This window comes from uncultured Algoriphagus sp. (assembly GCF_963974365.1).
Taxonomy (GTDB): Bacteria; Bacteroidota; Bacteroidia; order Cytophagales; family Cyclobacteriaceae; genus Algoriphagus.
On record NZ_CAXBBX010000009.1, the window covers coordinates 173,014 to 230,684 of the forward strand.

A 57,671-nucleotide genomic window follows, 5' to 3' on the forward strand; every position below is an offset into this window, starting at 1 on the left:
GTTTCGGCCGCAGCCGTGGTTCAACATAAGTCTGGGCTTGTGCAGCTCAAACAACGAAGTTTCCAATGGAATCCGGATGTTTATCAAGACACTGGCTTTCAGTTTCAACTCGATCAAACCTAAGACCTAATGGCAGATAAAATATATGACATGCTCATCGTCGGAGGCGGACCAATAGGTCTTGCTTGCGGTGTGGAAGCAGGAAAAGCAGGATTGGATTATGTGATTATTGAGAAAGGCGCATTGACCAATTCTATCTATAACTACCCTATCAATATGACTTTTTTCTCCACCTCAGATAGGTTGGAGATGGCAGGCATTCCTTTTATGTCTATAGGAAATAAGCCAAATCGTACGGAAGCGCTGGAATATTACCGAAGGATTTTCTCCCACTTTGATCTAAATGTCAAGCTTTATGAAGCTGTAAAAAGGCTAGAGAAAAAAGAAGAGATATTCTATGTCACTACTTCAAAAGGAGAGTATCTCACCAAAAATATCGTGATGGCAACGGGCTTTTATGACTTACCAAATCTGATGAATATCCCTGGTGAGGACCTGCCAAAAGTTCACCATTACTACAAAGAACCTTGGCCTTTTATCAATCAAAAAATAGTGGTAGTCGGCGGAGCAAATTCTGCTGTGGACGCTGCTTTAGAAACCTGGAGAAAGGGAGCCGAAGTAAGTATGGTTTTACTTGAAGATGAAGTTGATCAGGCGGTGAAATATTGGGTTCGTCCTGATATTGTTAACCGAATCAAAGAAGGATCTATCAAGGCATACACCAAATCAAGACTCAAAGAAATTCTCGAACATGAAGTGGTAATTGCTACTCCAGACGGAGATGTGACTATAGAGAATGATTTCGTACTTGCAATGACGGGTTACAAGCCTAATTTCAGTTTATTAAATCAATTGGGAGTCAAATTGAGCGAGGATGAAAAAAGGCAGCCAGAGTACAATGAATTGACTCATGAATCAAATATCTCTGGAGTTTACCTTGCTGGAGTAGTTTGTGGCGGGTTGAATACGCGTGAGTTCTTCATTGAGAACAGCGTGGTACATGCTGGGATGATTGTAAAGGATATAGTGCAAAAGTCAGAAGTGAAAAGTAAGAAGTAAGAAGTTGGGATTAAAAATAAAATAGCCTGATCGAATCACTTCGATCAGGCTCTTCTATTTTAGAACAGCTTACTTTTTATTCCTTTATCTCAATTACTTTAAATTCTGTTCTTCGGTTTGTCTGGTGCTCTTCTTCAGTAGTTGCATTTTTGATAATCAACTGACTCTCACCATACCCTTTGGCAACCAACCTATCCGCAGAAATTCCTTGGGAAACAATGTAATCAACCGCAGATTGTGCTCTACGTTGAGATAGGTCTTGGTTGTATTGATCAGAAGATCTATCATCAGTGTGCGAGCTCAACTCGATTCTGATAGCTGGATTGTCTTTAAGTATCTGAACCAATTTATCCAGTTCTACAGCCGCATCAGGTCTAATATCAGCTTTATCCAAATCGTAATAGATATTCTCCAAAACGATAGAACGATCCAGCACCAATTGATCCAGCACAATCGTAGTATCCAGCGTAATATTGGTTACGTCTTGTACCAGAGTAGAAATATCCGGGGTCTTTCCTGTAGTCGTATATGGTATTGATTTAGAGAAATAGCCACTTTTAGATGCAATAATCGTAAAGTCAGAATCCGGCGTCAAAGTAAATCGGACACGACCGTTTGTATTGGAAAAGTCTCCGCCAGCTTGTTTGCTCAGGCTATCATATAATACAACTCTTGCTTGCTCCAATACAGCATCATCCTCTCCTGCCACACGCTGCTTGGTATAGACATTTAGCAATACGTTTATGATTTTTGGCTTAGGCGTCTTGTCTTCAAAGAAATAGATATCATCATCTCCTATTCCGCCATCGCGGTTGGAAGAAATGAAACCTGCTTTAGGATACTGGGTAAAGAAAAGTGAGAAATCATCATTAGTACTATTGAAGTTCTCTCCAAGATTTTTGATAACCTGCTTTCCTGATGCATCATTTTCTGCAACAAAAAGATCCAGCTTTCCAAACCCAGGATGTCCATCAGATGAAAAGAAAAACTTGCCATCTCCCATTGGTCTTGGAAAAAGCTCGTTGCCTGGCGTGTTAATGTTTGGTCCAAGGTTTTTAGGATTTCCAAAATCTCCGTTGGCCAATTTGGTTGCGCTATACAAATCTATCCCTCCATAACCCCCAGGTCTATTTGAGGCAAAGTACAATACCTCGCCGTCTTCAGAGAAAGCGGGTGTAGAATTCCACCAAAACTCATCTTCATTTACAGGCATCCAGATTGGCTGCGTAAAACCTCCACCTCGGAAATAAGAAACAAAAAGTGCTGTTTCTGGAAGATCTTTGTCCGAAGTAGAATTACCACGAGCATAAATGATTGTGTTTCCATCCGGACTGATAGCAATCGCCGCTTGATTCAAGCCTTCTTCATTTTTGAATTCAGGTAGCGGCTGAGCTCCACTGACATCTACTTTAATCCCATCGGCTCTCGCACGGAACAATTTAGTATAGGGTGATCCATCTGCAGGATAGAGTCCGCTCGCTTGACGACCTGAGGTGAAATAAATGAAATCTTCAGAAACCACCGGTGCATAATCTGGTCCCGCGGTATTCAAATCTTTATAATTTACCAGCTCATGATATGGCCAGTAATCTTCAATTCCCTGAGATAATTTAATTGCCTCAAGTTGTCGTTGAGTTTCTGCCAAATAGGTTTCATCCTGTGTGTAACCCTTTGCTTTTTCGAAAGCTTCCTTCGCTTCTTCGTCCTTATCCTGAGCTTTCAAACTTAAGCCCAATCTGTAATAGCTATCAAAAGTCGGGTCCTCTTCTACTAACTTCTCATAATATGGAGCAGCGTCTTCTATTCTATTGGAAAGCCGGTAACTCTCGGCAATAACCTGGTTTGCCTCTTTATTTTCAGGGTCATCTGCCAAAACCTGAGAAAAAGTATTGATGGCATACTGGTATTGGCCAGACAGAAACTGGTCATTTCCTTTTTCCTGAAGGCTCTTGCATGAGGTTACCCCTATGAAGAGTAATAAGCAAATCCACAAAAAATGGTTTTTCATCTTAAAGGTGATTGATGATCTATTCTGAATATTACTAAATTAATTTGGAAAGTATCTGTTCAGCCAGCTATTCCCGGCCAAAATCCATACACTTTCCAGGTCTTTTTTATTCTTTACCTGCGGGTTAATCACGAGGGTTTGAGGATCTATCTCCCCAGAAGTGACTTTTGACTTGATTCCTAAAGCAGAAGCTACGGTGATTTCACCCGTATTGGATTTAAATGTGACCTTACCTTGATCCGTGATATTGTTTTCAATTTCACTCTCCAGCTCACGCAAAGTCCGCACAGAACTATCAATAGAGCAACCGCTAGCCCCTAAACCTGACTCATCTACTGCTAACACCAAGATTTGGTTGTCCAAAATCTGAAATGAGGTAGGCATTCGATTGCCATGCGTATTCCAACCTTCACAAAAGGCAGAAAGTTTTGTGCTAATCAACTTCCTTTCCTGCTCAGTAAATTGACGTGCCGCTTGGTAAACCCAAACCCTTGAATCTTCTGAAATATCTTTAAATTCTACGTACATAAATGCTTATTACTTATTGGCAAAGAAAAACCCTTTCTACCTAACGGCAAAAAGGGTCAAATTGATTCAAAGAAAATAGTTAAATCCCCATATCCTTGGCGATCATCTCTGCCAAGTCATAGACTTTCACTTCCGCTTCTTTTTCTTTATTCTTTACACCATCTGTCATCATCGTGAGGCAGAATGGACAACCTACAGCAATTGTACTAGCTCCCGTTGCCAAAGCTTCCTCGGTACGCTCCACATTGATGTCTTTTTTGCCAGGCTCAGGTTCTTTGAACATCTGCGCTCCTCCAGCTCCACAGCATAGACCTTTGGTCTTGCAACGCTTCATTTCCACCAATTCCACATCCAAAGCTTTGATCACCTCTCGTGGTGCTTCATAGACATTATTTGCTCTACCTAAGTAGCAGGAATCATGGAAAGTGATTTTCTTTCCTTTGAATTCTCCCCCTCCTTTCAGCGCCACTTTTCCTTCATTGATCAGTTGCTGAAGAAACTGTGAATGGTGAATTACTTCATAATTTCCGCCTAAAGCCGGGTATTCGTTTTTGATAGTATTAAAGCAATGTGGGCAAGCGGTGACTACCTTTTTGATGTCATAGCCATTCATCACCTGGATGTTCGCTACGGCTTGCATCTGGAAAAGAAATTCATTCCCAGCACGTCTGGCAGGATCTCCGGTACAGGCTTCTTCTGGACCGAGCACGGCAAAACTTACACCTACTTTATTCAGTATTTTTACAAAAGCCTCAGTAACGGCTTTGTATCTATCATCAAAAGATCCGGCACAACCTACCCAGAATAGCACTTCTGGACTTTCTCCTTTGCCGGCCATCTCGGCCATGGTTGGTACTTTATATGTTGACATGATTTTGATATACGATTTATGATATTGGATTTACGAGGGCATTTTCATGATTGCCTTTTGCTCTGAAACCTCGATCTTATTTCAATTTCTCTACTTATTCAATCCACTTTCTTAGTGAATTCTGAGACTGAATACTGGTAACTGATCACTTTATTTCTTCCTCTTTCACTTTCTCAGCCCAATTGAATCTATCCTGAGGACTGAATTTCCAAGGAGCAAAGCTGGTTTCCATGTTTTGGAACATGGCATTCCACTGAGCCGGCGTTCCGGATTCCTCCATGGCTACATAGCGACGCATTTCCAAAATGATAGAAAGTGGATCAATGTTCACCGGACAAGCCTCCACACAGGCATTACAGCTCGTACACGCATTCAATTCTTCTTTCGTGATGTAGTCACCCAAAAGTGACTTACCGTCTTCAATACCTTTTCCTCCAGCATCCAGACTTTTACCCACTTCTTCTGCACGATCCCGCACATCCATCATGATTTTTCGCGGAGAAAGTTTCTTACCCGTCAAATTAGCTGGGCACTCTGAAGTACATCTACCACATTCGGTACATGAATAGGCATTCATCACGTTGATCCAGCTCAGATCATTGATGTCTTTGGCTCCGAATCTTCCAATCTCGGCAGGGGGATCAACTGGAGCGTCAGAAGGAATACCAAGCATCATATTTACCTCATTAGTGACTGCTGGCATATTTACCATCTCTCCCTTTGGCTTCAAGTTCGAATACCAAGTATTAGGGAAAGCAAGGAAAATATGCAGGTGCTTAGAATAGGTCACGTAAATAGCAAAGGCTAAAATCCCGACAATATGGAACCACCAAGCAGCTCTCTCCACGAAAATCAAAAACTCAGAACTGAAATTCTCAAAAAGCGGAGAAAGCAAACCACTGAAAAATAGAGTTCCAACAGGTATGTAATGCTCTACTCCTCTTGCGGCCAAAATCTGGTCAGCAGCATTCATTTTCAGGATAGCAATCATCAAAACGATTTCTATTGCAAGTATCAAGTTTCCATCCATTGCCGGCCAGCCTTTCATCTCAGGCTTGGTGAATCGAGGGACTTTAACCACATTTCTTCGGATCAAAAAGATCACACAGGAAATGAGGACCATCATAGCTAAGAACTCAAAAAAATTCATGGCTGCTACGTAAGCGCCTCCTAAATAAGGTGCAAAAAGCCGATGTGTACCAAAAATCCCATCCAAGACAAACTCCAGAACTTCAAGGTTGATCACCAAGAACCCAACATATACGAAGAAATGAAGGAAAGCAGGAATAAACCGTTTAAACATCTTTTGCTGACCGAATGCCACCATAAGCATGGTCTTCCAGCGTTTGTCTGGTTGGTCATTTCTTGTTTCTGCCTTTCCCAGAAAAATGTTTCTACGGAGGAATTTGACGCGTTTGATCAAAAAGAAGCTCGCAGCAACCAAAATGATCAAAAATATTATTTGAGGTAAAAAGCTCATAGTGACGTTATTAGCGTGTTTCTTGGGTTTTCCTGTTTATTTTTTCCTTAAATGACTTGCTTCAAAAACTGAAATATCTACCTTTGCATCACTTTACAACAAGGTGATATAGCTCAGTTGGTAGAGCATCGGACTGAAAATCCGTGAGTCGATGGTTCGAGTCCATTTATCACCACAAGCCCTGAAGCAATTCAGGGCTTTTTTTATGTGCTTATTTGACCACAAAGAGCACAAAGTTTTCACAGAGTTCGCAAATCCAAACTTGGTTTCTAATAACGAAACCGAGATTTCTCCACTCGCGCTATTTGTTCTTTTCCTATTGCTCATTTCTATTTTTAAAGATCAAACTCAGTACTAGTTTTCAAAACAACTCTAGCAAATTAAGAAACAGTAGGCATGCATACTATTTCTTGGTGTAATTTAGAAGCAATTTAGTCTAGTAAGCATTATAAGCCAAAAGCCTAAATGGTTGAGAGTCTATCGCTCTCCTTTTAATAGTCTGTTTGAAAAACTTTTACTTTTTTTCATCCTAACTGTAACATTCCCGATTTCCATGCATTACCGTATTAAATGAAGTCATTTTTTGAAGCACATATCTGGCCGCAACGAGGCAGGCTCTACCGGCTGGGATATCTCTGGGTGAGGGACAGATCCCTTGCTGAGGACATGCTTCAGAATGTCTTCGAAAAAACTTTCGAACGGGAAGAGGAACTTCAAGGTCATCCAAATCTTGCTGGTTGGTTGGTCCGAAGTCTAAAAAATGAGGTCTTGATGCATTTTCGCCAGACCAAGAAACTGGAATCTCTCGATGGCTTGGAGGAATTGGAAATTGAGGAACCGGTGCCTGAGGAAACAAAAGACTCGGTGCGACAAGTGATGAAACTTGTAAAAGGCTTGCCTCTTCGTCAGCAAGAGATTTTCCATCTGAGAGAGGTAGAAGGCTTGAGTTACGAGGAAATTACCGAGCACCTAGACATAAGCCTGGAACAAGTGAAAGTTAACCTTCACCGAGCCAGAAAAAGCATTCGAGAGCGGATGCTCAACCAAAAATCGACCAAATGAACCAGCGAATAGACGAATTACTTGAAAAGTATTGGGAAGCTGAGACTACCCTTGCCGAAGAACAGGAATTGAAGGAATTACTTCAAGCTGCAGAAGGATATGCAGATGAGAAAATTTTATTCTCAGGATTTAGTGAGCTCTCTTCAGAAGAACCAACTCTGAAAATACCTACTAAGACAGTTCCAATCAGATCCAGGAACTGGATGAACTGGGCAGCATCAGTTGCAATCTTAGCTGGCTCCTTATGGGGATGGACTGTTTATGAACAGAAGCAAGCTGAAGAGGAAGCATACCTAGAGGTGATGCAGGCATTTGCCTTAATCCAAACCAACCTTTCCAAAGGACAGAAAGAAATGAATGTCATGAATGAAATGAAATACCTGAATACAACAAACCAATTATTTGGCAACTCTATATCAAAATAAGCCATGAAGAAATTTCTACTAATTCCGCTTTTGCTGTTTGCCTTTATTATAAAGGTGCAAGCTCAGGATGATGCTATCCAACGATTTTTCTCCAAGTACATGGATGATGATAGATTCTCCAGAGTATATATCAGTCCAAAGATGATGCAAATGGCCGGAGGCTTTCTGAAAAGTAATGCCGGTACAGACAAGGATTCAGAGGACCTGGGTGTATTGATTCAAAAGGTAAAAGGGATTCGAATTCTTTCTTCTGACGAGGTGAATGGATTAGCTTTTTACAAAGAAGCCATGGGCACGCTTACAAAAAACAAATACGAGGACCTGATGATTGTCGAAGACAAGGGAAGTAGCCTGAAGTTTATGGTTCGCGAGGAAGGCGGCTTAGTAAAGGAACTCATGATGATCTCAGGAGAAGATGGAGACTTTACTCTATTGTCAATGCTGGGAAGTTTTACCTACGAAGATCTCAATTTGCTTGCCGAAAAGACAGATATCCCGGGGATGGATCTTTATGGAAAAGGAAGTAAAGGACCGAAGGGGCCTAAAGGGATTAAATAAAGTATCAAGTAAAGCGAAACTGAAAGACAGTAAGAAGGTTTCCCACATCGAAAAGCATCATTTACAAACCACACTATATAATAAACACATGAAAAAGATAATTCTAACCCTCGCACTAATTGGAACAGCGATGGCTGTCCAAGCCCAAAGTAAAAGTGTCAAAGCACTTTATGAAAAATACAAAAGTGAGGATGACTTCTTCCATATGGAGCTGGGAGGCAACTTCATGAACTTTGCCGAAGGCTTCAAAATCGATATTGACAAAAATGATATGGCGACAGTAGCCAAGTCAATTGAGAAATTAAATTTCTTTACCCTTCCCGATCATGCTGATGCAGGAAGAGTTGAATATAAAACATTGCAGAAAGGTCTTGAGAAAGAAAGGTATGATTTGCTAATGGAGGCTTCAGAAGGAAAAAAAGGAGGCGTGATGGTTTATTCTAAAGGAGGAAATACCATCTCAGATTTAGTAGTTCTTGTGGGTGGTGATGATGGTGATCTGATGGTTGTGGAATTGAAGGGCAAATTTGATCAGGAATTGGTCGCAAAAGCCGCAAATTATAGTAGCAGAAACTAATTCCAGTAAAAAATCAGAATATACAGCAACCCTATTTATGTAAGATTACACAAAATGGGTTTAGATAATCAATTCTAAACCCATTTTTTTTGTCAATTTATAACTACATGGGTCAGATTAGGGGAGTTACATCAGATATAAACTGTTGATTTATGTCAAATCGGCTTCATGATTACCCATTTGAAAAAGCATTTTGAAAAATTTTTTAAATTTTTTTTCACAAAATTTCCATTGGAAATCTATAGATATACTCTTAGCCTGTAATTACATTATTTCGTAATTATCAATTTTACCAACAAATATTCTTCAAAATACGCAAAAATCAAAACACAAGGAGTTCCGCTATCGATTGCGGGAGCATTTTATTAAATCGGCAATATTTTCAATGTTCTGTTACCAAATCATTAACAATGATCTTTTTTTATTGAAGTATTTGCAATTGATATTTTCAGTCGTACCTTTGAATCGTAATAACAAACCAATCGGTAACCGAATTGAATTACAGCCCAAATTTCCCCACCTGAGACGGAGCAGCCGTCAGGCGGTTAATTTGAAAAATTAGAACCTATTCAAACCAATTATTAAAATGAAAAAATTATTCACATTGCTTTTCGTAGCGGGGATCGCTGCAGGAGCGTTTGCCAAATCAGAAGGTACATCTGTCTTAATTAGACAAACTGAAACTACTAAGGTTGCAGTATCCTTCAATGAAGCACCACAAGGAACTGTGATTGTTAAAATCACAGATTCTGAAGATCGTTTGATCTTGAGAGACAGAATCACTAAGGATGAAGCTTTTGCTAAGAAATACGATCTTAAAGCTCTTCCTCAAGGAAACTACTCTGTAGAAGTAACGGACGAATCAGGCGTATTGAGAACTGCTTCTTTCAACAACTTTGTAGCAGAGACTCCAGCTGTATTCTCAAGAGTTTCTCCAATGGGAGATAACAAATACAGATTGCTAGTAAGCAACCTTGACGCGAAGGACATCGAAGTGATGATCTATGACGGAGACAAATTGATCCACACTGAGAAAATCGATAATCCACAAGGACTTCACAAAATCTACTCTTTCGACAAAGTAAGTGGAGCAGGTATCAACTTTAAAGTGAAAACTGCATCAGGATTTGAAGGTTATGTAACTAGCCTATAAGCTAAACCAACTTCATATAAACTAGCCCCGCTTGAGCAATCGAGCGGGGTTTTGTTGTTTAAAAAGTAAATCAACCGCGGTGGTCACAGAGTTAATCGCGGAGAGCGCAGTTTAGAAATGAATTTATGTTAGGCCATAGATAAAACTTTTACCATTGTCAGACTGAGCGCAGCCGAAGTCCAATTACAGCGCCTTTAACACCATTTCGAAGCCAATGGATCTGCGGGATGCTCTGTGTAATTCTACATTTAATGCTATCCTGCTTCTCCAGAAGCAGGATTTATCTATACAATAAATTAGCTCCGTACCTAAAGGCACGGCAGATAGCACAATCAACTTTCCTTTCTACCCATAGTTTGTCCCTAAAGGGACGTGCAAAAAGAAAAAATAGCCTCCTTGAGCTGCAGCAAGGCCTTCAAATCAAATATTTCGATCCAATTTTTACACAATAGAATTCAATAGAACACAAATTTTCGAACTCTGCGTTAACCTCCGTGTACATTGCGGTTAAACCAAAAAATGCGAAGCATCTCTGCTCCGCATTCGTTTCTTTATTATTAAACCGACTGATCAATGAATACTGATCACTGCGGCTTTACTTTTACTTTTTCTTCCAACTAGCCTTTCCACCTTTGGCAGAATCAACAGTGATAGAATAATTAGAGCCTGAAGAAACAATCCACTTCACTTTCACTCCAGTCATACCAGGCACATTATCTACCAATATTTTCTCAGGATTATTTTTTTGCTCTGACAATTTGTTAAAGTCTTCATCTTCCACTACAAATCCTGCGACAACCTTTGCTCCGTCAATAGTAACGTAATCTGGCCGCTCGATTTTGTATTTAAGATCCTGACTAGCGTGAGTTGGCATCAGGCGCTCGTTATAGATCGTTGCTGTAATTGCTTTTAATCCTCCACCAAGGTCTTCTTCTTTCACATCCATCACAGATAATTTTGGGGTGTGATACGCATGATAAATAGTAAATGCAATATTTCTATGTGCATCTTGCTCTAGCAAAAACCCTGGATGAGCGCGCCCGAAGTTTTTCTTAAATCCTCCTATCTCCACAGTTCCAAACTGCGGATGCTCGAATTCATGCCAGTTCACAAAAGCATCACCCATAGTCAAAAACTCATCCACTTCGAACATCTCATTTTGTCCACCACCATCTTTGTGGAAATATAGGTAAGGCACCATTAGCTCATTTGAGAAAGTAAAAATCCCTCTAACGCCATAAAACCAGTCCAATTCGCCTCCAAAAACTGAATACAAATCTTTATAAACAGTCAGGTATCTATAACCTGGAATCATTTCCTGACCTTTTTGGCCCAACGCATCATAGATCCGGATATCATTTCTGTTATACGTGCTTACATCCTCTTCTGCGCCAGGACCTCTAAGGATCATTCCGCCTGAGTTGTGGAAACTTTGAGCTCCTGCGATATTCGGATGCTTTTTCACAAATTCCATAATCGAGCGATTCTCAGGAAGCGTAAATGGATACTTCAATGCGCCACGCTGAATGTAATCCGGCTGCCAATTCCAACCCCAGTCTCTATTTGGATCATAATATCCTACGCCATCGTCATTCACGCGACCATCACCATCACCATCCGTGCCTTCCTGACCCAACATTTCATATTCTCCCATTTTATCCGCACCTACCATAATCAGTTTGCGTGGATCCTGTGGATCTTTGATATAGCGACCAGTCGGAGATTTTCTAATCATCATTGTGATGTGTCCATCGCCATCCAGATCATCCATTCCATCTTCCCCAGCTACCCCATCTCCATCATTATCTAAGATCATCATCCCGGATCGTGGTGAATTTGCAGTATTTGGCTCCAAGAAAAAGTCATTCCTTGCATCTGGATTTATGGTTGGTGTGATGTAAAACACCTTGTCCTTCAGGAGCTGCTGGATAAATTCATTATCAGCAAACATCTCTGTGAGGTACCAAGCACCATAAAGAGAAAATTCTCCGCCCTGGATTTCATTGGAGTGAATATTCCCATCGATCCACATTCCTGGTTTATCGGTATCTTTTCCGGTGGCAAAATCCGTAATCGTCAATGTCCACATGTCCCTGCCCTCGTAGGATTTACCAATTGATTCGAGTTTTGCGATATCTGGATGAGCTGCGGCAATCTTCTTCATATTATCCACCAAACCTTCATAAGTATAGTAGCGGTTGAAAGCGATAGCTACTTTTGGATTGTGTGGAGTACCGACTGCGCGGAAAAATTTCTCCTGAGCATCTGCTTTATAACTTCCAAGGCTAAGTACACCTACAGCCAAGGCAATGAGCATTTTTGTTGTTTTCATCTTTTGCATGGCTTATAGTTTTACAGTTGTGGAGGTGAATCCGGCATGAGAAGCACCGGCTTTTACAGTCACATTTCCCGAACCACGAATGATCCAGCTAAAACTTGCTTTCTCATAAGCTCCCAAAGAGTCCATCAATTCGATTTTATTACCTGAGACAATTTTCTCAGCATCGGCATCTATATCAATTCTGACTTTGCGTAGCCAGCGGGAATTTTCTCCCATTTCAGAATGAGTCGGGAGAGCAGAATTATTAAATAGATCCATCGTCACTCTCGTCAAACCGTTGCCCAGTGATTCAGATTTTACATTATGAATCTCAAGCTTTGGTTGCATTGCAGCCAGTTTTAGGATGAAATCTGTATGCTGATCAGCTATTTCTTGAATTTTATCAAAGGAAGGCGTAGTCATCACAAAAGGCTTGATGCCACCCACTTCAACTTTTTTACCTGGAAAATCCGGATGTTGAATTTCTTTCCAAGGAACAAAAACATCATTCATTTCCAAGGAATCTGCCCAAGCCAAGTAGTTGGCTTCCGCATTTGAAATGCCTTTGCCAGTAGAATCTTTGTATTCCGGCACCCAATAACCGGGAGTACCAAAGCTTAATCTACCAAAGTGGAAATACGCCCATTGAAAGAAATCCCCATCAGTGCCTTGATTCTCCTGCTGGTAAGCTTTCTGCTTCACAGTCTCTTTATAGACATCAGAAATCATTGCGTTTATAGCTTGGTCTTTCTCCAAAATGGAAGTGACCACTCTCTTCTTTGCATTTCCGGCATTGTACTTCAATGGTGAAGACAAGTTATTAGCTGGAGAAAATGTGACAAATGCGAAGATATTCCACTGCTCGAAAAGGTAGTCAAGCAAAGCTCGAGTCTCCTTTTGGGTCACTGGCATATCACCAGCCAATGGCTCAAAAACAGGGAATTTATAGGTCAAAGACTTATTGAATGCAATTCCTTCTTTCAGGTCTTCAGCAAATTCTCCGTCTTTGTCGTCATCTTTTGACTCCTTATAAAGTAAGTATTTCCCTGCCTCACCTTTGGATTTATCCGCTTTTACCATTACACGCTCGTCTTCTTTTGAGAGTATGTAATCTCCCATAGGATCTTCAACTCGCATCATGGTTATCAGACTATCGCCATTCAGATCAGAATATCCGCTTCCGCCTGGAGTGCCATCCCGATCATGGTCAATAGATACTGCATTCCCTCTTCTTTCATATTTCAATGAAGCGAAGTACTGCTCGTAAGCGTCTGGAGACATGTTGGGAAAAATGTAAAAAGTCGTAGTCTCAAGCGCATCCGTATGATCTGAAACCAGCTTTTCAGCAAATTGTGTAGCCAGCTCCACGCTCAGCACCTCGTAGCCCTCCACTCCGCCTACTACAGCGATGGCCGGTTTTTCATCCAGTTTACCCGTGCCTACTTTTAGCACCCAGATATCTTTTCCTCCTTCTGTCTTGGTTAGCGAGGTAAGTTCAGCAGAAGCATTGGAAGCCACGCGTTGCAAACGCTGGTTGAGCTGACTAAGTGTAGGATAATCCGACTGCGCAAATGCTGCTCCTGATAATCCCATGCCCCCAACCAGCAACCAACTGAGTAGTGTTTTTTTCATAAATCGTTTGGGTTTTAATTCTTTGATTAACCAAATCTTTAAAAAGATCGGCACCTGAATTTTACTAAAATTTCGGAACAAAACGCCCTTTCCTTTTTATGAACACAGAATTAACTCTTGAATGGGTGTTGATTGGGATAAATGGAGTTGCAATAATAAGTATTGTACAGATCGGGAAAATTTGCTTATTTAAGGTCATTAGCTTTTTCAAAATGTATCAAACAGTAGCCCTCGCCATAGCTTTTTCCCCTAGGATGGAAGCTCTTATTTCAGAAACAAAGCGTCTAGTTCAGCTCTTCGGCTCTGAATTGATCCTGATTCATATCGGAAAAAAAACTGATGAGCTGGAGACGAAACTTGATGAGATCATCCTCAAAACAGGCTTGGACAAACTCAAAACCAAATTGATTTGGAAAGAAGGTAAACCTGTGAAAATGATAATCCAGGCTTGCAAGGAAGAAAAAGCAGACTTACTGGTAGCAGGAGCACTGAAGCGAGAAGGCTTTCTAACTTATTACATGGGATCTGTAGGAAGGAAAATCATCAGAAAAGCTCCATGCTCTGTTTTGACTTTAATTGAACCAAATGTAGAATCCACTGTTTTTGAAAAAATAGTTCTCAATGGAACTCAGCTGGAGATCACGCCACATGTGATCGAAGTTGGAATTAATTTTTCCAAACAAATCAAAGCTGACCAAGTGCATATATTGAATGAAATCAAAATGTACGGACTTCAGATGGGAACTGCCAGTGAAGATTCGGAAGAAGAGGCCTCTCAGACTCGTAGGCAATTAGTGCAAAATGAAGTGGAGTATGTGGAGAGAATTCTGAATAAAATAGATCAGGGAGAATTGAAGATAAATATAAAAGTTACCGGAGGTAGATGGGCAGTGGAGCTGGCAAGGTTCTGCGAGAAAATTGACGCAGACCTACTCGTAGTAGGTGATGATCATAAATTGAATTTTTTCGACAGGATTTTCCCACATGATTTGGAAGACCTCTTGAGTACTTTGCCATGTAATTTATTAATCGTAAAAATTTAATCCTCCATGGAAACGTTAGACCATAAGGAGGTAATTAATTTACTCCTCCAGCTCGCATCTATTCTTATTTTAGCAAGAGTCTTTGCTGAATTAGCAAGGAAATTCAAGCAACCTGCCGTAGTAGGTGAAATCTTTGCAGGAATTATCCTGGGACCTACAATTCTCGGGAATTTCTTTCCTGGAGCGCAGGAATATCTCTTCGGAGCGCATGAGATGACGAATATAGCCTTTGATGGCTTTGTGCAGATTTCAGTCGTTTTGTTGCTCTTCATTGCTGGATTGGAGGTGGAGTTACATATTGTTTGGAGCCAGGGAAAAAAGGCCCTCTACATAGCTGTAGCTTCGATGATTCTGCCAATTATAGCTGGGTTTGTGGTGGCATACGCATTCCCGGAGTTTCTGGGAGTTAATATCAATGACAGAGTAGTTGCCTCTACGTTCTTTGGACTTGCTATTTCCATCACAGGACTGGCCATTGTAGCCAGGATTCTGATGGACTTGAACCTCTTCAAAACCTCTTCAGGCCTTTTAATTATTGCAGGAGCCATGATCGTGGATGTGCTCGGCTGGCTTATATTCTCTGTGATATTATCGTTATCTGAGTCTGGAAGTGATGGCTTGGGAGTTTGGCCGACTATTGGTCTTACCTTACTATTCACTTTAGTAATGCTAACTATTGGAAAGGGATTAATCAATAGGGTTTTGCCTTGGATCAACAAAAAACTGGCTTGGCCGGGAGGATTACTATCGCTTTCCTTGGCGCTATGCTTTTTGGCAGCATCATTTACAGAGTTTATTGGAATTCATGCCATTTTCGGAGCCTTTATCATCGGAGTTGCGCTTGGAGATTCTGAGTACTTGACCGAAAAAGCCAAGGAGATTTTACATCAGTTTATCAATAATATTTTCGCTCCGATCTTCTTTGTATCCATAGGTCTCAAAGTAAACTTCATCACTGGATTTGATCCGGGAATTGTCGGTGTTGTGATTGTAGTAGGTCTATTGACAAAATATTATGGTGCTTACTTCGGGGGAAGGCTCGCAGGAGTATCTCGTAAAGAATCTATAGTTGCTGGCTTTGGTATGAGCACGCGAGGAAGCATGGATATCGTACTGGGACTGATCGCTTTAGAAAACGGCTTAGTAACTGAACCTCTGTTTATCGGATTGGTAATTCTAGCAATAATCGCCAGTATGAGTGCTGGACCTTTGATTGGCTGGGCGAGAAATCTTAAGGTTTAGAGATACGTTTTGCTGAGTCAATACCTGGAACGAGCATAAATCAACTGTGGAACTCTGGGTCAGAGTATTGTTACTTGGGGCAATCTTTCGGCAAAATTTCTTTCTGTAGGCATCTACCAAGTGAATTGTTTTAGAACAGATTTGCGGGTCAAAACATGCTTATGCCATCTACAAGGCACTTAAGAAGTTAAAACAGGTTAAAGACCAGTCATAGGGCTACTCAGTCTTCAGGTTGGTTTTCAGTTTGTCGCTTGATTAACCTAACCAAAACAACAACCTGATGAACTACCTGAAAAAACTAAAAATCTTCTCGCTGGCCTTGATGGCATTATGTGTAACAGCAACCCTATCTATGGCTCAGCAAGTTAATCCACCGGAGACAGCCATCAAGTCAGCAGAGAATTTCTCAGAAGAAGAGATTAAGACCTTTGTCAAAATTAATAAGGACATTATGCCTCTACAGGAAAACATTCAGACAGATATGGTCAGCTCAATAAAAGAAAGTGGGCTAGAAGTACCGAGATTTCAAGAAATGGCACAGGCCCAACAGGGAGGAAAGCTTAAAGAAGTCTCTAATGATCCAAAAGAATTGGCATCATTTAGTAAGGCAGGAGAAAAAATAATGAAACTTCAAGAAGACCTACAAGTAGAAATCGAAGAAGTGATCATAAAAAATGAGATGTCTCCCGAAAAATTTGAGGCAATCTATATGGCCTATAATAGTAACCCTGAAGTGAAACAGAAAGTAGACAAATTATTTTCTAAAGACACCTAAGCTATATAATTCAGTTTTTCGAAAACAAACCCGGCCAATGTCGGGTTTTTTTTATGTTTGAAAGATTGCATGAGTATTTGATTCTTTCAATGTACTAATTGCTAACAAAGCCCTTATTTTTGGGGCATAATTGAAAATCAAGGAAAAGGACATGACTAAGACCGGAAAAACCGGCGTTTTGCTGGTAAACCTGGGAACTCCAGATAGTACCGCTACCGGCGACGTAAGAAAATACCTTCGCGAATTCCTGATGGATGGGCGAGTGATCGACATCCCATACATCAGTAGATGGATGCTGATCAACCTGATTATCGCTCCTTTTCGAGCACCGAAATCTGCGCATGAATATCGAAAACTATGGACTGATCGAGGTTCTCCCTTGCTTTTTCACACAGAAGATCTCCGAGATAAACTCATCGAAAAACTCGATTCCAAGGAATATAAAGTTGCCATGGCTATGCGCTATCAAACACCTTCCATAGAAGCTGGTTTGGAGGAATTGCGAAAAGCTCATGTGACTAAAATCATTGTTCTGCCACTTTTCCCTCAGTATGCTTCAGCATCTACTGGCTCTGTGCAGGACAAAGTAATGGAGATAGCCAGGGGCTGGCAGATCATTCCTGACATTACATTTATCAGCAATTTCATTGAGCATCCTTTATTCTTGGAAGCTTGGGCAGAGCGTGGGCGCGCCATGCTGGAAGGAAAAGACTACGACAAAATCTTATTCTCCTACCATGGACTTCCTGAGCGCCAGATACTCAAAGGCTCAGTAGAAGGTTATTGCCAATTAGGCGCTTGCTGTAATAAATATGGGGCAAAAAACCATTATTGCTATCGTGCACAATGCTTTCAAACAACACGATTGATTTGTGAAAAACTTGGAATCCAAGAGGACAAAGCAGTGAATTGCTTTCAATCCAGGTTGGGAAAAGATCCATGGGTAAAACCATATACTGATGAAGTGATCGATGATTTAGCTAAACAAGGTGTAAAAAAAGTACTGGCATTCTCACCGGCTTTTGTGGCGGACTGCCTGGAAACCACGGTGGAAGTCGCTGGTGAATACCGTGACAAATTCTTGGAAGCAGGAGGAGAAGAATGGGATTTAGTTCCAAGCCTGAATTCTGAAAACACCTGGGTGGAATGCGTGAAGGAGATGGTGCTGGAGCATTCTTAAGTTAATTGACTTTAACCGCGGAGTACGCGGAATCTATCGCAGAGAGAACAGTCGTCCTGTTTCTGGAGAAGCAGGACGTTTTATATTTAAAAGAGAAAGCACTTTGAAGACTGCGATGATTTTAGGTCCAAGTCTGGAGACTTGAACCAAATCAGGAGACTTTGAACCAAGACAGCAGCCCAACTCTTAAACTGTGCCCTCTGCGCAGCCTTTGCGTACTTCGCGGCTAAAACCATCCTTCCAATAAGCAACTCAACTTTACCTCCCTTATTCACCCATTTTGCCAAGAACGTATTAACTTTGCCCCCATGAACGAGCGATACATGCAGCGCGGAGTTTCCGCCTCCAAAGAAGATGTCCACAAGGCAATATCCAATCTTGACAAAGGACTTTTCCCTCAGGCCTTTTGCAAAATCGTAGAAGACACCCTCGGTAATGATCCTGATTATTGCAATATCATGCATGCGGACGGAGCAGGAACCAAATCCTCTCTGGCTTATTCCTATTGGAAAGAAACAGGAGATGTGAGCGTTTGGAAAGGTATCGCTCAGGATGCTATCATCATGAACACCGATGATTTGCTTTGCGTGGGTGCGATCAATAATATCCTCGTTTCCTCTACGATTGGTAGAAACAAAAACCTCGTTCCTGGCGAAGTGATCTCTGCCATCATCGAAGGAACCGAAGAGGTTCTTCAGATGCTTCGTGACAATGGCGTCAACGCTGTACTTACTGGCGGAGAAACTGCTGATGTGGGAGACTTAGTTCGCACAATTATCGTGGATAGCACAGTCACTTGTAGAATGCGCCGCGATGAAGTGATCTCCAATGATAAGATTCAGGGTGGCGATGTGATCGTAGGCTTGGCCTCCTTTGGTCAGGCAAAATACGAGACAGCATACAACGGTGGCATGGGAAGCAATGGCCTTACTTCTGCCCGTCATGATGTTTTCAACAAAGTTTTAAAGACAAAATACCCTGAAAGCTTTGATCCTTCTGTACCGGAAGATCTTGTTTACTCAGGAAAATATAACCTTACTGATCCGGCTCCAGGAGCTCCTGTGAATATTGGCAAGTTGGTACTTTCACCGACCAGAACTTACGCGCCAATCATGGTGGATGTGTTGAACTACATGAGACCAAGAATTCATGGCTTGGTGCACTGCAGCGGTGGAGCGCAGACCAAAGTCCTTCACTTCGTGGACGACGTGCATGTGATCAAAGACAATTTGTTTGAAACCCCACCCCTTTTCCAAATCATTCAGGAAGAAAGCGGTACGGACTGGAAAGAGATGTACAAAGTTTTCAACATGGGTCACAGAATGGAAGTGTACCTGGACGAGCGCTATGCTGAGGAGATCATCGATATCGCAGAATCTTATGGCGTAGAGGCACAGATCATTGGTAGAGTAGAACCGCATCAAGGCAAAAAAGTAACGATTACCAGCCCTCATGGTGTTTTTGAATATTGATTTCAATGAGTGCTAAGAGCATCCTTATAAAAACAACAAAAGTCCTAAGCTGGACTTTTGTTGTTTTGGTGGTAATCGGCTTGATTATTTTGACCAAAGTTGATCGATCTCCGATTGAGGACCAAGCCTTTTATAAAGAGACCTTGGAGAGCTTAGATCAAAGCACTTTTTCAAACTCCCAAGGCGAAGCATGGATCGCAGGTTGGTCAAGTGTGAATATGACTCCCGCTGAACCGGCTGATTTGGTTGGCTATGCACCACGAGGAAAATATGAATTCGTGCAGGATAGCAGCTTTGTCAAAGCATTGGCTCTTTCTAATGGAAATACGCGGATTGCCTGGCTTAATTATGAATTGCTGATCGTTCATCCTCATCTTGCTGAGCAACTTCAAAATGCCATAAGCGAAGCAAAACTTCCAATTGATCAGGTGATTTTCACAGCAACTCATACACATTCTGGAATGGGCGGATACATGCCTGGTCCGATGGGAGAACTGGCTTTTGGCGGATACGATCAAGGGATTGTGGATCTGATGGTCTCCAGCAGTCTTTCTGCTTTGCAAAATGCTATTGCCTCCCAAGACACTGTTTCAATTACCTACCGGAAATCAGACGCAGGTGCACTAGTCGCCAATAGATTTGTGAAAGATGGCCCTACGGACCCATTTGTACGCCAACTTATTTTTACCAAAACATCTGGTGACAAAGCAACTTTCCTCACCTATTCGGCTCATGCTACGACGATGAGCACCAAGTTCATGGGCCTGTCCGGCGATTACCCATTTTACCTAACAAAGGATTTGGAAGCTGGAGGTTTTGACTTTGCCATGTATGCTGCAGGAACTGTAGGAAGTCATAGGCCTTTGAGGCCGGGAAACACACCTGGAATGGTCGAGCGATATGCCCATCAATTGGACTCTACGCTGAATCTGAGGATGACTTACTTTGCTACTGTCAAAAATCATAGAATCAAAACGGGCTACTTACCAATTTCCTTGCGGGAACCGCATTTGAGAGTTTCAGACAATCTTCGACTTCGTCCTTGGCTGTTCAATTATTTACTAGGCGAGACCAATGCTCATTTAGACATTACGCAGATTGGTAACATGCTTATGATTGCTTCCAGCGGAGAACTCTCCGGAGTTTTCTATGAAAAGTGGGAGAAGCTGGCGCAAAGCAGAGGTTTGAATCTTATCATTACGACTTTCAACGGCGGATACATTGGCTACATCACTCCTGATGAACTCTATGACGAAAACTTCCACGAGGTGCGCGAGATGAACTGGTATGGCCCTGGTAACGGAAAGTATTTTGATGAAATGGTGATGGCTATTATCAAGAAGTCAAGCCCTTAAAGGTCCGAAAAGTCCTCATATAAGTAGTTTTTATCCAGTTATCTCAAAAATCCTTGAGCTATTTTTGCCAAAACTTAAAAGCCATGAGATTCTCCACACTGAAAAGTATATACCAATGCAAGTGCCCTCGCTGCCATAAAGGGGATATGTTTTTGCGTGGTAAATTATTGAATCCAACCAAGTTTTCTGTGATGAACAAATCCTGCTCGCATTGCGGGCAGTCCTTTGAACCAGAACCTGGCTATTACTTCGGGGCTATGTTCGTTAGCTATGCGATCAACACTGCGCTATTTATTACTGCCTGGGTGGCCTTGACGATATTGAAACCAGACTATTCTCTGTCTCTTCTACTTTCTTTGCTGGGTGTAGCGGCCATTGTTTTTCTGCCATTCATCTACCGAATCAGCAGATCAATATGGATAGCAATTTTTATTTCCTACAAAGGCGAAGACATCACAAGTTCATCCTGATGGCTTCATCTCGCTGAAGTAAGTATATTTGGAATATCTTGAGTTTCGAAGATATTCCAACTATGCCAAGCAGTGCACTTCCTATATTTCACATTCCAGATTTCGGGCCTGACGCGATAGATTCATCGCATTTCTATTATTCTGGACTGAAAAACCACTTGGCGACACACCAATTTATCCAGAAACCACACAAGCATGATTTCTACATCATTGTAGTTTTCACTCAAGGGAGAGGAAGCCACACCATAGATTTCAAAACCTATCCAGTAGAGCCTGGCTCCGTCTTTTTCCTAAGTCCTGGGCAGGTTCATTCTTGGGAGCTTTCTCCAGATACAGATGGACACATTTTATTCTTCAGCACTGATTTTTATACCTCCACTTTCTCCAGAAAAAGGCTAAACGATTATTCACTTTTCAACTCAATTGTGGAATTTCCTAAGCTGGAAATCGATACACCTGAGACAAGTGAGGTTCTTTTCTTTTTTGAAAAAATAGATCAGGAAACCAAAAGTCCAAACTGGTCAACCAAGGATTTGCTGAGAAACTATATTGATACACTTCTTATTTTGTTGTATCGATACAAAGGCAGCAAAACTTCCTTTTCGCCCGAAGAAAAACTGGTTCACAATCAATTCCAGCAGCTGGAATTACTGATTGACAATCACTTTAAGAAACATAGAGAAGCGAGTTTTTACGCGGATCAGATGAGCCTCAGCATGAAACAACTCAATTCACTGTGCAAAAACACTGTTTCCAAAACCAGCTCTCAACTTATTCTAGACAGAGTTATCCTGGAAGCGCAACGACTTTTGACACATTCGGATTTGAACATATCAGAAATTGCATACGAGCTGGCATTTGAGGATTCGTCCTATTTCAGCCGCCTATTCAAAAAGAAAACGAACCTGACTCCTGAGCAATTCCGAAAACAACTCGATAACACAGGCTTATAATCTCCAAATCTGCGCTTTTACCCAACCTTTCAGGAATTCTATTTCCGGGTTTTTCGCCCACTCTTGACTCAATAGAATTTCCTCATAATCAGGAATACTTGCCCGCTTATGATTCACAACTATCCTAAAAAAAGTGATCATACTTCGATGCAATCCACGCTGAATAGCGTTTTTTGGAGCAAAAAAATCAGCGAGGTAAATCCTGCCTTCCGGTTTAAGACTGTTTCTAATTTCCCCTAAAAGGCTAATGATCTCCTCATCAAGCATGGTGTCCAGCACAAAATGAAGCCAAACTTCATCAAAAACCTTTTCTTTTTCCGCCTGAAAATAGCCCAGACGAAAGCTCAACCTGCTTTCTTTTAAATTAGCCTCAGCCTTCTGAAGCATAGATCTGGAAATTTCCCAGTACTCTCCTGCCAGTTGATCCTTGAATACTTGGTAATCCAGGCCGTCACCTCCACCTATAATGAGTACTTTTTTCCCAGCTAGATTTTCCGAAAAACAGGTTTTTGCCAGCTTCAATTGATCCCCAAAAACCAGTTTGGTCAGGTGATTGTAAAAAGGAGCAAGTAAACTATACTGATCTTTCACTAGTTTAAAGGAATGAACTAATTCCCAAAATACCCTTTTTATGAAGAATCTATTCAAAACCATCGGCGGACTCCGTCAACTTTTATCCACTGTCGATCTGGATCAAATCTCAAAGCTTTCCCAAAAAGTAGATATCTCCAAAATGGTAGGTCTGGTCTCCCAGATGAGCGAAGAAGACCTATCCAAAATGATGGGAATGATGAAAGGTGGAAGCCGTCCGAAAACCATCCCGCCGATCAATGGAGATTTTTATGAGCTAGGCAAAAGCCTGCCTACCCACGAACGGGAGATTCAACTTCGTGTCCGTGAATTTATGGAGCGGGAAATCAAACCCATTGCCAATGACTATTGGAACCGTGGGGAATTTCCCATGCAGATTATCCCGAAAATGGCTGAACTGGATATAGCTGGATTGACTTATCAAGGCTATGGATGTCCGGGACATTCGGCATTGCTGGAAGGCTTCGTGGCTATGGAAATGGCGAGAATAGACACTTCAATTTCCACTTTTTTTGGAGTGCAAAGTGGACTCGCAATGGGTTCAATCTACCTCTGTGGTTCCGAAGAACAAAAGCAGGAATGGCTTCCTTCCATGCAAAAACTGGAGAAAATCGGTGCATTTGGCTTGACCGAACCTGAAGTGGGATCGGGAGTAGCAGGTGGCTTGACCACTACTTGTAAAAGAGAAGGTGATGCTTGGGTGCTGAATGGACAGAAAAAATGGATCGGAAATGCTACGTTCTCAGATATGACTGTGATCTGGGCGAGAGATCTGGATGATCAGCAGGTGAAAGGCTTTATAGTGCGAAAAGATAATCCAGGCTTTAAAGCAGAAAAGCTGGAAGACAAAATGGCGCTGAGAATAGTACAGAACGCGTTAATCACGCTGACGAATTGTGAAGTCCCGGAATCAGACAGATTGCAAGAAGCGAATTCTTTCCGCGACACTTCCAAAGTACTTCGCATGACCAGAGCTGGGGTAGCTTGGCAAGCCGTGGGTTGTTCTAGAGGAGCGTATGAGTTGGCCTTGGCATACACCAATGAACGCAAGCAATTTGGTAGACCAATCGCATCTTTCCAGCTCGTTCAGGATCTTTTGGTGACTATGCTTGGAGATTTGACCGCAATGCAGACCATGGTTTTCAGACTATCGGAAATGCAGGATGATGACATTTTGAAAGATGAGCATGCATCCTTAGCCAAAGTTTTCTGCACCCTTCGCATGCGATCAATCGTGGATCATTCCCGTGAGCTTTTCGGAGGAAATGGAATTTTGCTACGCCATGACATCGCGAGATTTGTGGCAGATGCGGAAGCAGTTTATAGCTACGAAGGAACCAAGGAAATCAATTCACTGATCGTAGGCCGAGCCATAACCGGGCATAGTGCATTTGTCTAAAGCAACAGTAAAATCGCAGGAATCAGGAAAGCAACTTCCATTCGCATCCTGATTTTCTCAGGACTGGCGCCTGATTTGAAAAAGCTCAAATAGTGAACAAGCAACATTAACAATATTAAACTCGGGAAGATCCTATAAAGAGAATTTACCAGTAGCAAGCCAATCAATGCAACTAGCATTAATCCGATTGCCAGCTGGTGAATTCTCGGATTAAGTTTCTCCTGAGGGATAATAGTGGCTATGGAAGAAAAGCCTGACTGCTTATCGCTTTCCTTATCCAAACTGGACAGCATAATCAGATTTAAATAAGCCAAGCCCATATATAAAAGGGTGAGGCCAAAGGCTGTCCAGGTGTAATCTATTTCGGGTGCTTCATACCAAGGAAGCCAAGAAATCCCGATCACATAGAAGATAGCCGAACTGAGTTCCTTTAGTCGAACTTGCTTTGCTGCCAATTTTCTCACCGCCAGCATTATCCCCAAAATCAGTACCCCGAGCCCTGCTCCGAAAAATAATTCTTTAGAAAACCCGAAAAATTTAATTGCCCAATACAGACCAATACAGCCAACTAATCCAAGGATTGCCAGCAATGGTTTTTGGTAAATTAAATGAAAATGATGCCTATCCGCTGCATGATCTGCTGCCAGTTTTCGTGCATCCATCAAATGGTCAGCTGTATAAATACACCATACCGCCATCCCTAATAAGGCATATTCCTGCCAATTCAAATCAACCCGCAGCGCTCGCTCAAAAAAAAGCATTCCGGCCATAGCGCCAAGAACTACATCTATGGAAAGCCAGGTGATTCGCTGATGGAATTTAAAAAGAAACTGCACAGCCTAAAGATAGGGTGATTGGGCAAAAGTCCATAGTTGGTACTCGGATGCTCATGGATATTATTTATTTTACGAATCAATTCTCAAACCCATAAACCTTAAATCATTTATTTAATCATGAAAAAATCCACTTTACTGTTAGTAGCCCTACTTGCCTTCGTTACTTTTTCTTTTGCGCAAGCTCCTATCAAAATCGCCTGCGTAGGAAACAGCATCACCCAAGGTCCTGGAAGAGATAATCCAGATAGCTGGCCACTGCAGATGCAGGCCATACTCGGAGATGCGTATGAAGTTGGAAATTTCGGTGTTTCCGGACGAACATTGCTCCGCAAAGGAGACTACCCTTATTGGAATGAACCACAGTTTCAGCAAGTCAAGGATTTCGGAGCAGACATTCTTATCATCATGTTGGGAACCAATGACTCCAAGCCTCAAAACTGGAAGTATGCTTCTGAATTCAGACAGGATTACCTGGATATGATTGCGGAGTTTAAGAAAACCATGCCTGCAGATGGCAAAGTCTATGTGATCATGCCAGTACCCGTAACCCGTGAGAACTTCGGAATCACTCCTGTGGTGATGAACAACGAGCAGCGCATGATGATCATGGATATTGCCATAGACTCAGGTTCCGAGCTAATCGATCTTTACACGCCATTTATGGGTCATGAGGATTTACTACCTGATGGCGTACATCCAAATACCGAAGGATTGGGCATTATGGCGAAGGTAGTCGCAAGGGCGATACGCTTGTAGGATGCTAGGTGTCGGAAGTCCGATGCCCGGTGTCACAAACCCTCCAAGTTTTTAGAAATTTGGAGGGTTTTGTTTTTTAGTTCAATCCTCTTTGGGATTTCCATATCACTGGATAGTATAGATATCCACGACTCCCAAAATTTACTTTAGGTATGTCAGTTATTTAAAGTTGGACCACTTCGTGGTCGTGGATATGAATCCAAATGTAAAAGCAAGACCCCAAATGGGGTCAAACCATTACTAGCCATGGGTGCAACCCATGGTTTAGAAAAATGACGTAAAAAACCATGACCCTGTAGACGGTCGAACTTTTTCAAGTTAACAATCACATTTAACAATACTTTCTTAGATCCAGCATTCTCCATTCCTTAAGCTTGGTTAACACTAAAGGAAGGATGATACTTGGTATATTTATTGACTTCTTGACTTCAAAAACTGACACATCTTTTAACCTGACTGATGTTGTTTATTGCCACATAATGAAGTAGTTAGAAAACCACGGGGTGTAATATCAGGATAACGAATTGATAGTGGTTTATGGCACAACAAAAATTTCCCTACCCTTCTACTAGAAGGTAAACTTTTCCAATAATTATTCTAACTTAAGTACACTTAACCAAATGTATCAGCTATGAAAGCTTCAAAACTCACCAATTTTCCCCTAGTAATTGTTGTGTTTATTTTCCTTTCTCAAGGGAGTACTTTCGCCCAGAATACTGTACCAGATGAAGTAGCATCTATAGTCAATATGCCTTTAATGGACGGAGAGACCAAATTAGAAAGTCTAGGATATGAAATTTGTTTTTCCAGTCTATTTGGAAAGAAACAAGATTGGTACAATAAAGCTGATAATATTTGTATCACTTTACATTTTGATAAGAAATCACATGATATCACGTCCGTTGAAATAAACCCAGAGACTAGTGTCTGTAAGCAGGAAGTGGAAGCGGCAAATAAAATTTGGGAAAAATACCATGATGGCCAAGCCCCGGCTTCCTCAGCAAAGCTGGATGAAGAACGAAAGAAACTAGCAGATAAGGGCTTTAAAGTCTCTTATTGGGTAGACCAACTTTCACCAGGCAGAGCTAGTGAATACTGGGTGAATGAATCTACGCAGCAAGCCATGTATATTGTCTGGGATGTTCAGGGTTCTAAGTGGAGTAAAACAGATAAAACCGACTTCCATGAAGGGACAAACCCTGCTCATGCCCATAAATAAAGGATTTTCTTTTGCTTGATCTTCCGATTTCAACGGGAAGGTGATTCTACGCTTTCCTAACTATAAATAGCTAGAGCTAGCAAAAAGATCTCATAATTAAGCCCACAAGCCGTACAGGTCTGTGGGCTTTTCTCTTTATTTTTTTTGCATTTATAATCTACATATGCAGTAGGTAGCAAAAGCATTTTAGCTCAAGGAATTAATCAATCACTCCTCCACAAACCCAACCTGCTTCCACTCCCCTTCGATTTTATCATTTTGCTGCGGAGAGCCGGGGGTGCTTCTGCCCTCTTTGATATACTTGATCAACAAGGCTTTTAGCGAAGCGACCTTCTCCTCATTTTCAGCATAGACATTTGTCGTCTCACCAGGATCAGATGCCAGATTGTACAACTGTACTTCAGGAAGATCTGCTTCAGCTGGAGTATTTGGCTTAGGGACACTCCATCCACCGGAACCCTTGGCCATAATCAATTTCCAGTCGCCTTGACGAATCGCAAAGCTCCCATTGATGGAATGTGAAACGGTGGCTTCACGGAACTGCTCCACTTTGCTATTTGCATCAAAAAGCGAAACCAAACTGTAGCTATCCTCGCCTTCATTATCCTTGAGGGTATAGCCAGAAAGCTCTGCTCCAGTTGCCATCAAATCAGTCAAACAGATTGTTTCATTTCTAGAAGTTCCTTTTTGGATTTTAGCTGGCCACTTGGCAATAAAAGGAACCCGGTGTCCACCTTCGAAAATATCAGCTTTATGTCCACGGTAGATGTAGCTGGAGTAGTGGCCTTCTGCCTGCATCACATCCAATCCTGCAGCTGGCGAACCTCCATTGTCACTAGTGAAGATTACCAGTGTATTTTCTTCAATGCCTGCTTCTTTGATCGCTTGATTCACCTGACCTATGTAGTCGTCAATCATCATCATGAAGTCAGCAAATGGAGCCAAACCACTTTTGCCCTGCCACTCAGCAGGTGGCAAAATCGGAGTATGCGGTGATGGTAATGCCAAGTAAAGGAAAAACGGTTTTTCTTCTTTTGCCTGCTCTTGAATGTATGCGATAGATCGCTCAAAGAAATTCGGAGTAACTTTCTCATGGTCAAAATCCGGGGACGTTGGCCCTTCTCGCCACCAGGAGTATTTGCCAGTATTCACAGTGACGGTATCTGGAATGGCAGTAGCTTTTCCATTTTCGACATAGACATACGGCGCCATATCAAGAGAACCGGAGTGACCATAGGCATAGTCAAAACCCAAATCATTTGGGGTATGGGTCACCGGTTTGCTGAAATCAATCTGATCAAAATCTTTCGCATCCCATCCTTCACCTCGGAGCGTGTCTCCATCTACTAAGCCCCAATCCCAACCTAGATGCCATTTGCCAATGAATGCGGTGTTGTATCCTTGGGATTTCAGCACTGACGCCATAGTACTACGATTATCCGGAATCAGAGCTTTAGAATTACCTGTCAATACACCAGACTTCAGCGTACTTCTCCAATTATATCTACCTGTCAGAAATCCGTATCGGGTAGGTGTACAAACTGCAGAAGGTGTATGTGCATCGGTGAAAATCATCCCTTCAGAAGCCAATTCGTCTATGAAGGGGGTTTTAATTTTTCCTTCAGGATTAAATGCTTTCACATCTCCATAGCCCAAATCATCCGCTAGAATGACGATAATGTTTGGTTGCTTGGCTTTTTCTTCAATTTTCTCAGCGCAAGAGAAGAGTGCAATAAATGAGAGAATGACAGCAGGCAGTTTGGTGCAAATTTTCATAATAAGGGATAGCTGAGATTATAGCGTAATTTAGGGCAAACGACCCACTTTTAAAAGTAAAATTTAATAAGTGAAAGGGTTTGTGGAATATTACTGATTCAATTTTTTTAATTTACTTTTTGTAAATTACCTTTAGTAAATCAATTTTGTGAAGATATGCAATTTCAAACGCCCAGCAATCCATTTCCTACGAGCAGCTACTACGGCTCTGACTATTTCTGTGATCGGGAGGATGAAAGCACGCATATAATTAAACTTCTTGAAAACGGCCAATCCTGCCTTTTGATGTGTAATAGAAGGCTAGGAAAAACTGCACTGATCCAACATATCAAGTATTTGCTGCCACCTGAATATGGGTTTATTTACCTTGATATTTTGGCTACAGAAAATGAGCAGCAATTTCTTGATGCACTTGGCTCTGCATTGCTTCAATCTTTTCCAGAGAAAAGCTCAGTAGGAAAAAGCGTTTGGGAATTTATAAAAGGGCTTCGACCAATCATCAGCTTTGACCAACTCAGCGGAATTCCCCAGGTATCCTTTCAAGTGCAACACTCCGAAAAACCCGTGCAGGATATTTTGTTATTTCTATCCAAACTTGATCATCCGGTGATCGTGGCGATTGATGAGTTTCAGCAAATCCAATTTTACCCAGAAAAGAATACAGACGCGTGGCTGCGAAGTACTATTCAACAACTACAAAATGTACGTTTCCTGTTCTCTGGAAGTAGACAGACCTTACTTTCTGACCTATTCTCCAATCCAAAAAAGCCTTTCTATAAAAGTGCGAATCCATTAAAACTGGAAAAAATCTCTCAGGAAATATATCGTGAGTTCATCATCCGGACATTTGCAAAAAAAGGAAAAACGTTAACTGAAGTTCTGGCAGAAGAGATTTTGGACTGGACAAAATGCCACACCTATTACGTACAACATCTCTGCAACCGGCTATTTCAGATGGACAAGAAAAAATACGAGCGGGCAGATTGGCAAGACTGTGCACAAAACATCCTGAAGGAACAAGAGGTATTCTTCTTCAACTACAGGTCGCTTCTAAGTAAACAGCAGTGGAAACTTCTGGTAGCCATCGCCAAAACAGGTGTTGTTTACGCCCCGACATCCAAAGATTTTATTGGAAAAAATAAGTTAGGAAGTTCTGCCACCGTTTTCAAATCCATCGATTCTCTATTGGAAAAAGAGATGATTTTTAAAGAAATTAATCAAGAAGGTGCTCCCTATTACCAATCTTACGATGTGTTTTTTGAGCGATGGATTCAGGGAAAGGATTTTTGAAAAAACAATTGCAATCGAATAAGGGCGAAAAATCTTTTGCCCCTTCCACCCTAAAATGAAATAAAAAAACCACAACCCTTGCGAGCTGTGGTTTTGGAAAGTAGGTCTATCGTTTATTACTTACCTCCAAGTGCATTGGCACCAGAGACAATTTCAAGTATTTCATTGGTAATGGCAGCCTGACGTGTTCTGTTGTACATCAATCTTAGCTCTTTCAGCAATTCACCGGCATTATCTGTGGCCTTATCCATGGCGGTCATTCTAGCACCATGCTCAGAAGCATTGCTTTCTAGTACAGCTTTGTAGAACTGGATTTTCAAAGACGTTGGAACCAACTCTTCGATAATATATGCTCTTGATGGTTCCAGGATGTAATCCGTATCAGCAGTTTTCTCCTCAGCAGAATCATCTTTTGCCATAGGCAAAAACTGTTCTACACGAACTTCCTGCGTAGCTACATTCTTGAATTCATTATAAACCAAAGCAACTTGGTCAAATTCTCCAGCTACAAAAGCATTCATCGCAAATTCTGCTGCGCTTCTAGCATTCTCAAAGCTGAGGTCCTGAAATAACTGAGAATACTCAGAAACCATATTGAAATCACGCTTTTTGAAAGCTTCAAAAGCTTTTTTACCAATAGGAAGAATAGTTATATTCTTTCCGGCAAATTGTCCTGCAATGGCCAAATTTACCGCCTTGATGATATTTGTATTGAAAGCACCACAAAGTCCTTTGTCTGAAGTAACAGGAATGATCAGTACATTTCTTACTTCACGCTTTTCAGCAAAAATAATATCTGCAGCTCCTTCAGAAGCAGCTGATACGTTATTCAGGATTTGAGTCAACTTCTGAGAGTACGGACGCATCTGAGTGATTTTGTCCTGCGCTCTTCTAAGTTTAGCGGCGGAAACCATTTTCATGGCCTTAGTAATCTGCTGGGTAGAGACTACTGAGGTTATCCGTTCCTTTACTTCCTTAAGATTAGCCATCTTGGTTGCGTTGTGCTAGGGTATAGATAACCGGAAGACTCTCGCCTTCCGGTGTTCAAATCAATTATTTTGAATATTTAGGAGCTAATTCTGCTGCTGCCTTAGAAAGAACTTTTCCAGCCTCATCAACTTTTCCTTTTAGGATGAAGTCAAGTGCTTCTGGATAAGACGTATCCAATAGTGTGTAGAATTCTTTCTCAAATGCTCTGGCGTTTTCTACTGGAACTGTATCCATCAAGCCTTTAGTAGAAGCATAGATAATAGCTACCTGATGCGCTACAGAAACTGGAGAATACTGCGCTTGCTTCAAGATTTCCTGGTTTCTTCTACCTCTTTCGATCGTACGCTTAGTAGTCGCATCTAGATCAGAACCAAACTTAGAGAATGCTTCCAATTCACGGAAAGCTGCCTGATCCAATTTCAAGGTACCGGCGATTTTCTTCATTGATTTGATCTGCGCGTTACCACCTACTCGGGATACGGAGATACCTACGTTGATCGCAGGACGGATACCAGAGTTGAAAAGGTTAGTCTCCAAGAAGATCTGACCATCTGTAATAGAGATTACGTTAGTCGGGATATAAGCAGAAACGTCACCAGCTTGAGTTTCAATAATTGGAAGTGCAGTCAATGACCCGCCACCTTTTACCAAGTGCTTGATAGAATCCGGCAAATCGTTCATTTCCTGAGCGATTTTATCAGATTTATTGATTTTCGCAGCTCTCTCAAGCAATCTTGAGTGAAGGTAGAATACGTCACCTGGATATGCTTCACGTCCCGGAGGTCTTCTCAATAGAAGAGAAACTTCACGGTAAGCTACTGCTTGCTTAGAAAGATCATCGTAAACCACCAAAGCAGGACGACCTGTATCTCTGAAGAACTCACCGATCGATGCACCAGTAAATGGAGCAAAGAACTGCATTGGAGCTGGATCAGAAGCAGGAGCTGCTACTACAACTGTATATGGAAGAGCACCACCTTTTTCAAGGGCCGCAACTACACCAGCAACGGTAGAAGCTTTCTGACCGATTGCAACGTAGATACAGAAAACTGGCTCTCCTTTATCGTAAAATTCTTTTTGGTTCAAGATCGCATCGATAACTACCGCTGTCTTACCAGTCTGACGGTCACCAATAACTAATTCTCTTTGACCTCTACCGATTGGAATCATCGCATCGATAGATTTGATACCTGTCTGAAGCGGCTCAGTAACTGGCTGACGGTAGATTACACCTGGAGCTTTACGTTCCAAAGGCATTTCGTACAAGTCCCCAGTGATAGGACCTTTACCATCGATAGGGTTACCTAGAGTATCCACTACACGACCAAGCATTCCTTCACCTACTTGGATAGAAGCAATTCTTTTAGTTCTTTTTACAGTGTCACCTTCTTTTACAGATTTGGAGTCACCGAAAAGTACTGCTCCGACGTTGTCTTCTTCCAGGTTCAGTACCATTGCTTTCAGACCATTGTCGAATTCTAGCAATTCACCGGACTGTGCCTTAGAAAGTCCATAGATACGAGCTACACCATCCCCCACTTGAAGGACTGTACCCACTTCTTCGAGTTCAGCTTCGGTTCTTGCACCAGAGAGTTGTTCTCTTAAAATTGCCGAAACTTCATCAGGTCTTACTTCTGCCATGATATATAGATTAATGCTTTTTGTTAGATTTTACTTTCGTAATGATTTGTGATAAACTGAGTTTTCAATTGTCTCAGTTTGCTACTCAATGACTCGTCTATCTGACGGTCATTTACTTTCAAGATATATCCACCAATCAGGTCTGGATTTATATTCTCAACCAATTGTACTGATTTCTTTCCAGATACTTCTTTCACAACCTCAGCAAACTCCTTGCGAAGCGTATCATCGAGAGGAAAAGTAGTAGTCACTTCAGCCACCTGAATTGACATATGAAGATTGTATTGGTTTTCAAATTCCCTTGCTACATCAAGAAGAATCTCTTCTCTATTCTTGCGAGAAATAATCTCAAAGAATGTCATAGTAAGCGGATCAACACTTTTGGCAAACAGTGCTTTTAGCACATTCAATTTCTTATCAGAACCTACTATTGGGTTTTTCAACACCAAATTCAATTCATGATTGCTTTCTGCCAAAGCAGTCAGCCTAAGAAAATCTGTATGCACCTCCTCTAGTCTTCCTTTTTCCAAAGAAAGTTCCATGATTGACTTGGCATAGCGTGATGCTACTCTCTGGTTTGACATGGAGGTGTATTAGTTAAGCTTAAGTTCTTTGATGAATCCTTCTACCAAATCCTTTTGAGACTTGTCATCAGAAAGATTTGCTCTCAATAATTTCTCTGTTATGTCCAAAGAAAGTGAAGCAACCTGAGACTTCACATCTGCCAAAGCAGCTTTTTTCTCAGTTTCAATCACCGCCTTAGCATTCTCGATCATCAAAGCTCCAGCTTTTACAGCTTCTTCTTTGGCATCATCGATCATTTTAACAGAAGCGTCCTGAGCTTTTTTAAGAATAGTATCTCTTTCCAATCTGGCTTCAGCAAGAAGTTTTTCATTCTCAGCTTTCAAATTAGCCATTTCATTTCTAGCAGTTTCAGCTGCCTTCAATGCGTTGTTAATACTTGTTTCTCTTTCTTCAATAGCAGCAAGCATAGGCTTCCAGGCAAACTTGATTAAGATAAACAAGAGTGCTAAAAAGCCAAACAACTGCCAGAAGATCAGTCCGGAACTAGGTAAAATCAGATCCATTAGATATATATAATTTCGTTATTGTTCAAAAAGAGGGATTGGCCCTAACGACCAATCCCGATTCATTTGTTCTTAGAAAGCGATACCGCCTGCATTCAAAGCAATAAGTAGACAAACTACTACTGCAAACAGGGAAACCACCTCGATCAAAGCTGCAATGATCAACATAGCAGTCTGGATTTTACCAGCAGCCTCAGGCTGACGAGCAATAGATTCCATAGCTTGTCCACCAATTCTACCGATACCAAGTCCTGCGCCAATCGCAACAATACCTGCACCGATACCAGCACCCATAAGTGCCATTCCAGCTGTTAATAAGATTGAAGTTAACATACGTTTTTATTTAATAAATTGAACAAAGAAATTCCTATTTAATGTGCCTCGTCGTGTGCATGCTCTGCTACTGCAGAACCGATGTACATCGCCGTGAACAGGGTAAATACATAAGCCTGAATCGTAGCTACCAGTAACTCGATCATATTGATAAATGTCACCATCAGCGTACTAACCACTCCAATAGTGTATGACTCAAATATGAAGACCAAAGCTATGAAAGCCAAGATTACAATGTGACCTGCTGTGATGGCTACAAAAAGACGAACCATCAATGCAAAAGGCTTAGTAAACAAGCCGATAATCTCTACCGGAACAATTACCAATAGTAATGGAATAGGAACACCGGGGGTCATGAAGACGTGTTTCCAGTAATCCTTATTGCCATTGACATTTACAATGATAAATGTCAATACCGCTAAAGTGGCAGTAACAGCGATGTTACCAGTCAGGTTAGCCGCACCTGGAAGCAAACCGATCAGGTTACCAATCCAGATGAAAAAGAAAAGTGTAAGTAAGTAAGGTACGAACTTCTTATACTTAGGACCGATAGCTTTATGAGCAATCTCGTCTCTAACGAATATAACTATAGGCTCTACGATTGCCGCAGCTCCCTTTGGTGCAATAGCACCGTGCTTCTTATAGTGACCAGCAGCAGAAAGAGATAGAATCAATACTACTGCTATTACCAAGAACATCATCACAACGTTTTTAGTAATAGACAAATCAGTGAAACTTGCACCATCTACTCTACCCATGTGATCATGAGAATCGATGAAATAACCTTCATGCGCATGCTCTTCTCCAAAGGCATGAGTTTCGTGATCTTGAAAGTCCTTAGAGCTAAAAACTTCTAGGCCTCTATCTCCTGAATATACGATTACAGGCAAGGAAAGCGTTACGTGGGTATGACCAACATTGAAAAAATGCCACTCGTGCGAGTCTTTGATGTGATGCATGATGAAGCCCGTAGGATCTTCACCTCCATCTTCAGAATCTGCTCCAGAAGCAAAAGACACACTGGAGAAACTCAGCAAAAACGCTGACAATAAAATACTTAGGGAAAGAAATTTGCGCGTCATCTACTCTTTTTTTGAGGGCTACTTCGAAATCGGGCGCAAGTTAGCCAGAAACGTGTAGATATCAAAAACCAGATAGAACAAAAACAGAATAAAGAAATCCACCACAAACAAAAGAATATTCTCTGTTCCCATAAAAACCATGATTCCGATGAAGGATAAGGAGGCAATTATCCTTAGTATCATTCCCACCATTTTTATTTGAAGTAGGTTTTCTGAAGAACCTTTTAGCAGCCAAAGACTCATTACACCCACCAAATAGGACGATATTGCCAGAAAAGACAGAATTTTCCAAATGTCCGCATGAATAGTGGAAGGAAGCAACCAACCCAATAAAAGGATCAGCAGACTTAATATTCCAGTGAGAAGGAAAAATTTCAGATGATAGTTAGATTTCAACAGCATGGGTATTAATTTCTTACAAATTTATCCCAAATTTTCTTTTGTCTGACTACTTATCCGATCGAATCGAATTCCACAACTGATAAAAAGCTATCCCAATCGAGGCAAAACAAAAAAGTAAGAGCCACAGAGGGAATTTCATGTCGCTCTTTTGCTGAATCCACCAGCCCAGCCAAGTTCCTCCTCCAATAACCCCGAAAAGCTGAAACGACAAGCCTATGTATTTCACATACGCCGGGGGTCCATTTTGCTCATTTTTCTTTGACTCATTACTCATATCATTCAGCTTATTTATTTCTTAAAAGTATTGAAAAAATAGAGCGAATAGCCTGCCACAGTAAAATCCAGAAATAATAGACCATCTAATTCGTTCACTAAGTAAATCAAAAGACCTATTTTGCTACTTTAATTGGGCAAAACAACTCATGAGGAGATTTTCCAAGCTAGCATTAATCATTTTACTTTTTAGTGGGGCATGCTCTTCCGAGCGCAACACCTTTACAAACAGGACATTTCATAATGTCACTGCGCACTTCAATGCCTATTACCTTGCCGATGTCAAATTGAAAGAAGTAGAAACAGAGGTTTTTCAAAACTACAAAGAAGACTTTACTCAGATTTTACCGGTATTTATTCCTTTTGATTCTTCTACTATCCAATCCAATGAAGAGAAACTCCAATCCTCTCGAGAATTAGCCTCCAAAGCCATAGAATGGCACAGAATAAGTAATTGGGTAGACGATAGTTATTATATTCTGGGCAAGCTGGATTATTATCAATCCCATTTTGACAATGCAAAAAACACCTTCAAATATATCAATGTGAACTCAAAAAGTGCCGATGTAAGACATCAGACTTTAATCACTTTGCTGCGACTTTATGTAGATCAAGCGGAAGTTGAAAATGCGAATTTCACTATTGATTACCTCTCCAAGGAAACTGATATTTCAGAAGAAAACAGGTACGAACTTTATCGAACCTTAGCCTATTACTATGAGAAAAGAGGGGATAAGAGTGGAGTAATCGGTGCATTGGATAAAGCAATAGAATATTCGCAGGACAAAAAAGAAGCTTCTAGAATCAACTTTATCCTAGCCCAACGCTACCAGCGGGAAGGTTTTGATGCATTGGCTCATGAATACTATGAAAAATCCTTAGATGGAAACCCTCCTTATGAGCGGAGTTTTTATGCGCAACTCTACGCTCAGCAGGTAGCAGAACTAAATGCATCCAAGGATCTCAAGAAAGTCAGAAAGTACTACGACGACCTCTATGAAGATCCAAAAAACAAAGACTTAAAAGATGTGGTCATCTACGAGCGAGCACTTTTCGAAGAAAAGCAAGGTGACACAGAACTGACGCTGAATTTGCTTCATCAAGCTGCAAAAGAACCGGGTAGCAATCCACGAGTAAAGGGGTATATCTACCAAAAACTTGCCCAAATAAACCTGGGGAAGTTTAAGGACTATCGGGCAACAAAGTACTACTTGGATTCTGCCCTCACTTTTATTAATGAAAACGACCCTGTGGCCCTAGAAATCACAGGTCAAAAAGAATCATTAGATAAATACGTTTTTCATTTTGAAAGAATCCAAGGAAATGACAGCTTGTTAACCTTAGCAAAATTGTCTCCTGAGGAGCAAAAACTAGTTGCAGAGAATTATCTAAAAGTAGAAGAAGAAAGACTTCTGGCTGAAGCAGAAGCACTTCAAAAACCTCAGAGCAGTAGTATTTTTGATAACCTATTAGCCTTTAGCGACAGAGGTGGAGGTTCATCATTTTATTTTGACAACAGTGTCGCAATGCAGCAGGGCGCTATTGATTTCCGAAGAACTTGGGGGAATCGTCCCTTGCAAGATAACTGGAGAAGAAGTGCCGTGAGCTTTCAAAGCACTGCTCCTACTATTCCTGAGCCTTCAGATGGAGATTCTACAGCAACACAAGCCGAAAGTATTGTCAGTCAATTACCAACAGTTGATGATTTGCTAGGAGGAATCCCCAATTCTCCCGAGCAAATTGAAACGCTGAACTTTGAGTTGGAGGAGTCTTATTTTGAGCTTGGTAAACTTCTTTATTTTGATCTAAAAGAGACTGAGCAAAGCATTGATAACCTGGAAACGTTGGTTCGTGATTATCCTAATTCTTCACGAAAGCCAGAAGCATATTATTTGCTCTACTTGGCCCAAAAAGATTTGGGAGGAAATTCACAGCAATATGTCGGCCGACTGAATCGAGAGTTCCCTGAATCTCAATACACCTTTTCAGTAAACAATCCTGATGCTGCCTCGGGGAATTTGGCCTATGTAGAATCTTCCAAGAGATATGAGCAGGCGTATAATTCCTATTATGCGGGGGAATACCAAGCAAGTAAATCCACCATCAAGTCAGCTTTGGAGGAATATCCATTAACTCGTAATACTGAACGATTACTCCTCCTCGACATCATGGTTACTGGCAAAACAGAAAGCCGTGCAAGGTATAGAGAACGATTAGAAAATTATATTCAGAATTCTCAAGATCCAAATTTGGTAGAATTGGCAAGGAATATGCTAAAACCAATGCTGTCGGCTGCAGAGCTGGCAGAACTGAATCCAAAAGAAACTCAAGCAACAGATTCTACGCAAGTTGAAAGCAAGGATTTGTCAGGGGAAGGTGAAGAGGGGTCTTTGACAGAGTCTCCTTTTAAATACAATCAAATTGCAACGCACATCTTTGTGATTGCGATGGAACCAGGGCAGGTGAATGAGGTGAAGAACCTGTTGGCTGATTTGGATAATTTCCATTCGGCAAACTTCCCTAAGGAGCGATTGAGAACGGGAGATATGAATAAGTATGAAAATGCTATTTTCATCATAAGCCCATTTACAAATGCAGACAAGGCAAAAGTATATTATGAAAAATTTCAGAAAGAATTCAAATCAGAAGGACTGACCCAGGAGGTAAAATCTAACTCATTTGTGATCTCAATTGAAAACTTTCAAATATTGGACAAAAGGAAAAATTTAGAAGAATACAGGACTTTCTTTAAGTCCGCTTATAAGTAAACTATGAGTAACAAAGCAAAACCCCAAACTTCCACTTGGGTATCCAAAACCGTAAAATTCCTCTGGATCGCATTTATTGCGGGTTTTTTCGGTTTCATTCTATTCGTATGGATGGTAAGCATCAATTTTCTAGGCCTATTTGGAACACTTCCGGATTTCAAGGCATTAGAAAATCCGGACTCTGAAATCGCTTCAGAGCTATACTCAACGGATGGCGTTTTGCTTGGCCAATATTTCCGTGAGAATAGAAGTCCGGTGAAATATGAAGACCTTTCACCGAGTTTGGTAAATGCTTTGATTTCTACTGAAGATGTGCGATTCGAGAATCATTCCGGAATCGATATGCAGGCAATGATGCGCGTTTTCGTAAAATCAATCTTGTTAGGACAAAATGCAGGTGGTGGATCTACACTTAGTCAGCAAACTGCAAAAAACCTTTTCAAAACAAGGACGGATGCTTCTCAGGGTTTACTGAGTTCTATTCCTGGTCTAGGAATGCTTATTATCAAAACGAAAGAGTGGATCGTAGCAACTCAATTAGAAAAAGCTTACACTAAAAACGAGATTCTTACACTCTATCTCAATACTTCAGACTTCGGTTCTAATGCATTCGGAATTAAAACAGCAGCAAAAACTTTCTTCAATAAAACCCCTGCAGATTTAGCTGTGCAAGAATCTGCAGTGTTAGTTGGCTTATTTAAAGCTCCTTCCTATTACAGCCCAGTTTACAATCCAGAAAACTCTCTTCGCAGAAGAAATACAGTACTGAGTCAAATGAGAAAGAATGATGCACTCACCGAAAGTGAATACGATTCTCTATCAAGTCTCCCTATTGAACTTAATTATAGCGTAGCAAATCAAAATAAAGGTTTGGCTACTTATTTCAGAGAAATCGTAAAAGCAGACTTATTAAAGTGGACAAAGGAAAACCTTAAGTCTGATGGAAGTGCTTATGATCTTTACGGAGATGGGTTGAAAATCTATGCTACCATAGATAGCAGAATGCAAACCTATGCCGAGGAAGCTGTAGCTGATCACATGGAGACTTTACAAGCTAAGTTCTACAAAGAAATGGGGAAGCGAGATCCTTGGATAGATGAGAATCATAAGGTCATTCCTAATTTCATCGAAGATGCAGTGAGGAGAACTGAAGCTTATAGATTACTTAAAATCAGATATGGAAATGACACAGATTCCATCAACATTAAGCTTAACGAAAAGAAGAAAATGAAGGTCTTTTCGTGGGAAAATGGTGAAGTAGACACCTTGATGAGTTCAATGGATTCTCTTAGATATTATAAGAAATTCCTGCAAGCGGGATTTATGAGTATGGATGCCCACACTGGTCAGATTAAGGCCTGGGTAGGCGGATTGGACCATAAATACTTCAAGTTTGACCACGTCCAAAGAGCAAAGAGACAGCCTGGCTCCACCTTCAAGCCTTTCGTATATGCTGCTGCTATAGAAAATGGATACAGCCCATGCTATTCTGTCATTGATCAGCCAGTAGAAGTATATATTCCTGGTCAGCCTGCCTGGAGCCCATCAAATGCAGATGGGAAGTTTAGTTATGAAAAAATGACCATCAGGCATGCAATGGCTGAATCAGTGAACTCTGTGACTGCCTACATGATGAAGAAATTAAGTCCGAAAATTGTGGTTGAGACAGCTCGTAGACTAGGAATCACCAGTGATTTGGAGGAAGTTCCTGCTTTGGCCTTAGGAGTCAACGACGTTTCTATTTTTGAAATGGTGGGTGCTTTTGGAACATTCGTAAACAAAGGTGAACATACTACGCCATTCTACATTGACAGAATTGAAGATAAAAATGGCAATGTAATCCAGCAATTCACGGCTAAGAAGAGACCCGCAATGAGTGAAGAACATGCTTACCTTATGACATACATGTTAAGAGGAGGTTTTGAAGAGCGTGGAGGCACAAGTCAAGGAGTGGACTGGGAATTAAGACAAGACAATGAACTTGGAGGTAAAACTGGGACTACGCAAAATGCATCTGATGGGTGGTACATGGGTATCAGTAAAGATTTAGTCAGTGGAACATGGGTAGGTGGAGATGACCGAGCCATTCACTTTAGGAGCTGGATCGATGGGCAAGGTGGTAGAACAGCGAGACCTATCTGGCAGAACTACATGAAAAAAGTATATGCAGATAAAAGCTTAGGTTACACGAAAGGTTCTTTCCCAAGACCAGATCGTCCGTTGAGTATAGAGATCAATTGTGATGTCTATGAAACGGAAAGTCAACGGTTTGCAGATTTTGACTATGATGCAAAGAAAAATGATTTCTAACTAAATAGAATTCCTTATTTAAAAACAGCCTTAATCCAAGGCTGTTTTTTTAATTTTAGACCATGCAGTCATCTTCCTTTTTACCAACTGAGCATCTCAACCTCCCGAATTCACCTGGAGTGTACAAGTATTTCAATGAGGAGAATGAATTGATTTATGTAGGCAAAGCCAAAAGCCTCAAGAAGAGAGTGAGCAGCTATTTCAACAAGAATGCCGGAGTCAATCTCAAAACCCGAAAAATGGTTAAAGAGATTCGCCGAATTGAAATAACGTTGGTCAACACCGAATTTGATGCATTGCTGCTGGAAAATAACCTTATCAAAAAGTCACACCCTAAGTACAACATCTTACTTAGGGACGATAAAACTTATCCATACCTACTCCTTACAAAGGAAAACTTCCCGAGAATTTTCCCAACAAGGAAAATGATCCCTAAAAAAGGTACTTATTTTGGTCCTTTTGCTAGTGTCAAATCAATGAATACGGTTCTTGATTTGATCAGAGAATTGTTCACTATCCGTACTTGCAAACTTGACTTGTCACCCTATAAAATTGCAGAGGAAAAATACAAAGTTTGCCTAGAATACCATATTGGGAACTGTCAAGGGCCATGTGTTGGACTACAAAATGAAGCGGACTACCAAAAGGATTTGGAACAGGCAAAGCATATTTTAAAAGGGAATTTAGCAGTCGCTAAATCCTATTTCAAGCAAGAGATGCAGACACATGCTGAAAACTTGGAATTTGAAAAGGCGCATAAAATGAAAGAGAAGCTTGAATCTTTAGAAAAGTATCAAGCCAAGTCACTAGTAGCAAGTCCTTCGATCAACAACCTAGATGTCTGTACCATAGTTTCTGATGATAAGAGTGCCTATGTAAATTACATGCGTGTGAAAAACGGAGCTTTGGTGACTTCCAAAAATGTGGAGCTTAAAAAGAAATTGGATGAATCCGATGAGCAATTGCTTTTGACTGCAGTAATCAGCCTTCAGGATCAATTCCAAAGTGATGCAGAGGAAGTCTTGTTAAACATAGAGTTGACTGAGCAAATTGAAGGATTGAATGTATTCATGCCCAAAATTGGAGATAAGAAGAAGCTTATCGAGTTATCCTTAAAAAATGCTCTTTATTACAAAAAAGAAAAAGCATTATTAGTAGGCTTAAATCAAGACAAAAAAGACCGAGTTATCAGACAGCTCCAGCAAGACTTAAGTTTGACTGAAATCCCAGACCATATCGAATGTTTTGACAATTCAAACATTCAGGGAACAAACCCAGTAGCCAGCATGGTCTGCTTTCTTAATGGAAAGCCTGCGGTGAAAGAATACCGGCATTATCATATCAAAACTGTTGTAGGGCCGGATGACTTTGCCAGCATGAAAGAAGTAGTAGGCAGGCGCTACAAACGTTTACTAGAAGAAGAAAAGGCATTGCCTAAGCTAATTGTAATTGATGGAGGGAAAGGGCAACTATCTTCAGCTGTAGAGGCACTGAAAGAGTTAGGAGTGTATGGTCAAATGCCAATTATTGGGATTGCCAAAAGATTGGAAGAAATCTATTTCCCTGGAGATTCCTATCCTATTCATATCGATAAGAAATCAGAGAGTTTGAGGCTATTACAAAGAATCAGAGATGAAGCGCACCGATTTGCAATTACATTTCACAGAAATGTAAGAAGTAAAAATGCCTTTGGGACACAATTGACAGCTATACCTGGAATAGGCAAAACAACAGCTGATAGCTTATTAAGCCATTTCAAGTCCGTGAAGAATATAAGCGAAGCCAGCGAAGAAGAGATTGCAAACATTATTGGTTCAAGCCGAGCAAAATCTTTGATAGCATGGAAAGAAAAAAATAAAGGGGCTTAAAAAGCCCCTTTTTATATTACCACTCCCACAGAGAGTTTTCATATTCTAGTAGTTTGTATTCAAATGCGAGTGCATCTACATAAGCTTGCATCTCAGGATTTGGATGATCTGCAGACACCAAGTCAGCTATTAAAGCTTCTTCTGAGTTGGTAAACCTTCTTACTACAGACCTAAACAACCTAGTCTCAAATGCTTGGTCATAAGTTAAGCTCTTAGAGATATTTTGAAAGTTAAGCCATCTTGCATCAGGATGATCCTTGAAGTAGTAATAGAAGTCTTTGTATCTAATAAAACCAATAGTCTTCTGACCAGCGTTAGAATTGGTTTCAGAAGGCATTACTAACTCTATGTACTTAATATCAAAGACCATATCAGAGTGATGCTTGTCAAAAACGAAATCTTCTCTGAAATCCAAGTAGTAAAGTTGCTTTGAAAAGATACTGTCTCCAGTTGCATTCAACCAGAAATTATCTTGAAATTCAGCGATGGAAAGTGGTTGCGTAAATTCCTCATCAGCAAAGACTTCCAAAGCATTTTCTTCAACAATCGCCTTATAGATATTATTAATAATGCCATTAGACTTTGTATCACCAGCTCCATACAAAGGCTTATTATATTTTTCGCGAAGATCAATTCTTCTCCACACACCTATTTGATACATTTTATCATCTTCTCTAATTCTTTTTGCAGAGTAGATTGTATCCATATCAAACTGTCTATCACCGAATCCAGAAGGATTCATGCTGGTAGGGGCAATTTGAGCCTCACTTGTGAGAGGCGCCATGCCTGCTGCTATCAGCAAGGATAAGATAAATTTTGGAAGAAACTTTTTCATAATCTAAGCATTAATAATATTCTATTTCAAGGACTACTTCACTCCAATACGAATCACTTGATTCAATGTTGAAGGAATCTTGTTTCCTCTAAAGTTGGTTCTTGTCACTTGAGTTACTACCACAACGATATCATCACCAGCTCTTGCACTTTCAAGCAATTGACGCATTGCGATACTATTACCGTTTGAGATCTGGATAGTTTGTCTAGGAACATCGCTTCTCAACAATCTCACCTCACCACCAGTTACTTCAAAATTGGCATCTTTAGCCATAGTACGTCCAAACGTAGGCTCAGGCTTTGCAGAGACTTTAAGACCAGTTAAGGAACCTACTGCATAAGACTGGCTAATATCAACCGCATTACCATTTGACAGCTCAGGAACAATACTAGGAGTCGGTACTGGTTTGATATCATAATCGACTGTACCAATTTTATTACCTCCACTGCTCACACCAATATTAACTTTTCCTGACGCTCCAGGTATCACAGTCAATTGACCAGGCTTATTTCCTTTAATAGATTGCCCATTACTTACTGCAAATTCCGGAGAGTAAGTATTCCCTAAAGCAGGAACTTCAATCAATAGCTCATTAGCACAGTCCGCATAAAGTTGCTGAACAACTTCTGACGATACCTTTATTACAGGTTGAGCGACGAAATACTCATATTCTACAGGTAGAACTTTATCCTCGCCACCTACACTAGTAATAATCTCACCATTGATTACTCTTCTTGCTAGTCCTCTGTCATCGTACTCTGAAGCAGGAGTTACATTGAATTCGATTTTACCAAAACCAGTAGCATCTACTGGCACTGAGCGACCGTCTATTGTCATAGTCGGTACGGAAGCAGTGGAACTTGAAGCGATAAACATATCTGCTTCAAATTTGGTCCCTGCAGCCACTACATTAGATAACGCCGCAATTCTAGCTTCAGTCACATCAGCCTTGAAAAAGAACGAACCAATTGTATTTTGCACAGCAGTCAATGACTCACTTTCAATATTCAAAACCTCATTTTGATATTGGGAAATCAAAGCAATTACAGCTCCAACTGGTGACTTAACGAAGTTTAGCTTTTCCCAGCTTAAATTTTGAGCTTCTCTGTCATTAGCAAATAACTCTATATCCTTTGCGTCCTTGGCGATTGCATCGAACTTCAAATCTCCAAGACCAATTTCAGTTAATATGTTAGAGATTTCCGTTGGATAAGCATTTAGCCTATTTTTCATCTCTTCACCTTTGCCATTGTTGACAAAAATATTACCTGTGATCTCAGTATTTTTTAGATTAGCGTTAACGAAGTTACCTTCATCATTTTTAGCTCTAGCCTGAACGATCAAATCTTGTTTGATTTCCTCTAGGTACTTAACGATGTCATCAGTAGCATCTCTAATTGCCTGCGAGGCCGCCACTTTTGGCACATCAACTTCTTTATTTCCCTGCTGATCTACTGTATAAGCAATAGACTCAACAGTTTTTGTGTTTTTATTGATAAAGTTCTGAGATGTTCTTTCCATCCCATCATTAATCAAGACGAATTTCTGGAGGATTTTATTACTTACCTGGAGAGCCAATAAGGCTGTCAAAACCAGGTACATCATACCAATCATCCGCTGTCTAGGTGTCTCTTTAGCTCCTGCCATTTTTAAGTTTTAATGGATTTTAAAATGAATTGAAGAGAAATTAACCTTTCATAGCGGATAGCATTCCACCATAGATTTTATTCAATGAACTTACGTTCTGATTCAATTTTGATAATTCTGTTTTAAATGCTTGAGTTTCTTTACCTGCTTCAGTAAGTCCTTCCATAGCTGCAGTCATGTTAGCATAGAATTTATTCAATGTCTTCACATGACTGTTTGCATCCTGAAGCTCCATCTCATAGACAGAATTAAGTGCAGAAAGATTTTTTGTTACAGTTACTACTTGAGTATGATAAGCTTTTGCGTCTTGAGAAGCAGAAGACATTTCAGTAAGAGCAGCAGCAGTTTTGCTATAGGAAGCATTCATATCTACCAAAGTCTTGGCAGCAGATTTAACATTCGTTGCATATTCGTTGGTAGCTACAGCTGCATCAGAAAGATTACCCATCTTCTGAGCTGAGGTTGCAAGATTTTGCATTCCTTTACCAAGGCTCTCAATTAATTCCGGACCTACTTTAGCATTCGCAAGCATTTCGTCAAGCTTTTGAGAAACCTGATCTCCTCCAGCAGGTACTACTCTTTGCGCTCTAGGAGCAGCAGGTGCATCACCTGCTAATTCTGGATATACTTTAGACCAATCAACATCTTGATGTTGTGGCTCAAATGCTGAAAGGAAAAATATAAATGCTTCAGTACTTAGGCCAATACCAATCATCCAGTTGGCTCCAGTCCAATCCAAGATTTTGAACATTGCACCAAGAATAACGACTGCAGCACCAATACCATAAATTTTTGGCATTATGCTGGAATAAAATTTTGCTGAAAATGAGTTGCTTTTACTAGCCATGTGAAATGATATAATAAGGTGTTAGGTAGTTGTTTTTTGCTTATTGAAATAGATTATCTTCTTCTTCTGGTTGAACTTTTTACATCCATGGATCCTGAACGGCCAATAAACGTCATCTTAGTTCTAAATCCTATATGTGCTTGCGCAACATCTTCATATTCGTAAGTTCTGGTACTAGTCTCTAAGTAATGCGCGATATCCTTCCAGCTACCACCCCTTACTACTTTTCTAGGTTCATTAGGATCTGTGTAAACTGGATTCAAATCCCAAGTGATTGAACTTGATGTTGTAGCATATGCATCTTGAACCCACTCTCCGACATTCCCAGACATATTATAAAGTCCGAAACCATTTGGAGCAAACGTATCAACTGGAGCTGTATATGCAAAACCATCATCAATATAATTACCTCTGCCTGGCTTGAAGTTCGCCATTAGACATCCTCTCTTATTTTTCAAATAAGGGCCACCCCAAGGGTATTTGGCGACTTCTTTCCCGCCTTTTGCAGCATATTCCCATTCAGCTTCAGAAGGAAGTTCAAATGCAGGCCCGTCAAAATCGACCTCATCATTTGCTCTCATGTGATATGTTCTCCATTCACAATATTTTTTAGCTTGATCCCAAGTAACACCCACAACAGGGTAGTTGTCAAATGCAGGATGATCAAAGTAAAACTCCATTAGAGGATCACCATAATGATAGGCAAAGCTTGTAGACCAAACAGTAGTATCTGGTCTAAGCTCATCATAGTTCAATTGCGGAGGATCTTTCAGGGTAGTTGGCGTACCTGTCTCGTAGGTCCCACTTTTAACGGATTCCAAAAATTGACGGTACTTGTTGTTGGACACCTCGTACTTGTCCATAAAAAATTCCGAAATGGTAATTTGCTTGTTCAAAGCAGACTGGGTGTACGCGATATCTTCATCGGCTTGACCCATCCAAAAAGTACCTGCTTTCACAGGAACCATGTCGTATGGAAGGTTTTGTTGCCAATTGGAACGCTTCGGAACTCCCGTCACCTCACCTCTTCTATTCATCTTTTCGCTAGCTGAACCTTTCTTACTAAAAAGACCGCAACTCGGCAAAATCGTCACTAGTGCCAAACCTAAGGTAATGGGCAATAAGCGAACATTAATTTTTCTATACATAAATGACGTTTTTTCGTTCATCAAATAATTACGCTGTGTAAAGTATTTTCAAGATTCGAAATTTAGCTGAATTTGGCACAATAATGCAAATAACCTGCCAAAATATGGGACAATGATAACAAAGACTTAAAACTTATCATAGCTAAACTATTCCAACTCAGGCCACTTTAAAATCTAAATCTAGGCGTCCTTTGGATTACTCTTTGGACTTCCCTACTCACATCTGTCAATGTGTAGCGAAGCATTAATTCATGACTAGTTGGAGATTTAGCTTCCACACCACCCACAACTAGGTCAAACGCGTACCCCAATTTAAGCGAATTATCTTTCAATAAACTATATCCTAATATAAAGGAGACTGATTCTTCACCTCGATACCCTATGCCCCCACTGATCTTATTCTGATGCGTAGCAATAACGCTGACTTCATAAGAAAAATTATTAAATGACACTGTTTTTAATAAAAGGCTAGGTTCAATTGCTAGTTGTCCCACTGGTCTAACTCGATATCCAAATAATAGATAAGAATGATTTTTTAATTGATTAGCATAAGATCCATCACCAAAATCAAAATTCGGTTCATTTACATGCCTTGTACTTAAACCTATATAATAATCCCGTGTATCAAATAATAATCCTGCTCCAACATTGAAATTAATCTGGCTTTCCTTTCCTGAATTAGGAAGGTTTGGCTCAGGGTTAACAACAATCAATTCGCCATAATCTATAGAACTGGAATACATACCTAAATACGCACCAAAACTCAAAGTAGACCGATTGAGCTTTTTATGATAGGCACCCTGAAGGTTGATTTCCAAATTACTTGTAGCGCCTATTTGATCATTCACTAAGGTTAGCCCATACCCAATGTTTTTTCCTTCCATTCTCCCTTGTGCTGTAACCAATTGCGTAACCGGAGCACCTCCTTGACCTGAAGTAGTGGTATAATTCAGCCATTGAGAACGGTGCAAAGCAGAAAATCTAAATCCTCCATCTTTTCCAGCAAAAGCAGGATTATAATACATGCCATTGTACATGTACTGGGTAAACTGAGGATCCTGCTGGGCCATTAGCGACGAAATCTCAAAAAAGAAAACAATCAAGAGAATAGAATACCTCAAAAAGTATTTGGAATGGCCTTTTTGAATCATTTTATAGTGGTTTCGTTCAAAGTAATAACTATTGTAAGAATTTAAACTGAAAAACCACAGATTTAGATTCTATGTTTTATAAATTATTTACTTTTTTAATATAAAGCTCAAGAGCTCCAGTCATACTAGGAGCATTTGGCATTGGAGCTTCAATATCCAATATCAAGTCCAAATCTCGTACTGCTTGCGCGGTAGTTGGCCCAAATGCGGCTAACCTAGTATTTCCTTGTTCAAAATCAGGGAAATTGATTTTCAATGACTTAATTCCGGATGGACTGAAAAACGCCAGGATATCATATTTTACATCAGCCAAATCAGACAAATCTGCTTCCAACGTGTGGTAAATAATTGCCTCAGTGAATGCAATCCCATTCTTTTCCATATAATCTGGAATATCATCCTTTCGAATATCAGAACAAGGAAACAAATACTTCTCAGATTTATGTTTTTTGAAATAATCAAATAAATCTTGGGCTGTCTTCTGACCTACGAATAATTTCCGCTTTCGGATTACTATGTATTTCTGAAGATAATGTGCTGTTTGATCTGAAATACAGAAATATTTCATATCTGCTGGCATTTCAATTTTGAAATCCTTACAGATCGCAAAGAAATGATCAATTGCATTACGGCTTGTGAAAATCACAGCAGTATGCTTTAGTATATCTATCTTTTGCTTTCGGAATTCCTTTGGCACAACTGGCTCTACCTTAATAAACTGCCGAAAGTCTATCTTCAGGTTATATTTCTCAGCCAACTGCATGTAGGGAGAATTTGCGCCTGCTGGGGCTGGTTGAGATACTAGAATACTTTTTACTGGTCTAAACCTGTCTTTGGTAACTACGCTCATGCTTTGATTATTCCTTTTGGTGATTATTGCTTTTAATGACCCAAATCAAGCACCAATTTGGCCAAGATTAAAAAGGGCACTAATTCTGCGATGCAAAGGTAAGTAAATAAATGATATTTCTTAAAGCCCAAGCGATTCACCATTATTAGAAACAATCCTATGATTCCTAATACATATAGCCAGAAAAATCCCATAAATGAGATTTCTAAAGCACTTTTTAACATGGAGAACTCATTGAGAAGAAAAAAAGCACAAATCAATATCAAGGAGATGGTTGCAATCACAACCAATCGAAGTAAATAAAAGAAATGAGGGAATTCTAATTTACCCAAATCAAATAAATACGATAATATTTTTATGGCAGAAAACTTAAGAATAGTAAGTACCAAAAGACCAAATGCTCCACCAAGCCACAATAAAATAAGTGTATTGAAACTCAACTCTATTCTTGCTTCAAGCCATTGCTGTCGAAATATCACCACACTAGTCACCATCGCCAAAGACAATAGCATATTTACTATAAAGACATAAAACAAAACATCTGCGGAGAAAAACTTATGCAAACTCCCACTTTCAGAAAAATCTTCTGCATTCAACAGAGATATAGGCTTTACCATCATAGCGAAAATGAATGGATAAGCCAATTTATAGAAGGTGACTAATAACAGGCAAATCAAGAACCCCACCACAAAAAAATCGCGGATGTTTTGCCTGTCAAAACCTCTCCTATCAGAAAGTAGGCCGGCTTCATTCACGCTTGCCTGTATGCCTTCACGTTTCAATAATTTCCTCACGCTTGCCTTATCTGTAGAAATTCCATTTTTGAAAACAGTAAGGTTTATATGATCATCTGTAAACTCTTTTTTAAATTCTCCCACCTGCTCTGTGAATGCAGTATCCTGATCGGTAAAAAACCAAAGTTTCTCTCCTACGAAAACTACAGAATGATCAGGGAATTCGAAAGAAAAATAAGCTAACGGAAATGATTCAGCATCTAGATCAAGGATCAACCGATCATTGGAACTAAACCAAGTTTCACGCTCACCTTCTTGCCACTTTGAGTTATAATCTTCCAACACTTGGGAGAAAGCCAGCTGCCCCAATGCAAAAAACAATAAGAAACTAAGTATAGACTTGCAGATCAATTTTTTCATACTCAAAATCTGGCCAGATAGCCAAAATGTATCCTAGAATAGGAGAATTGTAAGGGTTGTAAATTAGACTTTCCGACTCCATAGATAAAACGGAACACTCCGGAGCCTGTATCAAGGTTGATTCCCGCTCCAAATGAAACCGGTTTATCAATAGATGGTGCAAAGTACGGGTTTTCCAGAATGCCAGCGTCAGCAAAAACCATGAGAAATGAGTTTTCTCCAAAAAAAAGCCGCTGTTCCATATTGAGATAAACATATGATCTTGCAAAAAAGTAATTCTCATTAAAACCCCGAATAGTTTTTAGCCCTCCCAGACGGAAAAGATCATTCAACAATAAATTTTGATTTTGTGTGAAACCTCCACTTCCCTTAAACCACATTCCCCAAGTCGGTCTGATAAAAACATGTTTCTCCAACACTGCTTTCCCAAAATACTGCGGACTTTTCAAATCAATTCCTACGTAAACATCCGGAGGAAATCCAGTGTTTTCTAGGATCCTTTTATTCCCCAAAGCAAATTCACCAAACATCAAAAAACCTCGTCTCGGAAAAAATGGAGAGTCTTGTTTGTCTAATGTGAAACCAATGCCATACTGGTTCCATCTGTAATCAGCTACGTCAGGAAGTTCCGTCACATCATCATAATCTTCAGTATTTAGGACATCGCTTGCTTGCCTCCTCGTAAAAAAACGCAGATAGCTATTTTTACTCAAGTGATATCCAAAATCCAAACTCAGGTATCGGTTTAAAAAAGTGGAATCTTGCTTCAACAAATTAAAACCGACACTTATATCCACAGCAGAATTGAACAGAAATGACTCCTTGGCGGAAATATCCAAAGATTGTGTCGCAACATTGAGGCGCTGCCAATGCACAGCTACATCTCTACCTTTGCCTCCCAAATGATACAATTCCAGATCCAGTTGGCCCGTAATGAGCATTTTCCCAGATTCATTTGCATTCGGAAGTAAGCCAATAATTCCATCCAACACATTGGCATTTCTATCGCGTAGCGTAAAAGTTGGCCGCGCTTTTTTGATCTGAAAGTCGACCATTGGGGCCTGAACTACCACAAAATAAGGAGAACGACTGAGCACCTCGTTTGCATATTCTAACTGCTTTTGGGAAAAGGGATCCCCTGGCCGAATACCAACTAAATTCTCCAGATACTTTTCCTGCGTTTTGGTGTCTCCAGCTACTTTCACACTATCCCAAAGGATCAGCGGACCAGCATCGAAATTAAAAACCGCAGCCAATTCATTACCATTTCGATGAATACTATCCAGCTTTACTTGAGCAAAAGGAAACCCATTGTTCTCTGCTTCCCTGATCACATTTCGCATCCAATTTGATGCAGACGCATAATCTCGGGTCAAGGGATCTGAGTCCTTTGAAAACTCAACTGGAACATTTCCTTGGGAAATTGAACTCAGGAAATATTTCTCACCAAGCACAAAATCAACAAGAAGGGAATCATTAGCTATTTCTGTCTTTTTCGTAAAAAGCCCTAAATAGCCAATATTTTGGAAGGCACTCTGGATAGAATCTGCATAATTTTCACCAGCAGATTTGGAAGAAAAACCTTTCCACTCAGAATCATAGGAAGAATCATCGCAAGTCAATTTCACCCAATACTCATTTTGTGCTTCGCAAATCAATCCTCCGCAAAGAAAGAAAAGGAAGAATGCCAAAAGGGAGATTTTCAAAGGGCTGGCTGGATTGATTATATTCGCAAAATAATAGAATTCACTTTGTCGGGCATATACATACACATTCCTTTTTGCAGGCAGGCTTGCCATTACTGCGATTTTCATTTCAGCACCAAGTTGGACAATATGGATCAGATGGCTGAAATGATTTGCAGAGAATTGGAATTGAGAGCTAACTATATTCAAAATAGACTGGTAGAAACTATCTATTTTGGAGGAGGAACTCCTTCACTTTTGCCCCCAAATTTGATCGAGAAAATCCTAGATAAGATTGCCAAGACATACAACACAAATTGGAAGGAAGTAACTCTTGAAGCAAACCCAGACGACTTGAGTGTGGAAAACCTAAGCGCTTGGAAAACCTTGGGAATCGATCGACTGAGCCTCGGTATTCAAAGTTTTGATGAGGAAGTCCTGAAATTCTACAACCGCGCCCATACTGCAGACGAATCCAAGTCTGCAATAAATAAAGCACGGAAAGTAGGTTTTGAAAAATTCAGCTTAGACCTGATATATGGTTTTCCACAGCCTGATCATTCGTTATGGAAACGGGATTTATTAGAAGCAATCTCACAAAATCCAGGGCATATTTCTAGCTATGCACTTACCGTAGAACCTAAAACGGCTCTTGGGACCTGGACTTCTAAAGGCCAATTCCAGCCTGCAGATGATGATTTTGTCGCTGAGCAATTTGAAATCCTTCAAGAAGAAACAGACAAAGCTGGCTACATTCAGTATGAGGTGTCCAACTTCGGAAAACCAGATCAATTTGCCATACATAACACAAACTATTGGCAAAGAACCCCTTACTTAGGCGTAGGCCCTAGTGCACATTCATTTGATGGAAAAAATAGAGGGGCAAATCCTTCCAATAATACGCGTTATCTGAAAAGCTTAACAGGCAGAAAGATCCCATTTGTTGTGGACAACCTTACTGAGGATGAGCGATTAAATGAATACATGCTTACGGGATTGAGAACGCTGTGGGGAATTGATTTTGAAGTTATCCACAAGGAATTTGGTTATGATCTTTTAAGTGCGAAGAAATCTATTTTAGCTCAGATGGATGAAGAGGGATGGCTGGTGTGGAAGGATAAAAACCTATCTTTGAGCAAAAGCGGAAAACTTTTAGCTGACAGTATTGCGGCTGCACTTTTCGTTTGAGAAAACTTCATTATGAGCAAAGACGGATATTTTAGTAGAAAAAAGGAAGTGGCTCCACTTGAGTCAGCATTCAATGATTTGCTCAAGGCGTACCGATTGGAGGGGAAATTCAGAGAAAAATCACTCGTCCACGATTGGCCAGAACTAGTGGGAAAAACTATCGCAGACCGAACCACTTCAGTATTCATCAAAGACAAAAAGCTATTTGTAAAACTTAACTCTGGACCGATTAAGAAAGAATTACTGATGAACAAGAGCAAGGTTCTCACGCTGATTGAAGGAAAATATGGAGCAGGAGTCATTGATGATTTGGTCTGCATGTAACTACTAATCTGAGCCTTCTAATTTAGACTTTTTAACATCCTCACCGCTCACTTACCAATCCACTTTCACGGTTTTTCAATCCTTATGAGTATTATTGTGGAAGCACATCCATGATCAAACTACCACCAATCCATATCGGAAAGCTAAGCTTGTTGCTCGCCATCCTGGTATGGCTTGCTTTGCTGTTTGTGAATTTGGTGAGACTGGTTGGCACTCTGAACCAAATGGACTCAGGAATCGCCATTGAGTTCACCTGGATCCTGCAGACGCTGTTTTATTTGACCGTTTATGGTTTTTATAAATACTCAATCACCAAAAGCTCTCAAAGTGATTTTCTCAACCTTATTTGGAGAGGAGCGTCTACAGGGATTTTTGCAGTAGCCGTTTACATAGCTATTGATTTGTTTTACCGCTCTCTTGGCGAAAGTAAACTCGCTACAGAGCCTTTTTTGATGACATTTTTCTATCATGTCCGCTTCGGATTACTGACTATATTTTTGATTTCGACTTCGCTTTTATGGCAACATCTCATTCTTTACCAAAAGACCAAACGAGTTGTAAAGCAGTGGCAGGCCTATGAAATAGCACTATTGGTGTCTATGTTTTTGGTATTCTTCGATAGAGGTATTAACGAATACAGTTTCTTCTTCGGGTTGGTACTTCTTGGGATACTTGCAGCTATTCTTTCCACTAATTTGAAGTGGATTCCTTACCTGACTTTCAAGGAGAAATGGAAGTCCTTACTCTTCCTTTCTGTTATTATTGCCTCAGTAGGCTATTTCCTTTGGTACACATTTTCGGAAGAAAAAGACTATACCTATCAGGCTAATCTTACCTGGAACTTATTCATAGTTTCCATTTTTTGGTTCGTGCTGATCTACGCTGTTCTCGGGTTCCTCGTCACCCTTTTCAATCTTCCTACTTCTTCAGTTTTTGAACAAAAACTAACTGAAGCGATTAATTTCCAGCGACTCAGTCAGTCTATTCAGCCTGAGGAAAGCGAGGAAGAGGTGTTGGATATATTGATGGATTCCTGTATGAGTGCTGCTTATGCAGATGCAGCCTGGCTGGAAATGACCAGCGAAGAATTCCCTGCAGGTTTTACCCAAGAGCGTTTTATTGATAGAAAAACGAGGGAGGAAATCTCTGATCTAATCCAAAACCAGAAAGTAGTACAGGAATGGTCTTCGGAGAAAAGACCAGATAACCTAAACCCGATTACGTTGAGGCTGGACAATCCAAAGTACGAATCGGCTCTGCTGGTCCCTCTGGTGATCAACAAATCGGTAATTGGAAAAATAGTGCTTTGTAAGGAAGTGCGGGAAGGTTTCAATAAAGAAATGCTGAACATCATCAGCACTTTTGCAAGGCAAGCCTGCATCGCTGTGGAAAATCATCGATTGCTCAACCAAGCTATTCAAAATGAACGCTACCAAGAGGAATTGAAAATCGCACAGCGCGTGCAGAAATCACTTCTTCCGACGCTATTAGATCATAACCAATCCTTTGAAATTTGCGCCTATTCCAATGCAGCGGATGAAGTAGGGGGGGATTATTACGATACGTATAAACTCGATGAAGATAGGTATGTATTGATCATCGGTGACGTTTCTGGTAAAGGAACTTCAGCGGCTTTTCACATGTCTCAGATGAAAGGTATATTTCAAAGTCTGATTCAATTGAATCTCAGCCCTGCCGATTTTATGATCAAAGCAAATGCTGCTTTGAGTAAATGTCTGGAAAGGAACCATTTCATCACCGCTTCTATTTTTATCATCAACACTACGAAACAAACTATCTGTCATTCACGTGCAGGTCATGTCCCTACCCTAATTCATAAGTCAGGGTTGAACAAATCAGAATATTTGGAGATTGATGGATTAGGTTTGGGGATTTTAAGAAACATGCAATATGAAAATCACGTTGTGGAAAGAACCTTTACCTATCACTCAGGAGATGTATTAGTCCTATTCACAGATGGTATTGTAGAGGCAAAAAATGACAAGTCTCATCAATTTGGTTATGAGCGAATCAGAACCCTGTTGGAAGTTTATCACGAATTAAACCCACAAGAACTTCAGACCAAAATCATCAACTCACTCCATGAATTTGTAGGTGGAGATGGCTTGATAGATGACGATTATTCTATGATGGTGGTAAAATTCACTTAAAAATAAAGAAAGCTAGAAAATGCTAACGATAGAAACCCAAGAAGAAAACGGACACGATATTTTGTTCCTAAAAGGTGAAGTAGATGCCAGTAACTCGGTCATCTTGGATGAGGCGATTACCAAAATGATTGCTGATGGAAGCAGCTCCATCTTTGTCGATGGATCAGGACTGGAATATATTTCTTCGGCAGGTTTGGGCGTATTTATGTCCTATTTGGAAGATTTTCAAGATAATAATATAGACTTGAAAATCTACTCGCTATCAGACCGCGTATTTGAAGTGTTTAAAATTCTGGGATTAGACCAACTTATGAACATCTATCCTGACAAAAAAACTGCTTTGAAAAGCTAAAATGAAGCATCAGATGAAAATATCTTGTCAAACTGCAGCTCTCTCTGCACTGCGTGTCTTCTTAAAAAAGACATTAGGAGAATTGCACCTGTCTGACATCGACCAACTCCAGATCACGCTGGCAGTCGAAGAGGTATGTGCTAATCTGATCATCCATTCCCACAACTGTAACGCTTCTGATTACATCCAACTCAAAGTCAAACAAGTACCTGGAAAATTGATTTTTGAAATCACCGACGAAGGAAAAGCATTCAATATGCTCGATTATGAGGTGCCAGACTTAGATAAAGTGAAAGGAGAAAAGCGAAAAGGAGGTTTAGGCATAATTTTGGTCAAGAAGATAATGGATGAAATCGAATTTGAATCCACCAAAGGCACCAATACCTGTCGGCTGATCAAGTGGTTTCAGTCCTAATTCTTGTTAAATGCTTAGTATTCGGGACATTTGACTTTAAATCCTAATAAATTTGTAAAATTGCATTCCAATTCTGCCATTTCATACATGACAAACCGAACCATTTCGGCACTTATACTTACCCTCCTCCTAGCATTTGAGTCTTCAGTTTCAGTGATGGCTTTTGATCAGTCGCTGGGGCAGGATGACCCCTTGTTGAGCATAGGAGGCAAACCTGTGGATAAGGATGAGTTGATCTACCTTCTTTCTAAAGGCAATAAATCTGAGCCTGGCACGCCAGGTATGTCCAGAGATGAATTTGATGAGAATCTTGACCTTTTCATCAATTATAAATTAAAAGTAAGGGAGGCTGAAGCCCAAGGTCTTGACCAAAGTGAAGAGTTTCTTCAGGAATTTGAATCCTTTCGTGAAAATCTTAAGGCCCCATTTCTAATCAGAAATTCACTGGAAGAAGGTGAGTTGAGGAAGGCTTATTCCAGGATGCAGGAAATCGTTCGTGCCAGCCATATTCTTCTTCAATTTCCTCCAAATGCAACTCAGGAAGATAGTCTGATCGTCCTAAGAATGGCGTTGAAAATCGAAGATGAGATAAAAGCCGGTGGCAGCATCAATGAGCTTGCTGTAAAATATTCAGACGATCCCTCAGCACAAGTAAATAAAGGAGATTTGGGCTATTTCACAGCCCTTCAGATGGTCCAGCCGTTTGAAGATGCTGCATTTTCACTTCAGCCGGGGCAGGTTTCGGATCCGGTGTTGACGAATTTTGGCTATCACATCATCAATGTAAAGGATCGTCAGCCTAACCCAGGCCAGGTACGTGTTTCTCATATTTTAGTACGCATAGATGAGAATTCACCGAATGGAGAAGATCTTGCTAAGCGCAAAGTGGCAGACATTTACACAGAAATTCAAAAAGAAAACACCGTTTGGGAAGAGATTGTAAAGACCTATTCCGAAGATCCTTCAAGCAGCCAAAAAAGTGGAATGCTCCCTTGGTTTAGTGTAGGAGCTATGATCCCGGAATTTGAAATGGCCGCATTTTCATTGACTGAACTAGGG

The 57,671-nt window shown here is 40.5% G+C and carries 53 protein-coding genes and 1 tRNA gene (2 of these 54 only partly in view); 29 read left to right on the plus strand and 25 right to left on the minus strand.

Annotation, left to right across the window (positions count from 1 at the left end):
- On the plus strand, nt 1-123 hold the final stretch of the coding sequence (locus tag AACZ87_RS13655; RefSeq protein ID WP_339867959.1) for an NRDE family protein. Its footprint begins 642 nt before the window's first position; only the last 123 of its 765 coding nucleotides appear in the window; its start codon lies beyond the left edge, outside the window; the stop codon is at nt 121-123.
- A 6-nt stretch (nt 124-129) separates the two neighbouring features.
- Nucleotides 130-1,119, plus strand: a complete 990-nt coding sequence (locus tag AACZ87_RS13660; protein ID WP_339867960.1) for a YpdA family putative bacillithiol disulfide reductase — start codon at nt 130-132, stop codon at nt 1,117-1,119.
- Nucleotides 1,120-1,195: 76 nt separating this feature from the next.
- Here the strand turns inward: AACZ87_RS13660 and AACZ87_RS13665 are convergent, their stop codons facing one another.
- The 4 genes from AACZ87_RS13665 to AACZ87_RS13680 form a co-directional block, all read right to left on the minus strand.
- Nucleotides 1,196-3,127: an OmpA family protein gene (locus tag AACZ87_RS13665; protein ID WP_339867962.1), complete on the minus strand. Its 1,932-nt coding sequence runs from the start codon at nt 3,125-3,127 to the stop codon at nt 1,196-1,198.
- A 39-nt stretch (nt 3,128-3,166) separates the two neighbouring features.
- Nucleotides 3,167-3,655, minus strand: coding sequence for a hypothetical protein (locus AACZ87_RS13670; protein ID WP_339867963.1), 489 nt, complete (start codon nt 3,653-3,655; stop codon nt 3,167-3,169).
- A gap of 79 nt (nt 3,656-3,734) precedes the next feature.
- Nucleotides 3,735-4,526, minus strand: a complete 792-nt coding sequence (locus tag AACZ87_RS13675) for a (Fe-S)-binding protein (protein WP_339867964.1) — start codon at nt 4,524-4,526, stop codon at nt 3,735-3,737.
- 145 nt (nt 4,527-4,671) lie between these two features.
- Nucleotides 4,672-6,006 (minus strand): 4Fe-4S dicluster domain-containing protein, encoded by a 1,335-nt coding sequence (locus AACZ87_RS13680; protein ID WP_339867966.1) that lies wholly within the window; start codon nt 6,004-6,006, stop codon nt 4,672-4,674.
- Nucleotides 6,007-6,108: 102 nt separating this feature from the next.
- On the opposite strand from AACZ87_RS13680, the gene AACZ87_RS13685 reads away from it, so the two are divergent.
- The 6 genes from AACZ87_RS13685 (at nt 6,109) to AACZ87_RS13710 (ending at nt 9,781) form a co-directional block, all read left to right on the plus strand.
- Nucleotides 6,109-6,181 (plus strand) — tRNA-Phe (locus AACZ87_RS13685).
- Between the two features lie 395 nt (nt 6,182-6,576).
- The gene (locus AACZ87_RS13690) at nt 6,577-7,068 is read left to right on the plus strand and encodes a sigma-70 family RNA polymerase sigma factor (protein WP_339867967.1); all 492 of its coding nucleotides are present in this window, start codon (nt 6,577-6,579) and stop codon (nt 7,066-7,068) included.
- Nucleotides 7,065-7,493 (plus strand): hypothetical protein, encoded by a 429-nt coding sequence (locus AACZ87_RS13695; RefSeq protein ID WP_339867969.1) that lies wholly within the window; start codon nt 7,065-7,067, stop codon nt 7,491-7,493. The genes AACZ87_RS13690 and AACZ87_RS13695 overlap by 4 nt, the downstream gene beginning before the upstream one ends.
- A gap of 3 nt (nt 7,494-7,496) precedes the next feature.
- Complete coding sequence (locus tag AACZ87_RS13700) at nt 7,497-8,051, plus strand: DUF4252 domain-containing protein (protein WP_339867971.1); 555 nt, start codon at nt 7,497-7,499, stop codon at nt 8,049-8,051.
- Nucleotides 8,052-8,139: 88 nt separating this feature from the next.
- Nucleotides 8,140-8,628 (plus strand): DUF4252 domain-containing protein, encoded by a 489-nt coding sequence (locus AACZ87_RS13705; RefSeq protein ID WP_339867973.1) that lies wholly within the window; start codon nt 8,140-8,142, stop codon nt 8,626-8,628.
- Between the two features lie 586 nt (nt 8,629-9,214).
- The gene (locus AACZ87_RS13710; RefSeq protein ID WP_339867974.1) at nt 9,215-9,781 is read left to right on the plus strand and encodes a hypothetical protein; all 567 of its coding nucleotides are present in this window, start codon (nt 9,215-9,217) and stop codon (nt 9,779-9,781) included.
- Nucleotides 9,782-10,382: 601 nt separating this feature from the next.
- Here AACZ87_RS13710 and AACZ87_RS13715 read toward each other — a convergent pair.
- Both AACZ87_RS13715 and AACZ87_RS13720 read right to left on the minus strand, forming a co-directional pair.
- The gene (locus AACZ87_RS13715) at nt 10,383-12,113 is read right to left on the minus strand and encodes a M14 family metallopeptidase (protein WP_339867976.1); all 1,731 of its coding nucleotides are present in this window, start codon (nt 12,111-12,113) and stop codon (nt 10,383-10,385) included.
- Nucleotides 12,114-12,125: 12 nt separating this feature from the next.
- Entirely contained in the window at nt 12,126-13,733 is a 1,608-nt protein-coding gene (locus tag AACZ87_RS13720; RefSeq protein WP_339867977.1) for a M14 family metallopeptidase, read from the minus strand.
- Nucleotides 13,734-13,831: 98 nt separating this feature from the next.
- Between AACZ87_RS13720 and AACZ87_RS13725 the strand changes: the two genes are divergently transcribed.
- The 8 genes from AACZ87_RS13725 to AACZ87_RS13760 all read left to right on the plus strand — a co-directional run bounded on the left by AACZ87_RS13725 (nt 13,832) and on the right by AACZ87_RS13760 (nt 22,223).
- Nucleotides 13,832-14,776 (plus strand): universal stress protein, encoded by a 945-nt coding sequence (locus AACZ87_RS13725; RefSeq protein WP_339867978.1) that lies wholly within the window; start codon nt 13,832-13,834, stop codon nt 14,774-14,776.
- Between the two features lie 6 nt (nt 14,777-14,782).
- Nucleotides 14,783-16,018 (plus strand): cation:proton antiporter, encoded by a 1,236-nt coding sequence (locus AACZ87_RS13730; RefSeq protein ID WP_339867979.1) that lies wholly within the window; start codon nt 14,783-14,785, stop codon nt 16,016-16,018.
- A 280-nt stretch (nt 16,019-16,298) separates the two neighbouring features.
- Nucleotides 16,299-16,793 carry a DUF4168 domain-containing protein gene (locus AACZ87_RS13735; protein WP_339867981.1) on the plus strand — a complete coding sequence of 165 codons (495 nt, stop codon included), beginning with the start codon at nt 16,299-16,301 and terminating at the stop codon, nt 16,791-16,793.
- Nucleotides 16,794-16,944: 151 nt separating this feature from the next.
- Entirely contained in the window at nt 16,945-17,973 is a 1,029-nt protein-coding gene (gene hemH / locus AACZ87_RS13740) for a ferrochelatase (protein ID WP_339867982.1), read from the plus strand.
- Nucleotides 17,974-18,281: 308 nt separating this feature from the next.
- A complete protein-coding gene (locus AACZ87_RS13745; RefSeq protein ID WP_339867983.1) occupies nt 18,282-19,445 on the plus strand; it encodes an AIR synthase related protein in 1,164 nt (387 codons plus the stop codon).
- 5 nt (nt 19,446-19,450) lie between these two features.
- Nucleotides 19,451-20,800, plus strand: a complete 1,350-nt coding sequence (locus AACZ87_RS13750; RefSeq protein WP_339867984.1) for a neutral/alkaline non-lysosomal ceramidase N-terminal domain-containing protein — start codon at nt 19,451-19,453, stop codon at nt 20,798-20,800.
- A gap of 83 nt (nt 20,801-20,883) precedes the next feature.
- Nucleotides 20,884-21,270 carry a DUF983 domain-containing protein gene (locus AACZ87_RS13755; protein ID WP_339867986.1) on the plus strand — a complete coding sequence of 129 codons (387 nt, stop codon included), beginning with the start codon at nt 20,884-20,886 and terminating at the stop codon, nt 21,268-21,270.
- A gap of 38 nt (nt 21,271-21,308) precedes the next feature.
- Nucleotides 21,309-22,223, plus strand: coding sequence for a helix-turn-helix domain-containing protein (locus tag AACZ87_RS13760; RefSeq protein WP_339867988.1), 915 nt, complete (start codon nt 21,309-21,311; stop codon nt 22,221-22,223).
- Here the strand turns inward: AACZ87_RS13760 and AACZ87_RS13765 are convergent.
- Nucleotides 22,218-22,814: a class I SAM-dependent methyltransferase gene (locus AACZ87_RS13765; protein ID WP_339867990.1), complete on the minus strand. Its 597-nt coding sequence runs from the start codon at nt 22,812-22,814 to the stop codon at nt 22,218-22,220. The two genes, AACZ87_RS13760 and AACZ87_RS13765, sit on opposite strands and share 6 nt — an antisense overlap.
- 40 nt (nt 22,815-22,854) lie before the next feature.
- Here AACZ87_RS13765 and AACZ87_RS13770 point away from each other — a divergent pair, with 40 nt between their 5' ends.
- Entirely contained in the window at nt 22,855-24,213 is a 1,359-nt protein-coding gene (locus AACZ87_RS13770) for an acyl-CoA dehydrogenase family protein (RefSeq protein ID WP_339867992.1), read from the plus strand.
- Here AACZ87_RS13770 and AACZ87_RS13775 read toward each other — a convergent pair.
- Complete coding sequence (locus AACZ87_RS13775) at nt 24,210-25,049, minus strand: hypothetical protein (protein WP_339867994.1); 840 nt, start codon at nt 25,047-25,049, stop codon at nt 24,210-24,212. The genes AACZ87_RS13770 and AACZ87_RS13775 overlap by 4 nt on opposite strands.
- A gap of 117 nt (nt 25,050-25,166) precedes the next feature.
- Between AACZ87_RS13775 and AACZ87_RS13780 the strand changes: the two genes are divergently transcribed.
- Entirely contained in the window at nt 25,167-25,805 is a 639-nt protein-coding gene (locus AACZ87_RS13780; RefSeq protein ID WP_283413727.1) for a GDSL-type esterase/lipase family protein, read from the plus strand.
- Nucleotides 25,806-26,436: 631 nt separating this feature from the next.
- Nucleotides 26,437-27,024 carry a hypothetical protein gene (locus AACZ87_RS13785; RefSeq protein ID WP_339867996.1) on the plus strand — a complete coding sequence of 196 codons (588 nt, stop codon included), beginning with the start codon at nt 26,437-26,439 and terminating at the stop codon, nt 27,022-27,024.
- 207 nt (nt 27,025-27,231) lie between these two features.
- On the opposite strand, the gene AACZ87_RS13790 is transcribed toward AACZ87_RS13785, so the two are convergent.
- Complete coding sequence (locus AACZ87_RS13790; protein WP_339867998.1) at nt 27,232-28,800, minus strand: arylsulfatase; 1,569 nt, start codon at nt 28,798-28,800, stop codon at nt 27,232-27,234.
- A 156-nt stretch (nt 28,801-28,956) separates the two neighbouring features.
- Here AACZ87_RS13790 and AACZ87_RS13795 point away from each other — a divergent pair, with 156 nt between their 5' ends.
- Nucleotides 28,957-30,090 carry an ATP-binding protein gene (locus tag AACZ87_RS13795; protein ID WP_339868000.1) on the plus strand — a complete coding sequence of 378 codons (1,134 nt, stop codon included), beginning with the start codon at nt 28,957-28,959 and terminating at the stop codon, nt 30,088-30,090.
- Nucleotides 30,091-30,206: 116 nt separating this feature from the next.
- On the opposite strand, the gene atpG is transcribed toward AACZ87_RS13795, so the two are convergent.
- The 8 genes from atpG to AACZ87_RS13835 all read right to left on the minus strand — a co-directional run bounded on the left by atpG (nt 30,207) and on the right by AACZ87_RS13835 (nt 35,900).
- Nucleotides 30,207-31,079 (minus strand): ATP synthase F1 subunit gamma, encoded by an 873-nt coding sequence (atpG, locus tag AACZ87_RS13800; protein WP_339868002.1) that lies wholly within the window; start codon nt 31,077-31,079, stop codon nt 30,207-30,209.
- 64 nt (nt 31,080-31,143) lie between these two features.
- Entirely contained in the window at nt 31,144-32,721 is a 1,578-nt protein-coding gene (gene atpA / locus AACZ87_RS13805) for a F0F1 ATP synthase subunit alpha (protein ID WP_283413721.1), read from the minus strand.
- Between the two features lie 23 nt (nt 32,722-32,744).
- On the minus strand, nt 32,745-33,305 hold the full coding sequence (gene atpH, locus AACZ87_RS13810) for an ATP synthase F1 subunit delta (RefSeq protein ID WP_339868004.1): 561 nt from the start codon (nt 33,303-33,305) through the stop codon (nt 32,745-32,747).
- A gap of 9 nt (nt 33,306-33,314) precedes the next feature.
- Nucleotides 33,315-33,809, minus strand: coding sequence for a F0F1 ATP synthase subunit B (locus tag AACZ87_RS13815; RefSeq protein ID WP_339868005.1), 495 nt, complete (start codon nt 33,807-33,809; stop codon nt 33,315-33,317).
- A 72-nt stretch (nt 33,810-33,881) separates the two neighbouring features.
- On the minus strand, nt 33,882-34,142 hold the full coding sequence (gene atpE / locus AACZ87_RS13820) for an ATP synthase F0 subunit C (RefSeq protein ID WP_091695803.1): 261 nt from the start codon (nt 34,140-34,142) through the stop codon (nt 33,882-33,884).
- Between the two features lie 38 nt (nt 34,143-34,180).
- Nucleotides 34,181-35,224: a F0F1 ATP synthase subunit A gene (gene atpB, locus AACZ87_RS13825; protein WP_339868008.1), complete on the minus strand. Its 1,044-nt coding sequence runs from the start codon at nt 35,222-35,224 to the stop codon at nt 34,181-34,183.
- 18 nt (nt 35,225-35,242) lie between these two features.
- On the minus strand, nt 35,243-35,626 hold the full coding sequence (locus tag AACZ87_RS13830; protein ID WP_339868009.1) for a hypothetical protein: 384 nt from the start codon (nt 35,624-35,626) through the stop codon (nt 35,243-35,245).
- Between the two features lie 46 nt (nt 35,627-35,672).
- Nucleotides 35,673-35,900 carry an AtpZ/AtpI family protein gene (locus AACZ87_RS13835; RefSeq protein ID WP_339868010.1) on the minus strand — a complete coding sequence of 76 codons (228 nt, stop codon included), beginning with the start codon at nt 35,898-35,900 and terminating at the stop codon, nt 35,673-35,675.
- 148 nt (nt 35,901-36,048) lie between these two features.
- On the opposite strand from AACZ87_RS13835, the gene AACZ87_RS13840 reads away from it, so the two are divergent.
- The 3 genes from AACZ87_RS13840 to uvrC all read left to right on the plus strand — a co-directional run bounded on the left by AACZ87_RS13840 (nt 36,049) and on the right by uvrC (nt 42,845).
- The gene (locus tag AACZ87_RS13840; protein ID WP_339868011.1) at nt 36,049-38,667 is read left to right on the plus strand and encodes a tetratricopeptide repeat protein; all 2,619 of its coding nucleotides are present in this window, start codon (nt 36,049-36,051) and stop codon (nt 38,665-38,667) included.
- 3 nt (nt 38,668-38,670) lie between these two features.
- Nucleotides 38,671-40,977, plus strand: a complete 2,307-nt coding sequence (locus AACZ87_RS13845) for a transglycosylase domain-containing protein (RefSeq protein WP_339868012.1) — start codon at nt 38,671-38,673, stop codon at nt 40,975-40,977.
- A gap of 62 nt (nt 40,978-41,039) precedes the next feature.
- Nucleotides 41,040-42,845 carry an excinuclease ABC subunit UvrC gene (gene uvrC / locus AACZ87_RS13850; RefSeq protein WP_339868013.1) on the plus strand — a complete coding sequence of 602 codons (1,806 nt, stop codon included), beginning with the start codon at nt 41,040-41,042 and terminating at the stop codon, nt 42,843-42,845.
- 16 nt (nt 42,846-42,861) lie between these two features.
- Here uvrC and gldN read toward each other — a convergent pair whose 3' ends face one another.
- The 8 genes from gldN to AACZ87_RS13890 form a co-directional block, all read right to left on the minus strand.
- Nucleotides 42,862-43,680, minus strand: coding sequence for a gliding motility protein GldN (gene gldN, locus AACZ87_RS13855; RefSeq protein WP_339868015.1), 819 nt, complete (start codon nt 43,678-43,680; stop codon nt 42,862-42,864).
- A gap of 33 nt (nt 43,681-43,713) precedes the next feature.
- Complete coding sequence (gldM, locus tag AACZ87_RS13860; protein WP_339868016.1) at nt 43,714-45,327, minus strand: gliding motility protein GldM; 1,614 nt, start codon at nt 45,325-45,327, stop codon at nt 43,714-43,716.
- Nucleotides 45,328-45,367: 40 nt separating this feature from the next.
- Nucleotides 45,368-46,174, minus strand: a complete 807-nt coding sequence (gene gldL, locus AACZ87_RS13865) for a gliding motility protein GldL (protein ID WP_339868018.1) — start codon at nt 46,172-46,174, stop codon at nt 45,368-45,370.
- Between the two features lie 53 nt (nt 46,175-46,227).
- A complete protein-coding gene (gene gldK / locus AACZ87_RS13870) occupies nt 46,228-47,322 on the minus strand; it encodes a gliding motility lipoprotein GldK (protein ID WP_339868019.1) in 1,095 nt (364 codons plus the stop codon).
- Between the two features lie 167 nt (nt 47,323-47,489).
- The gene (locus AACZ87_RS13875; RefSeq protein WP_339868020.1) at nt 47,490-48,473 is read right to left on the minus strand and encodes a type IX secretion system membrane protein PorP/SprF; all 984 of its coding nucleotides are present in this window, start codon (nt 48,471-48,473) and stop codon (nt 47,490-47,492) included.
- Between the two features lie 76 nt (nt 48,474-48,549).
- Nucleotides 48,550-49,323, minus strand: coding sequence for a uroporphyrinogen-III synthase (locus AACZ87_RS13880; RefSeq protein WP_339868022.1), 774 nt, complete (start codon nt 49,321-49,323; stop codon nt 48,550-48,552).
- Nucleotides 49,324-49,355: 32 nt separating this feature from the next.
- Entirely contained in the window at nt 49,356-50,477 is a 1,122-nt protein-coding gene (locus AACZ87_RS13885; RefSeq protein WP_339868024.1) for a DUF4271 domain-containing protein, read from the minus strand.
- 2 nt (nt 50,478-50,479) lie between these two features.
- Entirely contained in the window at nt 50,480-52,291 is a 1,812-nt protein-coding gene (locus tag AACZ87_RS13890; protein ID WP_339868026.1) for a BamA/TamA family outer membrane protein, read from the minus strand.
- Here AACZ87_RS13890 and hemW point away from each other — a divergent pair.
- From hemW to AACZ87_RS13920, 6 genes are all read left to right on the plus strand, one after another.
- Nucleotides 52,229-53,350 carry a radical SAM family heme chaperone HemW gene (gene hemW, locus AACZ87_RS13895; RefSeq protein WP_339868028.1) on the plus strand — a complete coding sequence of 374 codons (1,122 nt, stop codon included), beginning with the start codon at nt 52,229-52,231 and terminating at the stop codon, nt 53,348-53,350. The genes AACZ87_RS13890 and hemW overlap by 63 nt on opposite strands.
- Before the next feature lie 12 nt (nt 53,351-53,362).
- Nucleotides 53,363-53,674 (plus strand): DUF721 domain-containing protein, encoded by a 312-nt coding sequence (locus AACZ87_RS13900; protein WP_339868030.1) that lies wholly within the window; start codon nt 53,363-53,365, stop codon nt 53,672-53,674.
- Nucleotides 53,675-53,784: 110 nt separating this feature from the next.
- Nucleotides 53,785-55,845, plus strand: coding sequence for a SpoIIE family protein phosphatase (locus tag AACZ87_RS13905; RefSeq protein ID WP_339868032.1), 2,061 nt, complete (start codon nt 53,785-53,787; stop codon nt 55,843-55,845).
- Nucleotides 55,846-55,864: 19 nt separating this feature from the next.
- A complete protein-coding gene (locus tag AACZ87_RS13910; protein WP_339868034.1) occupies nt 55,865-56,197 on the plus strand; it encodes an STAS domain-containing protein in 333 nt (110 codons plus the stop codon).
- Nucleotides 56,198-56,210: 13 nt separating this feature from the next.
- Nucleotides 56,211-56,612: an ATP-binding protein gene (locus AACZ87_RS13915; RefSeq protein ID WP_339868036.1), complete on the plus strand. Its 402-nt coding sequence runs from the start codon at nt 56,211-56,213 to the stop codon at nt 56,610-56,612.
- 87 nt (nt 56,613-56,699) lie between these two features.
- Nucleotides 56,700-57,671, plus strand: the 5' end (the start) of a protein-coding gene (locus tag AACZ87_RS13920; RefSeq protein ID WP_339868038.1) for a peptidylprolyl isomerase. It continues 1,029 nt past the right edge of the window; 972 of the gene's 2,001 nt are visible here — the first part of the coding sequence; the start codon lies at nt 56,700-56,702; the stop codon falls past the right edge of the window.

Excerpts from the sequence above, each read along its gene's own strand:
- AACZ87_RS13770 (WP_339867992.1), top strand. The coding sequence starts at position 22,855 with ATGAAGAATCTATTCAAAACCATCGGCGGACTCCGTCAACTTTTATCC.
- AACZ87_RS13715 (WP_339867976.1), bottom strand. The coding sequence starts at position 12,113 with ATGAAAACAACAAAAATGCTCATTGCCTTGGCTGTAGGTGTACTTAGC.
- AACZ87_RS13720 (WP_339867977.1), bottom strand. The coding sequence starts at position 13,733 with ATGAAAAAAACACTACTCAGTTGGTTGCTGGTTGGGGGCATGGGATTA.
- AACZ87_RS13905 (WP_339868032.1), top strand. The coding sequence starts at position 53,785 with ATGATCAAACTACCACCAATCCATATCGGAAAGCTAAGCTTGTTGCTC.
- AACZ87_RS13690 (WP_339867967.1), top strand. The coding sequence starts at position 6,577 with ATGAAGTCATTTTTTGAAGCACATATCTGGCCGCAACGAGGCAGGCTC.
- gldL (WP_339868018.1), bottom strand. The coding sequence starts at position 46,174 with ATGGCTAGTAAAAGCAACTCATTTTCAGCAAAATTTTATTCCAGCATA.
- atpG (WP_339868002.1), bottom strand. The coding sequence starts at position 31,079 with ATGGCTAATCTTAAGGAAGTAAAGGAACGGATAACCTCAGTAGTCTCT.
- AACZ87_RS13795 (WP_339868000.1), top strand. The coding sequence starts at position 28,957 with ATGCAATTTCAAACGCCCAGCAATCCATTTCCTACGAGCAGCTACTAC.
- atpH (WP_339868004.1), bottom strand. The coding sequence starts at position 33,305 with ATGTCAAACCAGAGAGTAGCATCACGCTATGCCAAGTCAATCATGGAA.
- uvrC (WP_339868013.1), top strand. The coding sequence starts at position 41,040 with ATGCAGTCATCTTCCTTTTTACCAACTGAGCATCTCAACCTCCCGAAT.
- AACZ87_RS13695 (WP_339867969.1), top strand. The coding sequence starts at position 7,065 with ATGAACCAGCGAATAGACGAATTACTTGAAAAGTATTGGGAAGCTGAG.
- atpB (WP_339868008.1), bottom strand. The coding sequence starts at position 35,224 with ATGACGCGCAAATTTCTTTCCCTAAGTATTTTATTGTCAGCGTTTTTG.
- AACZ87_RS13910 (WP_339868034.1), top strand. The coding sequence starts at position 55,865 with ATGCTAACGATAGAAACCCAAGAAGAAAACGGACACGATATTTTGTTC.
- AACZ87_RS13900 (WP_339868030.1), top strand. The coding sequence starts at position 53,363 with ATGAGCAAAGACGGATATTTTAGTAGAAAAAAGGAAGTGGCTCCACTT.
- atpA (WP_283413721.1), bottom strand. The coding sequence starts at position 32,721 with ATGGCAGAAGTAAGACCTGATGAAGTTTCGGCAATTTTAAGAGAACAA.
- AACZ87_RS13725 (WP_339867978.1), top strand. The coding sequence starts at position 13,832 with ATGAACACAGAATTAACTCTTGAATGGGTGTTGATTGGGATAAATGGA.
- AACZ87_RS13875 (WP_339868020.1), bottom strand. The coding sequence starts at position 48,473 with ATGATTCAAAAAGGCCATTCCAAATACTTTTTGAGGTATTCTATTCTC.
- AACZ87_RS13780 (WP_283413727.1), top strand. The coding sequence starts at position 25,167 with ATGAAAAAATCCACTTTACTGTTAGTAGCCCTACTTGCCTTCGTTACT.
- gldN (WP_339868015.1), bottom strand. The coding sequence starts at position 43,680 with ATGAAAAAGTTTCTTCCAAAATTTATCTTATCCTTGCTGATAGCAGCA.
- AACZ87_RS13835 (WP_339868010.1), bottom strand. The coding sequence starts at position 35,900 with ATGAGTAATGAGTCAAAGAAAAATGAGCAAAATGGACCCCCGGCGTAT.
- AACZ87_RS13750 (WP_339867984.1), top strand. The coding sequence starts at position 19,451 with ATGAGTGCTAAGAGCATCCTTATAAAAACAACAAAAGTCCTAAGCTGG.
- AACZ87_RS13705 (WP_339867973.1), top strand. The coding sequence starts at position 8,140 with ATGAAAAAGATAATTCTAACCCTCGCACTAATTGGAACAGCGATGGCT.
- hemH (WP_339867982.1), top strand. The coding sequence starts at position 16,945 with ATGACTAAGACCGGAAAAACCGGCGTTTTGCTGGTAAACCTGGGAACT.
- AACZ87_RS13730 (WP_339867979.1), top strand. The coding sequence starts at position 14,783 with ATGGAAACGTTAGACCATAAGGAGGTAATTAATTTACTCCTCCAGCTC.
- AACZ87_RS13880 (WP_339868022.1), bottom strand. The coding sequence starts at position 49,323 with ATGAGCGTAGTTACCAAAGACAGGTTTAGACCAGTAAAAAGTATTCTA.
- AACZ87_RS13735 (WP_339867981.1), top strand. The coding sequence starts at position 16,299 with ATGAACTACCTGAAAAAACTAAAAATCTTCTCGCTGGCCTTGATGGCA.
- AACZ87_RS13710 (WP_339867974.1), top strand. The coding sequence starts at position 9,215 with ATGAAAAAATTATTCACATTGCTTTTCGTAGCGGGGATCGCTGCAGGA.
- gldM (WP_339868016.1), bottom strand. The coding sequence starts at position 45,327 with ATGGCAGGAGCTAAAGAGACACCTAGACAGCGGATGATTGGTATGATG.
- AACZ87_RS13840 (WP_339868011.1), top strand. The coding sequence starts at position 36,049 with ATGAGGAGATTTTCCAAGCTAGCATTAATCATTTTACTTTTTAGTGGG.
- AACZ87_RS13755 (WP_339867986.1), top strand. The coding sequence starts at position 20,884 with ATGAGATTCTCCACACTGAAAAGTATATACCAATGCAAGTGCCCTCGC.
- AACZ87_RS13670 (WP_339867963.1), bottom strand. The coding sequence starts at position 3,655 with ATGTACGTAGAATTTAAAGATATTTCAGAAGATTCAAGGGTTTGGGTT.
- AACZ87_RS13785 (WP_339867996.1), top strand. The coding sequence starts at position 26,437 with ATGAAAGCTTCAAAACTCACCAATTTTCCCCTAGTAATTGTTGTGTTT.
- AACZ87_RS13915 (WP_339868036.1), top strand. The coding sequence starts at position 56,211 with ATGAAAATATCTTGTCAAACTGCAGCTCTCTCTGCACTGCGTGTCTTC.
- AACZ87_RS13885 (WP_339868024.1), bottom strand. The coding sequence starts at position 50,477 with ATGAAAAAATTGATCTGCAAGTCTATACTTAGTTTCTTATTGTTTTTT.
- AACZ87_RS13665 (WP_339867962.1), bottom strand. The coding sequence starts at position 3,127 with ATGAAAAACCATTTTTTGTGGATTTGCTTATTACTCTTCATAGGGGTA.
- AACZ87_RS13700 (WP_339867971.1), top strand. The coding sequence starts at position 7,497 with ATGAAGAAATTTCTACTAATTCCGCTTTTGCTGTTTGCCTTTATTATA.
- AACZ87_RS13675 (WP_339867964.1), bottom strand. The coding sequence starts at position 4,526 with ATGTCAACATATAAAGTACCAACCATGGCCGAGATGGCCGGCAAAGGA.
- gldK (WP_339868019.1), bottom strand. The coding sequence starts at position 47,322 with ATGTATAGAAAAATTAATGTTCGCTTATTGCCCATTACCTTAGGTTTG.
- AACZ87_RS13660 (WP_339867960.1), top strand. The coding sequence starts at position 130 with ATGGCAGATAAAATATATGACATGCTCATCGTCGGAGGCGGACCAATA.
- AACZ87_RS13815 (WP_339868005.1), bottom strand. The coding sequence starts at position 33,809 with ATGGATCTGATTTTACCTAGTTCCGGACTGATCTTCTGGCAGTTGTTT.
- AACZ87_RS13680 (WP_339867966.1), bottom strand. The coding sequence starts at position 6,006 with ATGAGCTTTTTACCTCAAATAATATTTTTGATCATTTTGGTTGCTGCG.
- atpE (WP_091695803.1), bottom strand. The coding sequence starts at position 34,142 with ATGTTAACTTCAATCTTATTAACAGCTGGAATGGCACTTATGGGTGCT.
- AACZ87_RS13890 (WP_339868026.1), bottom strand. The coding sequence starts at position 52,291 with ATGAAAATCGCAGTAATGGCAAGCCTGCCTGCAAAAAGGAATGTGTAT.
- AACZ87_RS13745 (WP_339867983.1), top strand. The coding sequence starts at position 18,282 with ATGAACGAGCGATACATGCAGCGCGGAGTTTCCGCCTCCAAAGAAGAT.
- AACZ87_RS13790 (WP_339867998.1), bottom strand. The coding sequence starts at position 28,800 with ATGAAAATTTGCACCAAACTGCCTGCTGTCATTCTCTCATTTATTGCA.
- AACZ87_RS13845 (WP_339868012.1), top strand. The coding sequence starts at position 38,671 with ATGAGTAACAAAGCAAAACCCCAAACTTCCACTTGGGTATCCAAAACC.
- AACZ87_RS13830 (WP_339868009.1), bottom strand. The coding sequence starts at position 35,626 with ATGCTGTTGAAATCTAACTATCATCTGAAATTTTTCCTTCTCACTGGA.